This window comes from Maribacter sp. 6B07 (genome assembly GCF_002700155.1).
Lineage (GTDB): Bacteria > Bacteroidota > Bacteroidia > Flavobacteriales > Flavobacteriaceae > Maribacter > Maribacter dokdonensis.
The window spans coordinates 1-57671 of record NZ_PDUT01000005.1; the positions used below are offsets into that span (position 1 = coordinate 1).

General features: G+C 36.0%; 45 protein-coding genes, 2 tRNA genes and 1 rRNA gene (1 of these 48 running past the window's edge). 32 read left to right on the forward strand and 16 right to left on the reverse strand.

Features of this window, described 5'->3' with window-relative positions:
• Positions 1–7 precede the first annotated feature (7 nt).
• Positions 8–119 (forward strand): 5S ribosomal RNA (gene rrf, locus CSC80_RS18420).
• A gap of 345 nt (positions 120–464) precedes the next feature.
• Here rrf and CSC80_RS18425 read toward each other — a convergent pair.
• From CSC80_RS18425 to CSC80_RS18435, 3 genes are all read right to left on the reverse strand, one after another.
• A complete protein-coding gene (locus CSC80_RS18425; protein WP_099193419.1) occupies positions 465–1931 on the reverse strand; it encodes a glutamate synthase subunit beta in 1467 nt (488 codons plus the stop codon).
• A 9-nt stretch (positions 1932–1940) separates the two neighbouring features.
• Positions 1941–6449 carry a glutamate synthase large subunit gene (gene gltB / locus CSC80_RS18430; RefSeq protein WP_099193420.1) on the reverse strand — a complete coding sequence of 1503 codons (4509 nt, stop codon included), beginning with the start codon at positions 6447–6449 and terminating at the stop codon, positions 1941–1943.
• Between the two features lie 320 nt (positions 6450–6769).
• Positions 6770–7909: an acyl-CoA dehydrogenase gene (locus CSC80_RS18435; protein WP_058105258.1), complete on the reverse strand. Its 1140-nt coding sequence runs from the start codon at positions 7907–7909 to the stop codon at positions 6770–6772.
• A 338-nt stretch (positions 7910–8247) separates the two neighbouring features.
• Here CSC80_RS18435 and nhaD point away from each other — a divergent pair, with 338 nt between their 5' ends.
• The 14 genes from nhaD to CSC80_RS18505 all read left to right on the forward strand — a co-directional run bounded on the left by nhaD (position 8248) and on the right by CSC80_RS18505 (position 24726).
• Complete coding sequence (gene nhaD / locus CSC80_RS18440; RefSeq protein ID WP_058105259.1) at positions 8248–9618, forward strand: sodium:proton antiporter NhaD; 1371 nt, start codon at positions 8248–8250, stop codon at positions 9616–9618.
• Between the two features lie 52 nt (positions 9619–9670).
• A complete protein-coding gene (locus tag CSC80_RS18445; RefSeq protein WP_058105260.1) occupies positions 9671–10360 on the forward strand; it encodes a MotA/TolQ/ExbB proton channel family protein in 690 nt (229 codons plus the stop codon).
• Positions 10361–10369: 9 nt separating this feature from the next.
• Positions 10370–10756 (forward strand): biopolymer transporter ExbD, encoded by a 387-nt coding sequence (locus CSC80_RS18450; protein WP_027068115.1) that lies wholly within the window; start codon positions 10370–10372, stop codon positions 10754–10756.
• Complete coding sequence (locus CSC80_RS18455; protein WP_099193421.1) at positions 10757–11695, forward strand: energy transducer TonB; 939 nt, start codon at positions 10757–10759, stop codon at positions 11693–11695.
• The gene (locus CSC80_RS18460; RefSeq protein ID WP_099193422.1) at positions 11692–12906 is read left to right on the forward strand and encodes a folylpolyglutamate synthase/dihydrofolate synthase family protein; all 1215 of its coding nucleotides are present in this window, start codon (positions 11692–11694) and stop codon (positions 12904–12906) included. The genes CSC80_RS18455 and CSC80_RS18460 overlap by 4 nt, the downstream gene beginning before the upstream one ends.
• 62 nt (positions 12907–12968) lie before the next feature.
• A tRNA-Val gene (locus CSC80_RS18465) sits at positions 12969–13043 on the forward strand.
• Positions 13044–13914: 871 nt separating this feature from the next.
• Positions 13915–17019: a TonB-dependent receptor gene (locus tag CSC80_RS18470; protein WP_099193423.1), complete on the forward strand. Its 3105-nt coding sequence runs from the start codon at positions 13915–13917 to the stop codon at positions 17017–17019.
• Between the two features lie 19 nt (positions 17020–17038).
• Positions 17039–18487: a RagB/SusD family nutrient uptake outer membrane protein gene (locus CSC80_RS18475; protein WP_071340228.1), complete on the forward strand. Its 1449-nt coding sequence runs from the start codon at positions 17039–17041 to the stop codon at positions 18485–18487.
• Positions 18488–18542: 55 nt separating this feature from the next.
• The gene (locus CSC80_RS18480; protein ID WP_236973444.1) at positions 18543–20411 is read left to right on the forward strand and encodes a PKD domain-containing protein; all 1869 of its coding nucleotides are present in this window, start codon (positions 18543–18545) and stop codon (positions 20409–20411) included.
• A gap of 50 nt (positions 20412–20461) precedes the next feature.
• Positions 20462–21337: a polysaccharide lyase family 7 protein gene (locus CSC80_RS18485; RefSeq protein ID WP_236973445.1), complete on the forward strand. Its 876-nt coding sequence runs from the start codon at positions 20462–20464 to the stop codon at positions 21335–21337.
• Positions 21338–21346: 9 nt separating this feature from the next.
• Positions 21347–22318 (forward strand): polysaccharide lyase family 7 protein, encoded by a 972-nt coding sequence (locus tag CSC80_RS18490; RefSeq protein WP_236973446.1) that lies wholly within the window; start codon positions 21347–21349, stop codon positions 22316–22318.
• A gap of 188 nt (positions 22319–22506) precedes the next feature.
• Positions 22507–23208: a FadR/GntR family transcriptional regulator gene (locus CSC80_RS18495; RefSeq protein ID WP_099193427.1), complete on the forward strand. Its 702-nt coding sequence runs from the start codon at positions 22507–22509 to the stop codon at positions 23206–23208.
• An 89-nt stretch (positions 23209–23297) separates the two neighbouring features.
• Positions 23298–24560, forward strand: coding sequence for an Nramp family divalent metal transporter (locus tag CSC80_RS18500; RefSeq protein ID WP_074669909.1), 1263 nt, complete (start codon positions 23298–23300; stop codon positions 24558–24560).
• Positions 24561–24651: 91 nt separating this feature from the next.
• Positions 24652–24726: transfer RNA gene (locus CSC80_RS18505), tRNA-Val, on the forward strand.
• On the opposite strand, the gene murF is transcribed toward CSC80_RS18505, so the two are convergent.
• Together murF and gldJ are read right to left on the reverse strand one after the other, a co-directional pair.
• A complete protein-coding gene (murF, locus tag CSC80_RS18510) occupies positions 24727–26004 on the reverse strand; it encodes a UDP-N-acetylmuramoyl-tripeptide--D-alanyl-D-alanine ligase (RefSeq protein WP_099193428.1) in 1278 nt (425 codons plus the stop codon). It abuts the tRNA gene before it with no gap.
• 61 nt (positions 26005–26065) lie between these two features.
• Positions 26066–27736, reverse strand: a complete 1671-nt coding sequence (gene gldJ, locus CSC80_RS18515; RefSeq protein ID WP_099193429.1) for a gliding motility lipoprotein GldJ — start codon at positions 27734–27736, stop codon at positions 26066–26068.
• Positions 27737–28178: 442 nt separating this feature from the next.
• Between gldJ and porV the strand changes: the two genes are divergently transcribed.
• From porV to CSC80_RS18560, 9 genes are all read left to right on the forward strand, one after another.
• Positions 28179–29327, forward strand: a complete 1149-nt coding sequence (gene porV, locus CSC80_RS18520) for a type IX secretion system outer membrane channel protein PorV (protein WP_099193430.1) — start codon at positions 28179–28181, stop codon at positions 29325–29327.
• Between the two features lie 105 nt (positions 29328–29432).
• Positions 29433–29921 (forward strand): cytidine deaminase, encoded by a 489-nt coding sequence (gene cdd / locus CSC80_RS18525; protein WP_201796658.1) that lies wholly within the window; start codon positions 29433–29435, stop codon positions 29919–29921.
• 177 nt (positions 29922–30098) lie between these two features.
• Positions 30099–31097, forward strand: a complete 999-nt coding sequence (pdhA, locus tag CSC80_RS18530) for a pyruvate dehydrogenase (acetyl-transferring) E1 component subunit alpha (RefSeq protein WP_099193431.1) — start codon at positions 30099–30101, stop codon at positions 31095–31097.
• A 4-nt stretch (positions 31098–31101) separates the two neighbouring features.
• On the forward strand, positions 31102–32739 hold the full coding sequence (locus CSC80_RS18535; RefSeq protein WP_099193432.1) for a pyruvate dehydrogenase complex dihydrolipoamide acetyltransferase: 1638 nt from the start codon (positions 31102–31104) through the stop codon (positions 32737–32739).
• Between the two features lie 85 nt (positions 32740–32824).
• Positions 32825–33856 carry a M28 family peptidase gene (locus CSC80_RS18540; protein WP_099193433.1) on the forward strand — a complete coding sequence of 344 codons (1032 nt, stop codon included), beginning with the start codon at positions 32825–32827 and terminating at the stop codon, positions 33854–33856.
• Positions 33856–34536, forward strand: a complete 681-nt coding sequence (locus CSC80_RS18545) for an SDR family NAD(P)-dependent oxidoreductase (protein ID WP_099193434.1) — start codon at positions 33856–33858, stop codon at positions 34534–34536. The genes CSC80_RS18540 and CSC80_RS18545 overlap by 1 nt, the downstream gene beginning before the upstream one ends.
• A 1-nt stretch (position 34537) precedes the next feature.
• Complete coding sequence (locus tag CSC80_RS18550) at positions 34538–35140, forward strand: SprT-like domain-containing protein (RefSeq protein ID WP_074669903.1); 603 nt, start codon at positions 34538–34540, stop codon at positions 35138–35140.
• 1 nt (position 35141) lies between these two features.
• Positions 35142–36221 carry a mannose-1-phosphate guanylyltransferase gene (locus CSC80_RS18555; protein ID WP_058105277.1) on the forward strand — a complete coding sequence of 360 codons (1080 nt, stop codon included), beginning with the start codon at positions 35142–35144 and terminating at the stop codon, positions 36219–36221.
• Between the two features lie 2 nt (positions 36222–36223).
• Complete coding sequence (locus CSC80_RS18560; protein WP_099193435.1) at positions 36224–37693, forward strand: DUF389 domain-containing protein; 1470 nt, start codon at positions 36224–36226, stop codon at positions 37691–37693.
• Here CSC80_RS18560 and CSC80_RS18565 read toward each other — a convergent pair.
• Together CSC80_RS18565 and CSC80_RS18570 are read right to left on the reverse strand one after the other, a co-directional pair.
• On the reverse strand, positions 37690–38457 hold the full coding sequence (locus tag CSC80_RS18565; protein WP_058105279.1) for an ATP-binding cassette domain-containing protein: 768 nt from the start codon (positions 38455–38457) through the stop codon (positions 37690–37692). The two genes, CSC80_RS18560 and CSC80_RS18565, sit on opposite strands and share 4 nt — an antisense overlap.
• Entirely contained in the window at positions 38457–39194 is a 738-nt protein-coding gene (locus tag CSC80_RS18570) for an ABC transporter permease (protein ID WP_058105280.1), read from the reverse strand. The genes CSC80_RS18565 and CSC80_RS18570 overlap by 1 nt, the downstream gene beginning before the upstream one ends.
• Positions 39195–39311: 117 nt before the next feature.
• On the opposite strand from CSC80_RS18570, the gene pafA reads away from it, so the two are divergent.
• Positions 39312–40979, forward strand: coding sequence for an alkaline phosphatase PafA (gene pafA, locus CSC80_RS18575; RefSeq protein WP_099193511.1), 1668 nt, complete (start codon positions 39312–39314; stop codon positions 40977–40979).
• A gap of 1 nt (position 40980) precedes the next feature.
• Entirely contained in the window at positions 40981–41769 is a 789-nt protein-coding gene (gene murI, locus CSC80_RS18580; RefSeq protein ID WP_099193436.1) for a glutamate racemase, read from the forward strand.
• Here the strand turns inward: murI and CSC80_RS18585 are convergent.
• Positions 41756–42256, reverse strand: coding sequence for a dihydrofolate reductase (locus CSC80_RS18585; RefSeq protein ID WP_099193437.1), 501 nt, complete (start codon positions 42254–42256; stop codon positions 41756–41758). The two genes, murI and CSC80_RS18585, sit on opposite strands and share 14 nt — an antisense overlap.
• Before the next feature lie 11 nt (positions 42257–42267).
• The gene (locus tag CSC80_RS18590; RefSeq protein ID WP_071340210.1) at positions 42268–42669 is read right to left on the reverse strand and encodes a 2TM domain-containing protein; all 402 of its coding nucleotides are present in this window, start codon (positions 42667–42669) and stop codon (positions 42268–42270) included.
• Positions 42670–42723: 54 nt separating this feature from the next.
• On the opposite strand from CSC80_RS18590, the gene CSC80_RS18595 reads away from it, so the two are divergent.
• Both CSC80_RS18595 and CSC80_RS18600 read left to right on the forward strand, forming a co-directional pair.
• Positions 42724–43809 carry an aminotransferase class V-fold PLP-dependent enzyme gene (locus tag CSC80_RS18595; protein ID WP_099193438.1) on the forward strand — a complete coding sequence of 362 codons (1086 nt, stop codon included), beginning with the start codon at positions 42724–42726 and terminating at the stop codon, positions 43807–43809.
• 147 nt (positions 43810–43956) lie between these two features.
• Positions 43957–44253 carry an isoamylase early set domain-containing protein gene (locus CSC80_RS18600; RefSeq protein WP_058105286.1) on the forward strand — a complete coding sequence of 99 codons (297 nt, stop codon included), beginning with the start codon at positions 43957–43959 and terminating at the stop codon, positions 44251–44253.
• A gap of 74 nt (positions 44254–44327) precedes the next feature.
• On the opposite strand, the gene CSC80_RS18605 is transcribed toward CSC80_RS18600, so the two are convergent.
• The 7 genes from CSC80_RS18605 to CSC80_RS18635 all read right to left on the reverse strand — a co-directional run bounded on the left by CSC80_RS18605 (position 44328) and on the right by CSC80_RS18635 (position 51445).
• Entirely contained in the window at positions 44328–45296 is a 969-nt protein-coding gene (locus tag CSC80_RS18605; RefSeq protein ID WP_099193439.1) for an L-histidine N(alpha)-methyltransferase, read from the reverse strand.
• A gap of 16 nt (positions 45297–45312) precedes the next feature.
• Complete coding sequence (gene egtB, locus CSC80_RS18610) at positions 45313–46473, reverse strand: ergothioneine biosynthesis protein EgtB (protein ID WP_099193440.1); 1161 nt, start codon at positions 46471–46473, stop codon at positions 45313–45315.
• 71 nt (positions 46474–46544) lie between these two features.
• On the reverse strand, positions 46545–47369 hold the full coding sequence (locus tag CSC80_RS18615) for a thymidylate synthase (RefSeq protein ID WP_074669894.1): 825 nt from the start codon (positions 47367–47369) through the stop codon (positions 46545–46547).
• A gap of 134 nt (positions 47370–47503) precedes the next feature.
• A complete protein-coding gene (locus CSC80_RS18620; RefSeq protein ID WP_236973451.1) occupies positions 47504–48826 on the reverse strand; it encodes a nucleoside transporter C-terminal domain-containing protein in 1323 nt (440 codons plus the stop codon).
• Positions 48827–48981: 155 nt separating this feature from the next.
• Positions 48982–49611, reverse strand: a complete 630-nt coding sequence (locus tag CSC80_RS18625) for a bifunctional nuclease family protein (protein ID WP_058105291.1) — start codon at positions 49609–49611, stop codon at positions 48982–48984.
• 84 nt (positions 49612–49695) lie between these two features.
• A complete protein-coding gene (locus tag CSC80_RS18630) occupies positions 49696–50664 on the reverse strand; it encodes an electron transfer flavoprotein subunit alpha/FixB family protein (RefSeq protein WP_058105292.1) in 969 nt (322 codons plus the stop codon).
• A 40-nt stretch (positions 50665–50704) separates the two neighbouring features.
• Positions 50705–51445 carry an electron transfer flavoprotein subunit beta/FixA family protein gene (locus CSC80_RS18635; RefSeq protein ID WP_058105293.1) on the reverse strand — a complete coding sequence of 247 codons (741 nt, stop codon included), beginning with the start codon at positions 51443–51445 and terminating at the stop codon, positions 50705–50707.
• 172 nt (positions 51446–51617) lie between these two features.
• Here CSC80_RS18635 and CSC80_RS18640 point away from each other — a divergent pair, with 172 nt between their 5' ends.
• The 4 genes from CSC80_RS18640 to CSC80_RS18655 all read left to right on the forward strand — a co-directional run.
• Positions 51618–52595 carry a pyruvate dehydrogenase complex E1 component subunit beta gene (locus CSC80_RS18640; RefSeq protein ID WP_058105294.1) on the forward strand — a complete coding sequence of 326 codons (978 nt, stop codon included), beginning with the start codon at positions 51618–51620 and terminating at the stop codon, positions 52593–52595.
• Positions 52596–52702: 107 nt separating this feature from the next.
• Positions 52703–55204 (forward strand): DUF5686 family protein, encoded by a 2502-nt coding sequence (locus tag CSC80_RS18645; RefSeq protein WP_099193442.1) that lies wholly within the window; start codon positions 52703–52705, stop codon positions 55202–55204.
• Between the two features lie 73 nt (positions 55205–55277).
• Positions 55278–55805, forward strand: a complete 528-nt coding sequence (locus CSC80_RS18650) for an inorganic diphosphatase (RefSeq protein ID WP_058105296.1) — start codon at positions 55278–55280, stop codon at positions 55803–55805.
• Positions 55806–55917: 112 nt separating this feature from the next.
• Positions 55918–57671, forward strand: the 5' portion of a protein-coding gene (locus CSC80_RS18655) for a sodium-translocating pyrophosphatase (protein ID WP_099193443.1). The gene runs 673 nt beyond the window's last position; 1754 of the gene's 2427 nt are visible here — the first part of the coding sequence; the start codon lies at positions 55918–55920; its stop codon lies beyond the right edge, outside the window.

The window sequence follows — 57671 nt, forward strand, 5'->3', positions numbered from 1 at the left end:
AAAAAACTTAGGTGGCCATGGCGACGGGGCCCACCCCTTACCATTCCGAACAGGGAAGTTAAGACCGTTTGCGCCGATGGTACTGCTATACCAAGTGGGAGAGTAGGTAGCCGCCTTTTTCGAAAGCCCCTTACAGTAATGTAAGGGGCTTTTTTTATACCCTAAAGTGAAAGTGACCGGGGTAATATAAGTATTACCCTATCTTCATACGGACTGTTATACTTCTAGTGCAATTATAAGTAAGTAGTAATACGTGTTCACTTTGAATGCCTAAGGCTAGTTCTACTGTTTCATTTAAGTTTAAAAGATGTAATGAGCCTATGAGTACAGAAAAACATCTATTATTGATATTATGAGCTAATATTTCATGAATTTGGATATTGATAAGTGAAGTATAGCCAAATAGATAAAAAAAATCCGCAACATTAACAGTTGCGGATTTGTAGTTTATAGGTAGTTAATAATTATACCCTAGGTAAATCACCTTCACCTTTTAATGGTAAAGCAGTTTCTCCCATTAAATATTTATCTACATGATGTGCAGCTTGTCTACCTTCTGAAATGGCCCAGACAATAAGAGATTGTCCTCTTCTTTGGTCACCAGCTGCAAAAACACCAGGAACATTTGTTTTATAATCATTTTCAGAGGCTTTTATATTGGTTCTTGCATCCATTTCTAAACCTAATTGGTTCGCAACGGTATTTTCAGAACCGGTAAAGCCTAAAGCTAATAAGGCCAAATCACATTTCCATTCCTTCTCAGTACCTTCAACTTCTTTTAACTGTGGTCGTTGTCCTGGAGTTTTAATCCATTCTACTTCAGAAGTTATTAAGCCTGTAAGGTTACCATCTTGATCACCAATAAATTTTTTGGTGGATATACTAAAGAAACGCTCAGCTCCTTCTTTGTGAGAAGAACTAGTTCTTAAGCGCATAGGCCAAAACGGCCAAGGCTGACCTTCGGGTCTTTCTGTAGTGGCCATTGGCATGATCTCGAAATTTGATACTGAAATTGCTCCATGTCTAAAAGATGTTCCAATACAATCTGATCCAGTATCACCACCACCAATAACAATTACATTTTTATTGGTTGCTTTTATTTCTTCTCCAAGTTCTTTGATACCATCTACTCTTCTGTTGTTCTGTCCAAGAAAATCCATGGCTTGAACAACCCCTTTTAAGTCAGACCCTTCAATGGGTAAATTTCTTCTGATAGTAGCTCCACCGGTTAAAACAATAGCATCAAAATTTTGTTTTAATTCATCAGCTTTTATATCTACTCCAATATGTACACCACAATTGAAGTTTATACCTTCAGCTTTCAGGATTTCTAAGCGACGATCTATGACGTTCTTTTCCATCTTAAAATCAGGAATTCCGTAACGTAAAAGTCCACCTGGTTTTTCATCTCGTTCAAAAACAGTTACGTTATGACCTGCCCTGTTCAGTTGTTGTGCCGTGGCTAGACCTGCAGGTCCTGATCCAACGATAGCTACTTTTTTGTCGGTTCTGGTAAGTGGTGGTTTAGCAGATATCCAACCTTTCTCAAAGGCAGTTTCTACAATATTTTTTTCAATATTTTCAATACTTACCGGATCTTCATTAATACCCAAAACACATGCTTCCTCACATGGTGCCGGGCACAATCTACCGGTAAATTCTGGAAAATTATTTGTTGAATGTAATATTGAACTTGCTTTTTCCCATTTACCACGGTATACAGCATCATTAAAATCTGGAATTAAATTACCCAATGGGCAACCACTATGGCAAAAAGGTATGCCACAATCCATACAACGTGCACCTTGATTTTTTAATTCATTTTCTGGTAACGGTACTGTAAATTCCTTGTAATTTTTTAAACGTTCCTCAACCGGTTCGTATGCTTCAATTTTTCTGTCGAATTCCAAAAATCCTGTTGTCTTTCCCATGTTCCGATCTTAAATAGTTTGTAAATTTTCTTTTTCTAATCTAATTAGAGCTTGTCTGTATTCTTCAGGTAATACCTTAACGAATTTTGGCAGGTATGATTCCCAATTTTCAAGAATACGCTGAGCTAAAGGACTTGAGGTCGAATTATAATGGCTTTCGATTAAATCTTTAAGCTGCTTAATGTCTGGTGCTTCTGTAACTTCTAACAGGTTTAAACCTTCTAGACTACAACGTTGTTTAAAAGTTTTGTGGTTATCTAAGACATATGCAATACCACCACTCATTCCTGCACCAAAGTTTCTTCCAACTTCACCAAGAATGACAGCAACTCCACCTGTCATATACTCACAACCATGATCTCCTATACCTTCAACAACTGCTTTTGCACCTGAATTACGAACACAGAAACGCTCACCTGCTTTTCCATTAATATATGCTCTACCAGCGGTAGCACCATAAAGTGTTACATTACCGGTAATTACGTTATCTTCTGGTACAATTGTAGACTTTTCAGGTACTTTTATGACTAGTTTAGCACCAGAAAGTCCTTTGCCTAGGTAATCATTAGTATTACCATTAACGACCATTGTTAGACCTCTTGTGGCAAATGCCCCGAAGCTTTGACCGGCCGATCCAGTAAAGTTCAAGCGTAATGTATTAATAGGAAGCCCTTCTGCGCCATAAGTTTTAGATATTTCGTTACTTATTATGGCACCTACCGCACGATCCGTATTGCAAATAGGATAGTCTAACGTTAATTTTTCCTTTCTAAATAAAGATGGATTCGCTTTTGCAATAATATCAAACTCTATAGATTTATCTATATCGTGTTTTTGCTTTTCAGTATTATAGAACTTAGTTCCTTTTGGTACATCAACTTGGTGAAGTATCGGTGTTAAATCGATACCAGCTGCTTTATAATGGTCAATTGCTTTTTTACGATCTAGTTTCTGTACCTGGCCTACCATTTCGTTAATAGTCTTGAAGCCTAATTGCGCCATTATTTCACGCAATTCTTGTGCAACAAAATACATGTAGTTAACCACATGTTCTGGCTTACCTTTAAACTTCTTTCTAAGTTCAGGGTTTTGGGTTGCAATACCAACTGGACAAGTGTTTAAATGACAAACTCTCATCATTATACATCCTGAGGCTACTAAAGGTGCAGTGGCAAAACCGAATTCTTCAGCACCTAAAAGACAAGCTACGGCAACATCTCTACCAGTTTTTAATTGTCCGTCACATTCAAGAACAATTCTATTTCTTAAATCGTTTAATACAAGGGTTTGTTGGGCTTCGGCTATACCAAGTTCCCATGGTAAACCTGCATGCTTTAATGAAGTTAAAGGAGATGCTCCGGTACCTCCGTCAAAACCGGAAACCAAAACTACATCTGCTTTAGCCTTTGAAACACCTGCTGCAACAGTACCTACACCTACTTCTGAAACAAGCTTTACATTTATTCTTGCTTTTCTATTTGCTGATTTTAAATCATATATAAGTTGTGATAAATCTTCAATAGAGTAGATGTCATGATGTGGTGGTGGTGAAATTAGACCAACATAAGGTGTTGAGTTTCTTGTTTTGGCAATTTCAGGATTTACTTTAGGTCCAGGTAATTGACCACCTTCACCTGGCTTGGCCCCTTGCGCCATTTTAATTTGAATTTCTTTGGCATTGGTCAAGTAATTTGAGGTAACTCCAAATCTACCGGAAGCCACTTGCTTAATAGCACTGTTTCTCCAATCACCTGTTGCATTTTTGTAAAATCTATTTTGATCTTCACCACCTTCTCCAGAATTACTTTTTCCACCAATACGGTTCATTGCAATCGCAAGGTTTTCGTGTGCCTCTTTGCTGATAGATCCGTAAGACATTGCCCCGGTTTTGAACCTTTTGACAATTTCTGTCCAAGGCTCTACTTCTTCTATTGGAATAGGATCATAGTTGGAGAATTCAAAAAGACCTCTAATGGTCATTAAGTTTTTTGATTGCTCATTAACCATTTTAGAGTACTCCTTATACGTATCAGGCTCATTATTTCGTACTGATTTTTGAAGCTTGGCAATGGATAGTGGATTGAACATATGCTTTTCTCCATCTCTTCTCCATCTATATTCACCACCAATTTCCAAATCTAAATTGGCATCAATTTGTTTTTTGCTAAAGCTCTTGTGATGACGAAGGGCAATTTCTTTTTCAATTTGATAAAGCCCTATACCTTGAATACGTGTAGGTGTATTTGGGAAATACTTTTCAACTACCTTGGTGTTTATTCCTATACATTCAAATAATTGAGAACCACGGTAAGAGTTAAGGGTAGATATACCAATCTTGTTCATCACCTTTAAAATTCCCTTGCCAATAGCTTTATTGTAATTTTTAATTGCTTCATCAAATGAGAATTCCGTGATGTCATGCTCTTCTATCTGCTCCGCAATAATTTCATTAACCAAGTAGGGATTTATGGCACTTGCACCAAAACCGAATAATAATGCAAAATGATGTACTTCACGAGGTTCTGCAGATTCAATGATAACACTAAGCTTAGAGCGTTTACCTAATTTTTGTAATCCACTATTTACAAAAGAACAAGCCAATAGGGCGGGTATGGGCGCCATTTCATCATTGACATTTCTATCTGATAGGATAATAATATTAGCACCATCATCTACTGCCGCAGAAGCTTGGTCCAATACTGATTGTAAAGCATCTTCTAGTCCGTTGTGCCCTTTTTGTATAGAATATAAAATAGGTATAGAAACCACTTTATAATCTGGACTGACGTCGTAATTTTTAATTTTATCTAAATCTTCTTTCGATATAACTGGATTCTGAATTTTTAGTTTTCTACAATGATATTCTGAAAACTCAAATATGTTATGATCACTACCTAATGTTAAACTAATATCCGTAATCAACTCTTCACGTATACCATCTAACGGAGGGTTGGTAACTTGAGCGAAAAGCTGCTTGAAATAATTGTAAATTAATTGAGGACGTTGAGATAAAACGGCTATTGGAGTATCTGATCCCATTGAACCTATAGGTTCTTTACCAGACTTTGCCATTGGTAAGATAATGGTGTTGATGTCTTCTATGGTATAGCCAAATACAGATTTTCTTTTTTCAAGCGTTTCTTCTCCAATAAATAAAGGACAATCATTATATGGTATATCCTTTAAATGTACCAAATTATCATCCAGCCATTTTTTATAAGGGTATTTTTGTGCGATGTTTTCTTTAATTTCTTCATCATTCACAATTCTTCCCTCTTCCATGTTTACCAAGAACATTTTACCCGGTTGTAACCTTCCATGAAAATCTACATTTTCAGGAGTGATATCTACAACACCGGTTTCAGAAGACATTACTACGTAATCATCTTTAGTTACCGTATATCTAGAAGGTCTTAGACCATTTCTATCCAAAACGGCACCAATGTAGTTGCCGTCTGTAAATGGTATTGATGCTGGACCATCCCAAGGTTCCATCATACAAGAATGATATTCGTAAAATGCCCTTTTAGCTTCTGACATCTCAGGGTTTTTCTCCCAAGCCTCAGGTACTAGAATCATCATGACTTCAGGTAAAGATCTACCGGTCATCAATAATAGCTCAACCACCATATCCATAGTAGCGGAGTCAGATTTTCCTGGTAGAATTATTGGAAGTATGTTTTTGATTTCATCTCCGAACATATCACTTTGTAATAGTTCTTCTCTTGAAAACATACGGGTAACGTTACCTCTTAAGGTGTTTATTTCACCATTGTGGCACATATATCTAAACGGTTGTGCCAAATCCCAAGTAGGGAAAGTGTTTGTGGAAAAACGCTGGTGTACCAAGGCTAATCTAGTTACTACTCTTGAATCCATTAGGTCTGAGTAGTATAGGCTTATATCTAAAGGCATTAAAAGTCCTTTGAATATAATTATCTTAGTGGATAGACTGGGAACATAAAAGAATTTATTCTCAGATAATTTTGAATTGATTATCGTATGCTCAGTAATCTTTCTGGCAATGAAAAGCTTTAAGTTGAAATCAAAATAATCTTGCTCATTACTTTCTTTTGCAACAAAAATCTGTTTTACAAAAGGTTCTGTTTCAGCAGCTATTCTACCAGGTATTGATCTATTAACGGGAACATCTCTCCATCCTAATAATTTTAACCCCTGTTTTTTTATATTTTCTTCAAAAACTGAAATACAGAAATTACGTTGATTTTCTTTTCTAGGGAAGAAAATATTACCAACTGCATATTCACCCGCTTCTGGCAGATCAAAACTACATACAGCCTGAAAAAAATCATGAGGAATATCAACTAATATTCCTGCTCCATCTCCTGTTTTACCGTCGGCACTAACAGCACCTCTATGCTCTAAACGTTCAAGTATTTCCAACGCTTTATGTATAATGTCGTTGGATTTTTTTCCTTTAAGGCTGCATATAAAACCAGCCCCACAGTTATCATGTTCAAATTCCGGTAAATATAATCCTTGCTTCTTCAGTGTCATAATTTGTGGTATTTCTTCAAAAATATCAATTTAATTGAATTATATTCAACGATTAGAATAAATTCAAATATTAAATTCAACGAAACAAATAAAAGCTTAAAAAATCTATAATTACATATTTTTAAAACCTTCAATTTATCATATTGATAAATTTAAGTTAATAATATGAAAATACAGAGGTGAAGAAGGGGTTAAGTGAGGGTTTGTGCAACTTTCTAACAATTACATCTAACTTTATTGAGAGGGTAACAAAGTGATTGTCTTATTTGTGAAACATCACCCCTATATAAAAAGGGGGTGATGTTTAAAAATGTTGTTTTTTATTTTAGAATACTTCTGGAAATTACAATTTTTTGTATTTCAGAAGTTCCTTCGTAAATCTGCGTAATCTTAGCATCTCTCATTAAACGCTCTACATGGTAATCTTTAACAAAACCGTTGCCACCGTGAATTTGCACAGCTTCAACTGTAGTTTCCATGGCAACTTTAGAAGCGTATAGCTTTGCCATGGCACCAGACAAATCATAATCCTTTCCATTATCTTTATCTAAAGCGGATTGATAAACCAATAATCTTGCTGCCTGAATTTCGGTATGCATATCTGCTAGTTTAAATGCTATGGCTTGGTGATTGCTTATCTCGGTGCCAAATGCTTTACGTTCTTTAGAGTATTTTAAGGCTAGTTCATATGCCCCAGCTGCAATACCGAGCGCTTGGGCGGCAATTCCTATGCGGCCACCTGCAAGGGTTTTCATTGCGAATTTGAAGCCAAAACCATCTTCTCCAATTCTATTTTCTTTGGGCACCTTTACATCATTAAATATTAAGGAATGTGTATCGCTACCTCTAATGCCTAACTTGTTTTCTTTGGGGCCTATTTCAAAACCAGGTGTGCCTTTTTCTATGATCAACGCATTTATACCTCTGTGTTTTTTGTCCTTATCGGTTTGTGCAATAACTAAATAGGTACTGGCAGTATTACCATTTGTAATCCAGTTTTTGGTGCCATTAACAATATAATGGTCTCCCATGTCAATTGCGGTTGTTTTTTGTGAGGTGGCATCGCTACCGGCCTCAGGCTCGGAAAGACAAAAAGCGCCTATTTGTTCTCCTGTGGATAATTTGGTAAGATATTTTTCTTTTTGTTCTTCGGTTCCAAATTTTTCAAGTCCCCAGCAAACCAATGAGTTGTTGACTGACATTACTACTGATGTAGAAGCGTCTATTTTGGAAATTTCTTCCATTGCCAATACATATGATAAGGTGTCCAGTCCGCTACCACCATATTTAGGGTCTACCATCATACCTAGAAACCCAAGTTCACCTAATTTTTTAATTTCCTCTTTCGGAAATCTTTGAGCATCGTCTCTTTCAATTACCTCTGCTAAAAGTTCAGTTTGTGCGAAATCTCGTGCCGCTTGCTGTATAAGTTTTTGTTCTTCATTTAATGAAAAATCCATCTAATATGTATAAAAGTTATCTTCTCAAAGATAAAGATATAGAAGTTAAATATTAAACTTTAGAGATGTGTAATGTTTGATTTTTGAAAACCAAATTGCTAGGTTAAGATTGAAAGATGATATTTAACATTTTGTTAAGCGTTAAAATAGTGATGCCGTACATGCGTATTATTTGATAATAGTTTGATTTAAGTATTTGGATGTCAGATATCTTCGGTATTATTGTGAAATCATTAGGAATTCACAGACTATTTTGAATATATTTGGATGATTTATTTTTTTGTATTTAGAACCTATATTTGACACCTTATCAATAGATATTAAAAAAACCAACGAACATGGAAACCATAATTATTATTGTTTTTTTGGCAGGATATCTTGCCATCACATTAGAGCACAATCTTAAAATAGATAAACTTATTCCTGCATTGGCCATGATGGCTATTCTGTGGGCTTTGATAGCACTTGGAATTGATGGCTATGAAAACTGGTTCGATTCTGTTCAGCAAGGTTTAGTTTCTGGTTTCTCTGATTTAGGGCATTTGGATAAAATGCATATTATGGAAGAATCTCTTTTGCATCACCTTGGAAAGACTGCAGAGATTCTGTTCTTCTTGTTAGGGGCAATGACCATTGTTGAAATCATTGATTATTTTGATGGTTTTGCTACCATTAAAGGTTTTATAAAAACTAAAAAGAAAAGTAAGCTATTGTGGTTGTTCTCAATATTGGCATTTATTTTATCTGCTATTATAGATAACCTTACCGCAACTATTGTTTTGATCACAATTTTGCAAAAAGTAATAAAGGATCGTGAAACAAAATTATGGTTTGCGGGTATGATCGTGATTACTGCTAATGCCGGTGGGGCCTGGTCTCCTATTGGAGATGTTACAACGACCATGTTGTGGATTGCAAACAAGGTAAGTGCAGGTCAATTGGTAATACATGTATTATTGCCTTCATTGGTGTGTATGCTGGTTCCTGTTTTAATAGCTGGAAGATTTAAGATTTTTAAAGGTTTAATAGATGGTGATCTAGATGGTGAGATTTCAAAATCTAAATATGGTGGTACAATGTTGTACTTAGGTTTAGGTGCCATTTTGTTCGTTCCAATATTTAAGACTGTAACACACCTTCCTCCTTACGTTGGTATGATGTTGTCTTTGGCGGTTGTGGCAACTTTTGCTGAGATTTACAGTAACAAAAAATTCAACATTTCTAGTGTTGAAGGAGAAGATGACGATAATGCAGGGCACCATAGTCCTGTTCACCATTCACTATCCAAAATAGAATTACCTAGTATATTATTCTTCCTGGGTATTCTATTGGCAGTAGCGGCAATGGAGTCTTTAGGGATTTTATTTAATGCTGCAGGTGCATTGAACGAGGCAATTCCTAATACCGATATCGTAGTTATGTTATTTGGTGTAGGTTCTGCGGTAATTGACAACGTTCCCTTAGTTGCTGCAAGTATGGGTATGTTCAGTGAGCCGTTAGATAGTCCGTTATGGCATTTTATAGCTTATTCGGCCGGTACAGGTGGAAGTATGTTGATAATTGGTTCTGCGGCAGGTGTTGTAGCTATGGGTATGGAAAAGATTGATTTTTTCTGGTATCTGAAAAAAATTGCCTGGTTGGCTTTAATCGGTTTTGTTAGTGGTGCGATCGTATTTATATTATTGAGAGATTTTGTTCTACACGGATAATTTAATTCGCAATTCATCGTTATAAAGGCAAATTCAATATATAAAGAATACTATGTTATTATTTCAGGATTTGGCTCAAGATGCGAGCGAAGAATTATTATCTGAAGAGAAAACTCTATCGGTTATCGATTTAATATTTAACGGAGGAACGGGAAGTGTAATAATAATTACCGTATTGTTCATAATGTTAGGGGTGGCTCTGTATATCTATTTTGAACGTCTACTTGCAGTAAATGCGGCTTCAAAAATAGATAAGAATTTCATGAATCAAATTCGTGATTACGTTACTTCAGGTAAATTAGATGCGGCTAAAATTTTATGTGCACAGACAGATTCACCTGTGGCAAGGTTAACTGAAAAAGGTGTTTCCCGTATTGGCAAGCCATTAGATGATATCAATACCGCTATAGAAAATGCCGGTACCTTAGAGGTGTATAAATTAGAAAAGAACGTAAGTATATTGGCAACTGTTGCCGGTGCGGCTCCCATGATCGGATTTTTGGGTACCGTTATTGGTATGATTCTTGCTTTTCATGAGATGGCAAGTAGTGGTGGTCAAGCGGAGATGGGTTCATTGGCGTCTGGTATTTATACAGCGATGACAACAACCGTAGCTGGATTAATTGTCGGTATTATAGCCTATGTTGGTTACAACCATTTGGTGAATAGAACCGATAAAGTGGTGCATAAAATGGAGGCTAATGCCGTAGAATTTTTAGACTTATTAAACGAACCTCTTTAATTTTTTATTATGAAATTAAAAGGAAGAAATAAGGTCAGTCCAGACTTTAGCATGTCTTCAATGACAGATATTGTATTCTTGTTATTGGTGTTTTTTATGCTAACGGCGAATTCCCCTAATGCCTTAGACTTATTATTGCCTAAAGCAAAAGGGAAGTCCACCAATACGCAAAATGTTTCTGTAAGTATAGACAAGAATCTTCAATATTTTGTTAATGACGAAAGAATTAATGGAGAATATATTGAGATAGAATTGAAAAAGGCGCTTGCAGGGCAGGATAGCCCTACAATTATACTTAGAGCCGAAGAAAGCGTAGCAATTAAAGAGGCGGTAAACGTAATGGATATTGCCAATAGAAATAATTACAAGGTAATTTTGGCGGTTCGCCCAAATTAAATGGCATTTTTAGATACTAAATATAAAAAGAAATCACTGACACTTACAACATTGTTGCTAAGTGCATTATTATTGGTTTTATTTTACATAGGTCTAACATATATGGACCCACCTGAGGAAAACGGAATATCTGTCAACTTTGGTACTACTCAGTTTGGTAGCGGAAGAATTCAGCCTAAGGAAAAAATTCAATCTGAACCTTTGGACACTCCTCCTGTAGAGCCTACAAAGCAAGAGGTTGCAGAGGCAATTGAGAATCCTGTTGAAGAAGTGGAAGAAGTTTCGGCGGAGAAAGAGTCGCCTGCAGAAAAGTTGTTAACACAGGAAAATGAGGAAGCTGTTAAAATAAATCAAGCCAAAGAAGCCAAAAGAAAGGCGGATGAAGCCGCGGCTGACGCTAAACGGAAAGCAGAAGCGGCGGAGAATAAGAAAAAAGCGGAGGCTGCCAGAATTGCACAGCAGAAGAAAGAAGCTGATGAGCGCGCACGGAAAGAGCAGGAGGCAAAGAAAAAAGCATTGGACGAGATGATGGGTGGTCTTAATAAGTCTGATGGAACGGCTACTGGAAGTGAAGGAGATGATGATAGGGCTGGTGATAAAGGTCAACCGGACGGAGATCCCTACGCAACTAGCTATTATGGAGGTCCGGGCAGTGGAAGCGGAACAGGTGGATATGGACTAAATGGTAGGTCTTTAGTGAATAAAGGAAAAGTTGCACAAGAATGTAACCAATCTGGTAGAGTTGTGGTGAGAATTACTGTAGATCGCAATGGAAAAGTTATCAGTGCTGAACCAGGAGTAAAGGGTACGACCAATAATGATCCATGTTTGCTGGAACCAGCTAGAAAAACCGCTTTTATGCACAAGTGGAACTTAGATAGTAATGCACCTAGTAAACAAACTGGTTTTGTTGTAGTTAATTTCAAGCTGGGAGAGTGACCTATAAAGAGACTTTGGATTGGATGTTTGCTCAACTTCCAATGTATCAGAATAAGGGTAAAGTAGCCTTTAATTCAAAACTAGATGGTATAACCTTGTTTGCGTCCCATTTAGGAAATCCTCATACTAATTTTAAAAGTATTCATGTATCAGGTACCAACGGTAAAGGTTCCAGTAGTCACTTATTGGCTTCGGTTTTGCAGGAGGCAGGCTATAAGGTAGGGTTGTATACTTCACCTCATTTAAAAGATTTTAGAGAGCGTATTCGAATCAACGGTAAAAAAATCAATAAAGATTGGGTAGTTGATTTCATTGAGAACAATTCTTCTTTTTTTGAACAGCGTAAACTTTCATTCTTTGAAATGACCGTTGGTATGGCATTCTCATATTTTGATAAGGAAAGTGTGGATATTGCCATTATTGAAGTTGGATTAGGAGGGCGTTTGGATTCTACTAATATTATTCATCCAGAAGTAAGTTTAATTACAAATATAGGTCTGGATCATACTGATATTCTTGGAGATACTATACCTGAAATAGCTAGGGAAAAAGCAGGAATTATAAAACCCAATACTCCTGTTGTAGTTAGTGAGTTTAATGAGGAAACCGTTCCAATTTTCAAGGAAGTAGCGAATAAAATGAATTCTAAGATTTTATTTGCAGATAGTGGTAATTACAATAGCGATTATGAAATAGGTCTTCTAGGGTCTTATCAGAAACGAAATATTAAAGGTGTTTTGGGAACATTGAACCTGTTAAAAGGTTTTGAGATTCGTGAAGAGGATAAAGTTAATGGTTTCAAGAATGTGGTCAAAAATACGGGCTTAATGGGACGCTGGCAGAAAATTGGTGATCAACCTACTATTATTTGTGATACTGCTCATAATAAAGATGGATTATCTTATGTATTGGAACAATTAAAAAACCAAGAGTTTGATACCCTACATATTGTTATTGGTGTAGTAAAGGATAAGAATATTACTGATATTTTACCTCTATTTCCTAAAAATGCGGTCTATTATTTCTGCAAACCAAAAATTTTTAGGGGCTTGGATGAAAATATTTTGGCGAGGCAATTTTATGACCTGAATTTTAAGGGTGAGATATATAAGTCTGTGAATAAGGCATTTAAAACAGCGAAAAAACAGGCTAAAAAATCTGATTTAATTTATGTGGGCGGTAGTAACTTTGTTGTAGCAGAAGTTCTTTAATTTTTTATTGATTTTTCTTTTGAGAATTGTAAAAGTATTATATATTTGCACACCCTTAACAAGGGCTCTTAGCTCAGTTGGTTCAGAGCACCTGCCTTACAAGCAGGGGGTCACTGGTTCGAATCCAGTAGGGCCCACATAGTAAAAGGCTTTCATGAAAATGAAAGCCTTTTTTCGTTTTTAATATTTAGGTCTTTATTCCTGTATTTAGTCAGAAAAAATGAAGTACGCTAATTAGGTGATCTTAGTGATCTTCTAGATACTTTTTATCTTCTATCATTTTTTAAATCATAATCATTTTAATTCTGTTGAACATAAGGTACTGTTAAGAAGGTGTTTTATATTCATGCTTGTCAATTTGCTATTTTTGGCCTTTATAAATATGAATATCTTAACATATAAATGTTAAATTTTTTAAATATTGAAATTCACGCTCTGTTTTATCTTAATAGCAAGGTTATTCAAATTGAAAAATGTTCAACATGTATCTCAATTGCCCATAAAGACTACTATTTTAGGGCTAATGTCATTTTGATAAAGATTCTTAATAATTTTATTGATTACGTAATTTATTAATGAAAATTAGTAGTTAGTGACAAAAAAAAGGTCGATAAATTTTCAAAGTAATTTTTTTTAACAAGATAATAACATATATTTGGTAAACCAGTTTGACGAACCAATTTGGTAAACCAATTAAATGAAAACTAATAATCATCTTATTAATTAAAAAAAAAGTGAAATGAGACTATAGAAAAAAGCATAAAAAAAGGACGGGTGCTCACCCATCCTTTTTATGAAAAAAATTACTCCAAATCGATAGGGAAGTAACAAACATGTAAGTATTGCTATTTACACATTTTATGTAAAAATAAGAATTATCCTTGATTCTTATGTGAAATGTGTGTTATAGTAAATTAATGATTATGATGCGGTGGCTAATATCGCATTTTAAGTAGATCAAAAAGAGGGCTTGGCCCAATTCAATAGAACTAACTTAATATAACACAAATGAATTTTAAATTAAAAGTTTTTATGGTTGCAATGTTGCTGGTCAACATTCAATTGTTTGCACAGGACTCCTATAGTTTATCTGGTACTGTGACAGATGCTAACAATGTACCGATTCCAGGTGCTAATATTGTTGTGGCAAATACAACTAGAGGTACCCAAAGTGATTTTGACGGTAATTTTACCATACAGGTTACAAGTGGTGATTTATTGCAATTCTCTTATATAGGGTATGCTACGCAAACAGTAGCAATTGTCTCTCAAAAAACAGTAAATGTAACCCTTCAGGAAGATGCTAGTCAGTTAGATGAAGTTGTCGTTGTTGGTTACGGTACGCAAAAGAAATCAACATTAACAGGTTCAATTTCTAAAGTAACTAATGAGACCTTAGACCAAATTGCGGTTTCAAGGGTGGATGATGCCTTGATCGGACAAGTTTCCGGTGTTAATATTCAGGCCACTAATGCTGAGGCCGGTGGTGCACCTACCATTACTATTAGGGGTGTGGGGTCTGTAACTGCAGATTCTGGACCGGCATTGGTTGTTGATGGTATTGTAGTGAGTTCGGAGTTTCTTGCTAACATAGATATGAATGATGTTGAGTCTTTTGAGGTGCTTAAAGATGCTGCTTCAGCTGCAATTTATGGTAGTGAAGGTTCTAACGGTGTAATTTTGATTACTACAAAAAGCGGTAAGGCTGGTAAAACAAAGTTTAGCTATCAAACCTATACGGGTTTCAAAGATGCACATGGTAGTGATGACTACAAAAAGAGTGTTGCTGAATGGGCTAAGATAGAACAAGCTGCTACCGGAACACTATCTGGTGAAACTTTATACGCACAATTGTTAGTGGCTACAACTGGTGTAGATAGAGATTGGCAAGATGTGTTTTTCGACGGTGGAACTGTAACCAGTCATTCTTTTTCTGCACGTGGTGGTACTGAAGATACTAAGTTTAGTGCATCATTAAGAGCATTGCATGATGAAGGTGTTGTAATTACTGATGATTATAAATTATATACAGGAAATATAAAGTTAGATACAAAATTAGGTGAAAAGGTAAAGTTTGGGTTAAGAGCTACACCTTCATATACTTCGCAAAGAAGGTTGCCAACTTCAATTCATAATCCAACTAGACAATCTCCATGGTTGCCAATATATCATACTGACGAAACATTGCAATTTATTAATAGAGATGTTTATCCAGATGTGGGAGTCGGTGATTATTTTTACGAAAATCACTTGGTTAATTTAGATTTGGATAATGATGGTAATACAGAACGTCCACGTACTTCTGGTGATTCTAACCCATTTGCACAATATGTGGAAAGAGAGCATTATGAATTTAATACTAAATTATTTGGATCTACATATGTTAGTTACGAGTTATTAGACGGTTTAACCGCTAAAACTTCTTTAGGTGTTACTTTAGAGCATAGAAAACGTACAAGATATGATGGAACATTGCACCATGCTTCTGGTAACAGTAGAGCGGCATATTATTTGGCTAATAGATCTAGAACAAGGTTAATTAATGATAACACTCTAAATTATTCTACGAACTTTGGCGGTGATCATGATTTAAACTTGTTGGCGGGTATGACCATTCAACAAAGAAAATCTGAAGAAAGTATAATGACCGGTGGTGGATTTTCTAATGACTTGTTGAAAAATTTCCAAGGTGCTACTTTAATTGACAACCCCACTGAAATTAATACAGAGCTTAAAAAAGTAGGTTATTTTGCTAGAGTTAATTATGCGTATAAAGATAAGTATTTGGTTAATGCGTCTTTTAGACGAGATGGTAGTTCTGTATTTGGTGTAGATTCTAAATACGGTAATTTCCCAGCTGTGTCTTTGGGGTGGAACGTTGCTAAAGAAAACTTCTTATTGAACAGTGATATAGTCAATAACTTAAAGTTTAGAGCTAGTTATGGTTTAACAGGTGCTGAAAATTTCAATGTTGGTGATGATAATGTAAACCTTTATCCTTATTTGGCATTACTTCAAAATTCTAATGCGATAACAGATGGTAGTATAACTCCTGGTGTATCGCCAAGAAACATTGCCAATGCCTTATTGCAATGGGAAGCTTCAGAAGAAATGACTTTTGGTGTTGATTTCGGATTCTTGAATAATAGAATATCTGGTTCTGTGGATTACTATAAGAGAACAAGTGATGAACTATTATTGGAAAACCCTGTTTCTTACATTACTGGTTTTACAAGTGGTATAGTAAACTTAGGAGAGGTTGAAAATAAAGGTGTTGAAGTTGAAATAAGAACCAAGAATATTGTTGGAGAGAAATTTAGATGGAACTCTACATTGATTGCTTCTACTAACCAAAACGAATTGTTGAGTTTTGGAGATTCTAACAATGCTTTAATAGAAGATGATTATGGTAGAAACTCTCAATGGATAAACAGAATTGGCGAGCCAATATCATCTTTCTGGGGGTATGTTGTTGATACGGATTTATACGATGACACACAGTTTAGAACTACCTATGTAGATAATCCTTGGAATAGAATTAACGGTCAGGCAGATGATACGATCGTTAAGGATTTAAATGGTGATGGTATCATTACAGAAGAAGATAAAACCATTTTAGGTGATCCATACCCAGATTTAGTGTACAGTTTTACTAATGAGTTTCAGATGGGTAATTTTGACTTCTCATTCATGGTACAAGGTAGCTTAGGTGCTCAAGTGAATAATATTGGTGATCAATATTTCTATAACTGGTTTGGTAATAGAACACGTAGTGGAGGAGAGGCGCAAGCAGTTGCTGACGGTTTAGTACCACATACATCTTTTATTCAAGAAAAGGTATTGACCAGTGAAGTTATAGCAAATGCAGATTATTTTTCTTTAAGAAATATAAATCTTGGATACAATTTCCCTGATGATGTAACATCTAAAATTGGTATTGGAGGTCTAAGAGTTTATGCAACTGCTCAGAATTTAGTGTATATCACTGCAGATGACTATCATGGTTTTAACCCTGAGCATGTAGATGGTTCTAATCCAAGGGCTTATGGTTCTCAAAGAGCTGGTACGCCAATATTTAGAACATTGACATTGGGTCTTAACATTGATTTTTAATTTTTAAAAGATACTTATTATGAAACATATAAAATATATAGTCTTTATGATCACAGGGGTGATATTCCATTCCTGTAGTGATGATTTTTTGAACCCTTTGCCAGAAACGGCAGTTGCGGTTGAGTCATTCTTTCAATCAGATGCAGATGTTTTAGCCGGTGTAATAGGCATTTATGATGCATTACAAGGTGTAAATGAAAATACGACCACAAATATTGGAGATGCCAATAGAGGGGTTCAGTTTGAGCACTTATTAACAGAGCATAGAACTGATAACACTCGTAACGCCACATTAGAAGGGTCTAAGTCAGATTTTCACAGATATGTGGTAAATGCCAATAACGTAGAATCTGAAGATTACTATCAATCTATGTATGAAGTGATATTTAGAGCAAATAACATTTTAGGCTTTATAGAAGTTGCAGATGTAGAAAATCAAGCCAAGTATGCTGCCGAGGCAAAATTTTTAAGAGCTTATGCATATTTTAACTTAGTTAGGTTATATAGCGACGTTCCTTTGGTAACAGAAGTTGTTGGTCCAACCGATAATGAAGCTTTGTTTACCCGAATTCCTGAAGCACAGATTTATGCTCAAATAGTTGAGGATTTACAGGAAGCTGTGAACGTTTTGGATAATTCAGCTAAGGCAAGAGCTTCTAAAGCGGCGGCACAAGGTATTTTGGCAAAAGTTTATATGACTCAGCCAAACAAAAATTATTCTGGTGCTAGTCAACTTTGTGAAGCAATAATCAATAGTGGTAATTTTTCTTTGGAAAGTAACTATTCAGATGTTTTTTATGACGAGTTGAACGATGAAATTATTTTTGCGGTACAATATGTAGCTGGTAACAGTGCAGAGAGTCAAAGTTTTTCTTCAGAATTCACTTCAACTTTCCGTCAAGGAAGAGAAGATGGGCAGAATATTGTGAATGATAATTTAGTAGCCGATTTCGTTGCTTATGGAGGTAACAGAACAGAGGTTTCTTATGTAACATTCAACACAACTTCAGAAGTTGCAAAATTTTTACCTGAAGGTACAGATCTTAGTGTAACACCGCCAGATTATGGTTTAAGTGCAAGAGATGCAGGTAACGATTATATAGCATTGAGATATGCTGATGTATTATTAATGCATGTAGAAGCGGCAATAGGTGATGGTACTAGTACAACTGATATTGGCGCTTTGGAATCTTTTCAAAAAATCAGGGATAGAGCTTTTCCTGATACAGCTCCAAACACTGTTTCAAGTGTTTCAAAAACAGAACTTTTAAGAGAAAGACGTGTGGAATTGGCATTTGAAAACCAACGTTGGTTCGATTTACTTAGGTTCGGTGTAGCTGATCAAGTATTGAGTGCACATGCTGAGGAAATGGGATACGTTTTTTCTTCTAGAGCCTTATTGCTGCCAATTCCTGCAAGGGAAATAAATATTAGTGGTGGTTTATTAACACAAAATCCAGGATATTAATATAAAAACTATGAGACAGAAAGTAAATATATTTAGTAAGACAAAACTATTGCTTATGGCTATAGTTTCGGCTGGCATGGTTGCTAGTTGTGTAAATGATGAACTTTTTAGGGATGATTTACCAGATACTAATTCAAAGGTAGACACGGTATTTCCAGCGGCTAATTTTTCTTATGCAGCTTCCTCAGATGATTTTAGAATCATCAATTTTACCAACCTAGCTACAGAAGCTACTGTTTTTGAATGGGATTTTGGTAATGGAAACACTTCAACGGAGCAGGATCCAACATTTACTTTTGACGGTGAAGGTACATATCCTGTAACGTTAACCGCAATAGACGGTAATGGTGTTACTGGTTCTACTACTATAGAGGTAATGGTTGTAGAAGGACCCTTTCAACCTATTATTCTTGAAGCTGGCTTTGAAGATGATACCTTGCCAGAAGGAGGGGGAGACGGTCGTGATTCTTGGAGAAATAGTGATTTGGGTGGTGTAATACAAATTACAGGTAGTCCGGTTACTTTTGGAGATCAAGGAGCAAAATTACCGGTACCGGCAGGTGATCGTGTAGGTTATCAGGAAATTACTGTAGAGCCAGATACTAATTATGATTTAAGTTTTTGGTATACTATGTTAAGTGGATCTTCTGATCCTTCATTAACTGTTGCTGTATTGGGTGTTACGGAGAATGGACCTTTTGCAAATAAAGAAGAGGCAAATGATGCAATTATAGCATCTGTAACCGTAACGGACGATTCTGAACCAGATGTTTATGTACAGCAAAAACTTTCGTTCAACTCAGGTATAAATAATACTGTTGCAATTTACTTTACAAACGGAGAGGTTGAGGCTAGACTTGATGATTTTACAATAGAAGTTGGAATACCAGGAGCTGTACCGCCATCGGCAGGATTTGATATAGCACAGAGCGAAACAAACTTCTTGGAGTATACTTTTACGAACTCTTCTGTTAACGCTTCTACTTACGAGTGGGATTTTGGAGATGGTAATACTTCAACAGATGAGTCTCCTACACATATATATGAAACTGCTGCAGATTATGTTGTGACATTAAATGCTACTAATGATTCTGGTTTGTCAACGGAGTTAACTAAAAACATTACCATATTGGCACCGGTATCAGCAGCCTTTTCTTTCGAAGTAGATGCAGATGATTATAGAACATATTCGTTTACCGATGAATCTGTGGATGCGGTAATGCTTTTATGGGAGTTTGGAGATGGTTACCAATTTACAGGTATGAATCCTACTCACACTTATGAAGAAGATGGTATATATGTAGTTACTTTAACAGCATATAGTCAAACAGGAAATACTTCCGAAGCAACGGAACAGATTACGATAGCAGATGGTTTTATTGTTGAGGTTGTAAACGGTGATTTCTCTGATGGTTCTTCTAGTTGGAAGCCATCTAGTTTTGATGGCAGTAATTCAAATGCCTTTAATACAAGTTCAGACGGAGATTCATTTGACTATACGGGAGCGGATACAGGTTCTAAAACACCTGGAGCAAAGTATACAAGTAGTACTACAATGGTAGGTCCACTTGAAAGTTTGTCAAGAACATCTTCTTCTAGAGCTGCATATCAAGAGATTACCGTAGAACCTAATAAAGAATATACGATAGAGTTTAGCGCAGCTATTACAAATAGTGGTGACGCAGTTTATGTAGAGATATTAGATGGTTGGTTCGATGGTGATGGCGCTGCTGCCTTTGCTAGTTCAACTGGAGCGGGTCCTTTAGGAAGAGCTGTAGTTGATGTTGCTAACGGTAAAGGTAACTTTACAATAGGTACCGATACATTTACTTCTAATGCAAGTGGACAGGTGACTATTTGGATGTATTCTTTGACCACTGCAGATGCATGGGTTGATAATATTAAGGTTTATGAAGCACCATAATTTATTTGATTCTAATGTATAGGATATCACATCTTTTGATATTGTCATTAATGTTTCTCTCTGTAGAGGCTACCTCCCAAACTTTGGGAGGCGACCTCACAGAGTCAGAAACAAAAACGGAGAAACGTAGTAAAAAAAAGAAAAGGAAAAAGACCAAACTTCCAGACATAGATTTGTCACATTGGAAGGTTACAATTCCAGAAGGTTCTGGCAAAGGAGGTGCTATTAGTGTTGAACCTCCAGAAATTCTGGACTATGCAAATAATGATATCTTAAAACCATATATGTTTAATGATTCCACTAAAGGGGCACTATCATTTTATGCATATCCTACTTTGGCTACTACGGCAAATACCAAGTATTCTAGGTCAGAACTTAGAGAACAAATGGTGCCCGGTGATGACAATGTAAACTGGACCTTCAAACAAGGTGGAAGCTTAAAGGCAAAACTTTCGGTCGATGAAGTGTCAAGAGATACAAATGGAAAGTACCACAAGGTTATCATTTTACAGATTCATGGTAGGTTGACCAATGAGCAAAAAGAACTAATAGGGCAAAAAGATAATAATGCCCCACCAGTTTTGAAAATTTATTGGCAGAACGGCAAAATAAGGGTAAAGACGAAAAAGCTAAAATTTGCTGATGTTAATTCAGTTGGAATATTACATGAAGAAGCTTGGACAGATGATGAAGGATTTAATTTTGAACAAGAGGTAGGCTTTGGAAAGTTTCAAATTGAAGTAAAAGTAACAGATGGTAAAATGGTAGTTTCATTGAATAATACTGAGTTTGCTGTTTATGATGATTTTAATATGAAACGTTGGGGAGTATTTGAGAACTATTTTAAAGCAGGTAATTACTTTCAAAGTAGAGATGAAGGTTCTTTTGCTAAAGTTAGCTTCTATGATTTAGAAGTAAAACATTAATATGTATAGATGAAATTAAGGAATAGTCTAGTGATTACGAAGCATTTTGCAATTAGCTGTCTTTTCATGTCTTGGTTGTCACTTTGTTTTTTGAGTTGTGATAGTTCTTCAGATGAAATTGAAAGTGAAGTAGAGCAAGAGGTAATTGAAGAGGAAGAGATTATTGAGGAGGAACAAGAAGTTGAAGAAGAGATAGAGGAAGTGAAAGTGGAAGGAGTGGACTATTTTTTGCCTAATATTGATTTAGGAAATTGGAAAGTGACATTGCCTATTGGTAGTCCAGACGAAGTAAATCCACCAGAAATAATAGATTATGCTACTGATGAAAGGTTATTGCCGTTCATGTATAATGATTCTACAGATGGCGCTTTGGTTTTTTATACATCACCTGGATCATCAACAGCAAACTCTTCTTATTCAAGAACGGAGTTGAGAGAGCAAATAGTTCCGGGTAGTAATAGTACAAATTGGACTTTTGCACAGGGCGGACGTATGAAAGGTACATTGTCTGTGCCTGAAATATCTGTAGATGATGGCGGAGATTTTCATAGAACATTGGTTATGCAAATTCATGGTAGATTAACTAATGAGCAAAGAGATTTAATAGGCGAGAATGATAATAATGCACCGCCGATGTTGAAGATATATTGGCAGAAAGAAAGGGTTAGGGTGCTTACTAAAAAGCTTAAGGATGTTAATGCCACTGACGAGGAAATACTACATACTGATGCTTGGGAGGATAATGAAAGTCATACATTTTCAGAAGTTGTAGGTAATGATAAGTTTACTTTAGAAGTTGTAGTTTCAGAAGGAAGAATGGAAATTGTATTGAATGATTCTGAATCTGTTGTCTATAACGACATTCATATTGAAAAATGGGGTGTATTTGAAAACTATTTTAAAGCTGGTAATTATTTACAGACCATAGAAAACAATGCATTTGCGTACGTAAAATATTATGAATTAGAGGTTATGCATTAATTTTAAAAGAAAAATATACCTAGTATAACAAAGAAAGTTGTTTGAGTTAGATTTGTTGAAATGAATTTACTGGCCTGTTTTAGGCCAGTAAATTTTAAATTAAACCAGTAGTTGTTCATTGTATATTAATTTTACAAATTAATAATGACTAATAATTACTAACGATTTTCTCTTAAAGCAAGTTATAAATGAAATTAGAAATCCTCACAAGGAATGAGAGCAATGAAATACAGAATGAGATAATATTACAGCTCAGAGATTTAATGAATAATAAAAATCTAGAGCCAGGTGATAAATTACCTTCAGAAAGAACATTGTCAGAGAAATTTGGTGTAAGTAGAAGTAGTGTTCGTGAAGCGATTCAGAAACTGGAATTTTACGGAATCTTAGTTTCTAAGCCTCAGAGCGGTACATTCGTTGCTGAAATAGGTCAAGTGGCCATGAATGGAATGGTTAACGACATTCTAAGGTTAGATGAGCCGGATTTTAAATCATTGGTAGAAACTAGAATTTTGTTGGAGCTTAAAACTGTACGTTTGGCAGCTAGAAGAAGAACCGTTGATGATTTGGAGCTAATGAAAAATGCCTTGGATGCTTATAGGGAAAAAGTTGAAAATGGAGAAGATGCAGTTCAAGAAGATTTATTGTTTCATTTAGCCATAGCCAAAGCTAGTGGTAATAGTACAATGAATACTTTTATGTTGATTATAACACCTGAAATTCTTACCAATTTTGAAAAGTACCATGTTTGCGATAAGAATATGGCTTTCAGAGGTATTCAGGAGCATCAAGATATTTTTGATGCCATCAAGGAGCAAAATCCTCAATTGGCCAAAGAGAAGATGAAAGTACATTTTAAAAATCTTTATCAATTCTGCTATAATATATAGGGTTGAGGTTGACAATCTTATTGAAATACTTTTATAAATAATCCAATTTTGATTTTGAATTAGGTCAAAATAACTACTAAAAGAAGAACATGCCTAAATCATCTATTTGGAAAAAGCTTTTAGCTCTAGTTTTAGCCTTTGGACCAGGAATTTTTGCGATTGGTTATACCATTGGTACTGGAAGTGTTACCTCTATGATCGTGGCGGGGAGTACTTATGGAATGCAACTTTTGTGGGTGTTATTATTAAGTTGTGTTTTTTCGGGTTTGCTAATGTATGCCTATGGGAATTTTGCATTGGTAACGGGTGAAACAGCATTGTTTGCTTTTAAAAAGCATTTAAAGTGGGGCAAACTTATTGCAATTCTTATAATCTTAGGTATTTCATTTGGTCAATGGAATTCGTTAATGGGTATTCTGGGGATATCTGCGAATATAATTTATGAAATCTTTCTTATTTATTATCCAGGATTGGTCAATGCCAAATATGAGACAGTTCTAGCAATAGCCATTGCCGTGATAATTGTGTTTTATGGTTTATTGCTTGTAGGTAAATACGCTTTTTTTGAGAAAATTCTTGTGATTTTCGTTACAATAATGGGGCTTTCATTCATCATTTCTTTATTTATGGTATATCCATTACCATTGGAAGTGGTAAAAGGTTTGGTGCCAACAATTCCAAAAGTTGAAGGTGGTCAAATGATGGTGGCTGCATTTGTGGGTACAACAATGGCTGCGGCCACATTCTTGTCAAGGCCATTGTTTGTAAAAGGAAAAGGATGGACCATTGAAAATAGAAATCAACAAAAAAAAGATGCAATAATAGCGGCTTCATTGGTTTTCTTTATTAGTGCCTCCGTTATGGCAGTGGCTTGTGGAGCTCTTTTTCATCAAGGGCAGCCGGTAACCAAAGTATTGGACATGGTAAATACGCTTGAGCCCGTTGCTGGTAAATTTGCATTAACATTATTCTTCTTTGGAACTTTAAGTGCAGGGCTATCTTCAATATTTCCATGTTTATTGATAGCGCCAATATTATTGGCAGATTATCAATCTGGGGAGTTGGATACAAATTCAAAACAATTTAGAGTCATTACCGCGATAGCGTGTGTGTTCGCTTTAATAGTGCCGGTATACGGAGCAAACCCTATAGAAATGCAAATACTTTCTCAAGTATTTAATGTTTTTGTATTACCATTGGTTATACTGGGAATTATTTTGCTGATTAATAGTAAAAAACTTATGGCTCAATATAAAGCAGGTTTGTTGCTAAACATTGGTCTTTTTGCGGCCTTATTCTTCTCTTGTGTAATTTCCTATAATGGTATAGTGGCGTTGCTTGGTTATTTTTAAAATAATAGCGGTCAATTAATTTAAATGCTTTCCAACATTTTATTATAAAATGGTATAGATGTATCTTTATCCCCTATTATTCAAATTATATGGGATATTAGCTCAGTTGGTTTAGAGCGCTGCCTTGACAGGGCAGAGGTCACCGGTTCGAATCCAGTATATCCCACTATATGTTGTCTAAAACTCTTTCCAGTGCCATGCCTCTAGAGCCTTTTATAAGTAGTGTAGATTTAGGTGAAATTGAATTTGTTTTTAGATAAGCGTTTAAATCAGAAAATGATTTCATTTTCAATGAATTTGTAGTTGTTCGATAAAAATTCTCGCCTACAAAAATTACAGTTTCAAAGTTTAATCTTTTTGTTAGATCAACAATTGATTGATGTTCTTCATGGGATGAATTTCCTAACTCGAACATATCTCCCAAAATTAAAATTTTATTCGACTTTTCTAATGTATGAAAGTTTTCAAGTGCCACTTTCATACTTGAGGGATTGGCATTATAAGCATCTAAAATAATATAGTGTCCCTTGGTGTTTATAATTTGCGACCTGTTGTTATCTGGTATATATTTTTCAATAGCATATTTTATTTTGGGTAGTTCTATATTAAAATATTTGCCAATAATGATTGCAGCGCAACAGTTAGTGAAATTATATGTGCCAATAAGGTTACTATTTATTTCAACATCTTCTACCTTTAGGTTTACAAATGGTTGTGCGTTGATAAGTTCAATATTGTAATACTTTGTTTGCGTAGTGCTGAAGCCATATTTTTTGGTGAAACCTTCTAGTTTTTCTAATTGGATGGGGTCGTCTGCATTTAGAAATACGGACTTATTACTGCTAATTAAATAATCATATAGTTCACTTTTCCCTTTTATAACTCCTTCTACGCCACCAAAACCTTCTAGATGTGCTTTTCCAAAGTTGGTAATGTAGCCAAAATCAGGTTCGGCAATCTCACAAAGAAATTCAATTTCATTAAGGTGATTGGCACCCATTTCAACTATGGCAATTTCTGTATCTGGTTTAATGGTCAGTAGTGTTAATGGTACTCCAATATGGTTGTTTAGATTACCTTTTGTAGCTATCGTTCTGTATGAAGTGCTTAAAACAGCGTTTATTAATTCTTTTGTAGTTGTTTTTCCATTACTGCCGGTTAAACTAATTACCTGTGCTTTACACTTTTTTCTATGGTAGTTAGCTAGGTCCTGCAATGTTTTAAGAACATTATCAACTAGAATTGTTTTGTCATTTAGAGCATATTTTTCTTCATCAATCACCACATAACTGGCTCCGCTATCAAGAGCTTTTTGTGTATAAGTATTGCCGTTGAAATTCTCTCCTTTCAGAGCAAAGAAGATGTCCTTTTCCTTAATCTTTCGAGTATCTGTACTAATAGAAGGGTTTGCTAAAAAGATAGCGTATAAGTCGTGAATTTTCATAAAATCGAAGATAAAAAAAAGCCCTTTAAGAAAAGGGCTTTTTTAATTCGTTAGATAAAAATTATTTTGCTTTTTTACCTCTAACTGTTTTGTTTTTTGTTTTTGATTTAGAACCAACTCTAGACATTGCACATCTAAATCCTATATAGTCCGTAGCCATATATTGTGGTAAATATCTTCTTTGTGCAGGGTCTAGCCAGTATGCTCTATCTCTCCAAGATCCACCTTTGTAAACTCTTACTTCATCATTGATCAAAGTAGTTCTGTTGTTAGATGAGTCATAGCCTTTTATAAGGTTACCTAAAGAATCTCTTTCAACTGAATGCTTAGGAGAGTTGTACATTTTTTTCTTGGAATCCTCTTCATCACCATCGCTGAATCTATCATAGAATCTAGAAGAACCTGGATCTCCATCTCTGTATCCTCTGTTGTCACTTGATGAGAAATTAGTTCTTAAGTATGTTTCTTCTTCATCTACGGGAACCATTTTAATTTCTCCTGGTAAATTTACGGCTACTACTTTTCCGTTAGGTAATGTATCGTAGACGATTGAATCTCTTAAAATATTTACTTTGCCATCTTCGCCAATGGCTGTTTTCATGTAAATATTACCTCTGTAGTAGTTAAAGTCACTTACCTCATCATCAACTATTGGTCTATATACATCCGCTACCCACTCGGCAACGTTACCGGCCATATCGTATAAACCTAAATCGTTAGGCTTGTAAGACATTACTTCGGCAGTAATATCTGCTCCGTCATCGGACCAACCTGCAATTCCGCCGTAATCACCCTTTGCTTGCTTAAAGTTGGCTAATTGATCACCACGACCTACACGTTGTCCGTTTCTGGTGTAATCGCCTTCCCAAGGATATTTTTTTCTACCTCTGTAATTGTTATATTCTCTTTGCCCAACTTGTGCTTGCGCTGCATATTCCCATTCTGTTTCAGTTGGTAATCTATATTCGGGCATAATGATACCGCTGCTTCTCTTGGCAAAAGTTGAAACGCTATCCTTTTTCTTTTTACCTTGTAATGAATCAATTTGTCCATTATATACAGATTCAGGTCTATTTAAATATGCCTCTGTACTGAAAGTGCCTTGTACTTCACCTGTAGCTGCTTGATATTTGGCATCTTCAGATAAGTAGCCTTCTCTTTCTAGCATAACTTCGTTTACACGATCTGTTCTCCATTCGGCAAATTGTGTTGCTTGGATCCAGTTTACACCTACTACTGGGTATTCTGCATATGCAGGGTGTCTCAGGTAGTTGTTGGTCATGGTTTCATTAAAACCTAATCTATTTCTCCATACCAATGTATCTGGCAATGCACCTACGTAAATGTTAGTGTATTTAGGGTTTTCTGGTGGATATACGCTTTTTAAATAGTCAAGGTATTCCAAATACATTACGTTGGTTACCTCTGTCTCGTCCATATAAAAAGACTGTACATGTTGTGAAGTCGGAGTATTGTTCCAATCATGCATTACGTCATCTTGAACCTTACCTTTGGTAAACGTTCCACCTTCCACGAATACTAATCCAGGAGCGGTTTCTTGCTCTTTAAAATCGGTATTGTATTGAAAACCACCTTCCTTGGCATTTATTTTCCAACCTGTAGCTCTAGAGGTGTTTTTAGAAGAAGATGAAGATTTTGAACAGCTACTAGCTGTTAAGCCTCCTACTATAACCGTGCACGAGAGTACAACTTTTACTAAATGTTTTTTCATAATTAGGACTTGAGTTCAATTGTCATATTAAATAGTAGTTTGGTTCCTATTTCAATATGATACTGTAATTTCTTTTAATTTGTTTGTCACTTTCGCTCAATAGAACGGTGTTTTTATAAGATTATTTTATAATTAAAAATAATTTTGAAAATCTAAAAAATAACCGTTGGTAAAATTGGGCCTTCTTTAAAGGTTAAACGGTTAAATCAGCCAAATAGTATGGTCCGGGATAAAACTTTTAGAATGTGATAATAAGGCTTGTAATCTAAATTCGGATAAAAGCAATGACTCTTATATACAGGTCAAAAAATAAAATCCTATAAAAAACTTAATATTCATGCAAGATAACGGGAAAATGTGCGTTTACATGTAAAATATTAGAGTTGAAATTACAGTAAACGCTATATTTCAACTTTGAAAATTATAAAAGAACAATTCTAAGATGAGAAAAATTTCATTTGTTTTCTTTGTATTGATTATCGGTAAAATATTTGCCCAAGACGACCAACGTGTAATTACAACGGCGGTGCCATTTCTAACAATAGCGGCAGATGCTAGGTCTGCTGGTATGGGTGATATGGGTGTGGCAACATCTACAGATGCTTTTTCTCAACAATGGAACCCTGCTAAATTTGCATTTGCTGAGCGTAAGATGGGCATTGGTGTGAGTTATACACCATATTTGGAAAGTATTATCACGGATATCTCTTTGCTAAATGCGAGTTTTTATAATAAAATTAACGAGCAAAGTGCATTTGCGGTCAGTTTGCGATATTTTACTTTAGGTGAAATTGAGTTAAGACAGTTTGCCAATGATCCAGGTACTATTGCAAAACCGAATGAGTTGGCATTGGATGGGTCATACTCATTAAAGTTAAGTCCTACTTTTTCAATGGCAGTTGGTGGGCGATATATAAGGTCTAATTTGAAATTACCACAGAACGGTAGTGAAGATTCACAAGCCGCAGGTTCATTTGCGGTAGATGTAGCCGGTTACTATAGATCTAGAGAAATAGCATATAATAATTTTGATGGTAGATGGAGAGGTGGCTTCAACCTTTCTAATATTGGTGGTAAAATTCAATATGATGAAGGTGGACAGGAAAACTTCTTGCCCAGTAAATTAAGTGTTGGTGGTGGTTTTGATTTCATTTTAGATCAAGATAACGTAATAGGTATTACTACGGAGTTTACTAAATTGCTGGTGCCAACACCTCAAGATTTTGATGGTGATGGTGATGTTGATGCGGCAGATAACGATATCTATCAAAATGAAAGTGGTTTCAGTGGAATATTTAATTCTTTTACAGATGCACCAGATGGTTTTAGTGAAGAGCTAAAGGAGTTTACTTGGGCATTAGGTGCTGAATATGTTTATCAGGATGCCTTTATGATTAGAACCGGTTACTTCAACGAGAGTGAGGAAAAAGGATCTAGAAAGTTCTTTACCTTAGGTGCAGGGTTCAAGTTTAAGGCAGCTCAGGTAGATCTTTCTTATTTGTTTTCAACGTCTCAGGTGCGTAATCCACTAGAGAACACACTACGTTTTTCTCTTACTTTTAATTTAGGGGAAGAGTATTATAATGATTAAAGTTCAAAAAGTTTAATAATAGAAAAAACCTGCTAATTTGCAGGTTTTTTTATGCGACATTCTCTCAGGTACAATTAATATATGTAGATTGATAAATAAAAAAATATGATCAACCAGAAGAAGATAAGCTTTGATATCACCATATATGATTCATTTGATGAATTAAAGGCTGAAGACCAAAGTTTAATGACCGCAGCTATACAGGCAAGACAACGGGCTTATGCACCATACTCTAGTTTTAATGTAGGTGCTTCTATTTTATTGGATAATGGGGAGATTGTTGAAGGTAACAATCAAGAAAATGCTTCTTACCCATCAGGTTTATGTGCGGAAAGGGTGGCTATATTTTATGCAGGGGCCAATTATCCTGGTGTAAAAATTAAAGCGATCGCCATTACTGCGGCATCTTTAAATCATGAAGTTAATGAACCGGCAGCCCCATGTGGTAATTGTAGGCAAGCAATATCTGAATACGAATTTAAACAGGGCGAACCTATTAAAATATTGATGATGGGTGAGACAGGTAGTGTTGTTGAATGTAGTTCTTTGGCAGATTTATTGCCGTTAGGGTTCAATAGTACATTTCTCAATTAAAATGACATTATAAATATACACGTTATAAGCTTTATTTGTTAAGCTTGTAATTTCTTAATGGATTTGCTTCTTTAATTTTTATCGATTCATTTATATGTGTATTTTTGCTGTTCTTGGATACCTAGGTTGTACTGCCTCTGTTATCAATAAAGAAATTTAAACCTTTAGTTAAAATTGATGGAAAAAATCACCAAGGAAACGTATTTGAAATGGTATGAAGACATGCTGTTTTGGAGGAAATTTGAGGATAAATTGGCTGCTGTATACATTCAGCAGAAGGTAAGAGGGTTTTTACATTTGTATAATGGGCAAGAGGCAGTTTTGGCTGGTGCACTACATGCAATGGATTTAACCAAAGACCGAATGATAACTGCGTATAGAAACCATGTTCAGCCAATTGGTATGGGTGTTGACCCTAAAAAAGTTATGGCAGAGCTATATGGTAAAGTGACCGGTACTTCAAAAGGTATGGGTGGTTCTATGCATATTTTTTCAAAAGAACATCGTTTTCATGGTGGGCATGGTATCGTTGGGGGTCAAATTCCATTAGGTGCAGGTATGGCTTTTGGTGATAAGTACGCTGGAAGAGATAACGTAACCCTTTGTTATATGGGTGATGGTGCGGTAAGACAAGGTTCGTTACATGAAACTTTTAATTTAGCAATGTTATGGCAATTACCCGTTGTTTTTATTTGTGAAAATAATGGCTACGCTATGGGTACTTCAGTGGCAAGAACATCGTTCTCTACCGAAATTTGGAAATTAGGTTTAGGTTATGAAATGCCTTGTGGACCTGTTGATGGTATGAACCCGGTAACGGTTGCGCAAGAAATGAGTAAGGCGATCGAAAGAGCACGTAGTGGTGGTGGACCAACTTTTCTTGAAATGAAAACATATAGATATAGAGGTCATTCTATGTCAGATGCACAACATTACAGAACTAAAGATGAGGTTGAAGAGTATAAAAAAATAGATCCAATTACTCAGGTGTTGGATATTATTAAAGAAAATAAATATGCGACCGACGCTGAAATTAAGGAAATTGACAAGAGAGTGAAATCCTTGGTTAAGGAATGTGAGAAGTTCGCGGAAGAATCAGATTATCCACCAGTAAACCAATTATATGATATGGTTTACGAACAAGAGGATTTTCCATTTGTTCAACATAAAATATAATTAAATGGCAGTAGTAGTAAATATGCCCCGTTTGAGCGATACCATGGAAGAAGGTACCGTTGCAAAGTGGTTAAAAAGCGTTGGAGATAAAATAGAGGAAGGAGATATATTAGCCGAAATTGAAACTGATAAGGCAACAATGGAATTCGAGTCCTTCAATGAAGGTACTCTTTTGCATATCGGTATTCAAGAAGGAGATACAGCTCCGGTAGATAGCCTTTTGGCAATTATTGGGGATGAAGGTGAAGATATTTCTTCCTTGGTAAGTGGAGGAGGTGAGTCCTCTGAAGAATCATCAAGTGAGGAGTCGTCATCTGATGAGGCTTCTTCAAGTGATGAAGAAACTTCAGGAGGTGCTGAAATTCCAGAAGGGGTTGAGATTGTTAAAATGCCTCGATTGAGTGATACCATGGAAGAGGGCACCGTTGCTAGCTGGTTGAAGAAAGTAGGTGATGATGTTGAAGAAGGTGATATTCTTGCTGAAATTGAAACGGATAAGGCTACAATGGAATTTGAGTCTTTCTATAATGGTAAGTTATTGTATATAGGAATACAAGAAGGTGAATCTTCACCGGTAGATGCTGTTTTGGCAATAATTGGACCTGAAGGTACGGATGTTGACGCTGTATTAAATAGTAAATCTGGAGGAAGCAAAAAAAGTGCTCCTGCTCAAGATGAAAAAGAGGAGAAATCTTCAGGTGTATCAGAGAAGAAAGATGAGGTTAAACCTGCATCGGACGGAGCTCGGATTTTTGCATCTCCATTAGCCAAAAAGATAGCTGCTGATAAAGGAATTGATTTGTCAACTGTTTCCGGATCAGGAGATAATGGTAGAATAATAAAGAAAGATGTGGAGAATTATACTCCAAGTACATCTGCTGCTCCAGCGGCTACTGCCGGAGCTAAAGCTGAAAATGCAATTTCATCACAACCTGTATCAATGGCATTGCCTTCAGGAGAAGAAGGAACTGAAGAGGTTAAGAATTCTAACATGCGTAAGGCTATAGCTAAGGCATTAGGTAATTCAAAATTCAACGCTCCTCACTTCTATCTTACGATTGAGGTTGATATGGATAACGCTAAGGCATCAAGGGCACAGATAAATAGTCTACCTGATACTAAAGTGTCATTTAATGATATGGTTTTGAAAGCCTGTGCAATGGCGCTGAAAAAGCATCCACAAGTAAACACGTCATGGAACGGGGATACTACAAAGTATCATAAGCATATACATATGGGTGTTGCTGTAGCTGTTGATGAAGGTTTGGTTGTACCAGTAGTGAAGCATGCTGATTTGTTGGGCTTAACTCAAATAGGTAGTGCTGTGAAGGATTTAGCTGGTAAGGCTAGAAATAAGAAAATTGCACCTTCTGAAATGGAAGGAAGTACATTTACGGTTTCTAATCTAGGTATGTTCGGTATTCTTGAATTTACAAGTATTATCAATCAGCCAAATTCTGCTATTTTATCCGTAGGTGCTATAGTTGAAAAGCCAGTAGTGAAAAATGGAGCAATAGTGGTGGGTAATACAATGAAGTTGACACTAGCTTGCGATCATAGAACGGTAGATGGTGCAGTGGGTGCTCAGTTCTTACAGACTTTGAAGTACTTTGTGGAAAACCCGGTTACTATGTTGGCATAGATAATTAATTTTATAAATAGAATAAGAAAAGCATCCTTACATCGGGATGCTTTTTTTTATCTTTAGATTTTAAATATAAGATGTTATGAGACATATAGTAATTGTATTTCTTGGTGGTCTGTTAGTAGCCTGTGGAGGTACAAAGGTGGATCAATCAACAGTTTTAAATCCCAATAATCCAAAAGGAGTCAAAGGTTCGGTTGTAAAGAACAAAGTGACAATGGCTGAGGGTTCCGTTATGAACGCTGTAGATACAACCCCAAAAGATATTGAAGCGTTGATGACTTTTTTGACTTCAGATGATTTGCAAGGAAGAGATACTGGGAGTGATGGTATAACTAAGGCAGCTGATTTTATAGAGAATATATTCTCTAGGAATAATATTCAACCTTATTTTAATTCATATAAAGACACTTTAGAAAATTACAGTGATGGTACAGCGTATAATGTAGTGGGGTTTCTGCCAGGCACAGATTCGGATTTGAAAAATGAGTATGTAATAATAGGTGCTCACTATGATCACATTGGGATAATTAGTGGAGATGATAGCGATACTATAGCTAATGGAGCAAATGATAACGCCTCTGGTACAACTGCGGTAATGGAATTCGCAAAATATTTTGCTCAAACTAAAAATAATAAACGCAGTATTATTTTTGCATTATTTTCTGCGGAAGAAAAAGGATTGTTGGGGTCTAAACATTTGGCGGACAAATTATTGACCCAGAATTTAGATTTATACGTTATGTTGAATTTTGAAATGATAGGTGTACCAATGGTGAACAAAGACCATAGTCTCTATTTAACTGGTTATGAATTGTCAAATCTTGCGGAAGTAAGTAATAAATATGCGCAAAAGAATTTGGTAGGTTTTTTGCCAAAGGCAAAAGAGTTTAATTTATTTAGACGTTCAGATAATGCACCGTTTCACGATAAATTTAACGTTCCTTCTCAAACCTTTAGTTCGTTCGACTTTACTAATTTTGGTGAATATCATAAAGTAGGAGACGAAGCCTCTTTAATGGATTACAACTTTATGTCCAATATGGTAAATGAAGTAAAGCCAATGTTGGAGGGTATTATTAATGCTCCTTTAAAAGAAGTAAAATATAACTAATGGATTATATAGTTGTAACGGGTACTAGTAGAGGAATTGGCTTTGAATTAAGTAGATTATTGGCAGATGCAGGTTATGCGGTCTTGGCACTTTCAAGAAATGACAGTCCCATAAAGAATATTGGTCATAAAAACATTACCGCATTTCCATTTGATGTTTCATCGGCAAAAGACAGAGAAAAGGTTAATGAATATTTAAAGGCCAATAACGCAAAAGTTCTAGCTCTAATAAATAATGCTGGTAAATTGGTGAATAAACCTTTTATGGAAATTACCGAAGAAGAATTTAAATCGGTTTATGATGTCAATGTTTTTGGGGTAGCTTCAATGACAAAATTAATTGTGCCATTTATGGACAAAGATGGTCATGTGCTTACTATTAGTTCTATGGGAGGTGTTCAAGGTAGTGCAAAATTTCCCGGTCTTTCGGCATATAGCTCTAGTAAAGGGGCTGTACTGACATTAACGGAATTGTTGGCCGAGGAATTTAAAGAAACCGGTCCCTCGTTCAATGCGTTGGCCTTAGGTGCCGTGCAAACGGAAATGTTAGAAGAGGCATTTCCAGGTTATCTAGCACCTGTGAGTGCAAAAGAAATGGCAGAATATATAATGGATTTTGCCTTAAAAGGACAAAAAATGTACAACGGTAAAATTTTGCAAGTAAGCAGTAGTACACCATAAAATGCAGCAAACCTTAGCTAAATATCTTCCAGAACTAGCCGTTAGTCCATGTTTTGAACTAATAAAGAATAGTCAGGTGCATTTAAAAATAGTAAATGAGCGCGTTACTAGGCATGGGGATTATAGACGGGGAAAAGACGGCAAACATCAGATTACCGTTAATGCGTCCTTAAATAAATATAGGTTTTTAATAACCTTAATTCATGAAATTGCACATTTAATGGCATTTGAGAAATATGGTAGAAATATTAAACCTCATGGTATTGAATGGAAGAAAACATTTCAGTTTTTAATGCTTCCGTTTATTCGTCCAGAGGTATTTCCATCGCAACTGTTGCCCTTATTAGCAAACCATTTTAAAAATCCAAAAGCAAGCAGTAGTACAGATGCTCGTTTGTCAATAGCTTTAAAACAGTTTGACGAACAACAATCGGAAAAATCTTACGTTTACGAATTACCAATAGGGTGCGTTTTTCGCATATATAACGGAAAATTATTTAAGAAAGGAAATAAACGAACAAAGCGTTATGAATGTGTAGAAATATCTTCTGGAAGAATATTTTTATTTCAACCAAATGCTGAAGTAGAATTAATAAAAAGCTGACATGAATAAAAATTATTATGCCGTTTTAATGGCAGGCGGAGTAGGATCAAGATTTTGGCCAATTAGCACAAGTGATAATCCAAAGCAGTTCCACGATATGTTGGGTACAGGTGATACACTTATACAGAAGACATTTCAAAGACTTAATAAATTTGTGCCAACAGAAAATATACTCATTTTAACCAATGAGAGGTATAATGATTTAGTGCTAGAACAATTACCAATGGTAAAACAAGAACAAGTAGTTCTTGAACCCGCTATGAGAAATACTGCGCCATGTATACTATATGCTGCCTTAAAAATTCAGAAAATGAATGAAGATGCAGTTATGATCGTTGCGCCAAGTGATCATTGGATCGAAGATGAAGATGCATTTGCAAAAGATGTTACAGCTTGTTTTAAAAAATGTGAAACTGAAGATGTTTTGTGTACGTTAGGTATTAAACCATCCTTTCCAAATACCGGATTTGGTTATATAGAATACAATAAAGAAGATACAGCTCCGATAAAAAAGGTAAATCAGTTTAGGGAAAAACCAGACTATGAAACGGCAAAAGATTTTTTAGCTCAAGGAAATTTTTTGTGGAATGCCGGTATATTTATGTGGAGTGCAAAAACAATAGTGAATGCATTTCAGAATTTTCAGCCTAAACAATACGCTTTATTCAGAGATGGATTAGTGTGTTATAATACGGAAGACGAGAAGAAGTTCATATCTGAAAACTACCCAAAAGCGGAGAATATTTCTATTGATTATGCAATTTTAGAAAACTCAAATGCTATTTATGTTAAAGAAGCTACTTTTGACTGGAATGATTTAGGTACTTGGGGTTCTTTGTATGATAAATTAGATAAGGAAGAAAATAATAACGCCGTTGTAAACGCAAAAGTTTTGGTGCAAGATGCAAGTGGTAATATGATCCGATCTAAGGCTGGTAAAGTTGTAGTTGTAGATGGCTTAAATGATTATATCATTGTTGATAAGGATGAAGTACTTTTGATCTATCCGAAAACAAAAGAACAGGACATTAAACAGGTTTTAAACAAGGTAAAAGATACCTTTGGTGATGAATTCGCTTAAATATGGAGAACAATCTTAATCAAGACAATATTACACCCACTAGTAATGAAGGTGGAGGTAGTGAAGAAGTAAAAAAAGATTTTCAAGGTCTTTTAGGTAGTGTAAAAAAGTTTCTTTCTGAGTTATTGGATATTAGAACCAATACGGACCAGCAGGCAACTAAAGAAGCTATAATTGCTGATATACCTTTTAAGGGCCATACTTCTTGGATTTTGATTTGTTCCATATTTATAGCATCTATAGGATTAAACGCGAATTTTACAGCTGTTGTAATCGGTGCCATGTTAATATCTCCATTAATGGGCCCTATTCTAGGAATAGGTATGTCGGTTGCAATCAATGATATTGATACTTTAAAAAGATCGCTTAAGAATTTTGCCGTAATGGTAGTTTTGAGCGTTATTACTGCTTATTTATTTTATCGCTTTTTTCCGCTTAGAGATGAGTCTTCTGAGCTGTTGGCAAGGACCGAACCAGATATTAGAGATGTATTGATAGCCTTTTTTGGTGGTTTGGCATTGGTAATAGCCCGTGCTAAAAAGGGGACTATAGCCAGTGTTATTTTTGGTGTTGCGATTGCTACTGCATTAATGCCGCCTTTGTGTACCGTTGGTTTTGGACTGGCCATTGGTAATTGGGGTTATGCATCTGGTGCAATGTATCTCTTTATTATAAACACTATTTTTATTGCGCTAGCGACTTTCTTGGTTATTAAATTGTTGCGTTTTCCAATGGTGCGCTATGTGAATTCACAACGAAGAAAATTAATTGGAAGATTAGCCTCGTTGTTGGCGGTATTGGTAATGATACCAGCTGGATTTACGTTTTACAATGTATTTAAAAAGTCTCTTTTCAACAGGGATGCTGAAGCTTTTATAACTGAAAAAATTGAGCCTTATCAGTTTGCAGGTGAGGGTAAATTTTTAAAAGATTTTAGTGAGGTGGTTTATAATGACGAGGGGAAATCTAAAATAGAATTGTTCTTTATGGGCAATGATGGTATCCCTGATAATGTTATTGCAACATGGCGTACCCAAATGGCGGAATATAAACAATTAAGTGAGACGGAGCTTGCTGTGGTGCAAGGTTCAAGGAGTGAAGAAGCTACTCAGTTAAAATATGTAAACGAGTTATATGAATCTCAGAAAAGTATTTTAACCAGCAAGGATGAGAAAATACAGCTTTTAGAAAATGAACTCATGCGTTTAAATCAAATTTCATCTAATCAAATTCCTTTTAATGAAATAAGTCTTGAGGCAAAAACCAATTATGAGAATTTAGATCGTATAGGGTATGCTTATTTGATTTCAACAGATTTTACTAAGACTGATAGTATACCATTGTTTGAGGTCACTTGGAAAAAAGAAGCCAAAAGGGCAGAAACGGTTAAAGACATGAACAAGCTTCAAGAATGGTTAAGACTGCGTTTAAATAATAAGAAGATTCAAATAAAGGAAATGCCTAAAGATTAATTTTGCTCTTGAATATACATTTGGCGTACTTTCTTGAAGAGATCTGATGAATACACAAAATTGGTGACAGCTTCGTTATCGGTTTTAAAGATTTCGTTTTTGGTGCCTTCCCATTCCAACAGCCCGTCTTTTAAGAAAATAATTTTCTCGCCAATTTGCATCACTGAGTTCATGTCATGAGTGTTAATGACCGTGGTGATATTATATTCTTCAGTAATTTCTTTGATCAAGTTGTCTATAAGAATTGCCGTTTTGGGGTCTAACCCAGAGTTGGGTTCATCGCAAAAAAGATATTTTGGATTCATGACAATAGCACGGGCAATGGCAACACGTTTTTGCATACCTCCAGATATCTCAGAGGGAAATTTATGGTGGGCATCAACAAGGTTTACCCTTTTTAAAACAGTGTCTACACGTTCTTGCATTTCAGCTTTTGATTGTTTGGTAAACATTTCTAGTGGAAACATTACGTTGCCTTCAACCGTCATGCTATCAAATAGGGCGCTTCCTTGAAATACCATGCCCATTTCTTGTCGTAAATCTCGCTTTTCGTCGTCAGAATGCTCAGAATACAACTTGCCATCATATGCTATACCACCCTTTTCAGGTTCAAATAGTCCCAATAGGCATTTTAGAAAAACAGTTTTACCAGATCCACTTTGACCAATGATCAAATTGGTTTTTCCTTTTTCAAAGGTGGTAGAAATCCCTTTTAGGATATGAGCTTCGCCAAAAGATTTATGTATGTCTCGTACGTCTATCATTATCCTAGTAAAAGTTGGGTTAAAATATAATTAAGTATAATTATAACAACACTGGTCCACACGAACGAGGTTGTACTTGCTTTACCTACCTCCAATGCACCACCCTTCATGTAAAACCCATGAAATGAAGGTACTGTTGCAATTACAAAAGCAAAAATTAAAGTTTTTACAAATGCATAAGCAATATGAAAAGGAACAAAATCAGATTGTAAACCTGTAATGAAATCCTCACTAGTAAGAAATCCGCCAAAAACACCGGCCATCCATCCTCCAAAAATCCCTACATACATAGAAATAGCAATCGCAAAGGGGTAGAACAACATGGCTATAATTTTAGGAAATACCAAGTAGTTCAATGAGTTGACACCCATAACCTCCAAAGCATCTATCTGTTCTGTAACCCTCATAGTACCTATGCTAGAGGTAATGTAAGATCCTACCTTACCGGCCATAATTATAGATACAAAAGTTGGGGCAAATTCTAATATTACCGATTGTCTGGTGGCAAAACCAATTAAATTTCTGGGTATTAATGGGTTTGTTAAGTTAAGTGCTGTTTGTATGGCAACAACGGCACCTATAAAAAAAGAGATAAATATGATAATACCCAATGAACTAAAGATAAGTTCATCTATTTCTTTAAATATAAGGGACTTCATTATTCTCCATTTTGTAGGTTTTTTAAAAACCTCACGGATCATAATGGCATAGCTTCCTACAGATGCTAAATAGTTCATTTATTAAAAATAAAAATCTTACCGTAAAAATAACAATAATGCACCTGATTTAACCTGCGATTAATCTTTAAAGGTGTAAATTATTTACTTTTGCGCTTCAATCTTATACGTATGAAAATGAAAAGATATTTTATTGCTTCGTTGTTTATTGGAACATTGTTGGCAGCCAGTGGTTTAACTGCCCAAAAGAAAAATAAGAACAATGTAAGTGATGAATTGCTGAGGTCAAAACCTAAATTGGTCGTAGGTATCGTAGTTGACCAAATGAGATATGATTATTTAACCCGTTTTTATGATCAATATGGACAAGACGGATTTAAAAGATTGGTTGAACAGGGTTTTAACTGTAAAAACAATCATTTTAATTATGCGCCAACCAGTACTGGACCGGGGCATACTTCAGTGTATACAGGTACAACTCCTTCTGTACACGGTATAATAGGCAATAACTGGTATGATAAGCAATTAGATGCAAGTGTATATTGTGCTAGTGATGATACCTATGCTTCTGTAGGTACTACTTCAGATGCGGGTAAAATGTCTCCACATAGAATGTCCGTAACAACTATTACAGATGAGCTTAGATTGCATACACAAATGCAAGGAAAGACCATAGCAATTGCCTTGAAGGATAGAGGTGCCGTATTACCAGGTGGACATACTGCCAATGCGGCATATTGGTTTCATGGCGGTGATGAAGGTAAGTGGGTTACGAGCTCGTATTATATGAGTCAATTACCAAAATGGGTGAACGATTTTAATACCTCTGGTACCGCTCAATCGTATAAAAGAGAATGGAATACTCTTAGAGATATTAAAGAATACAGAGAAAGCGGAATTGATAATAATCTTTTTGAAGGAAAATTTGAAGGTGAAACCTCTACTTCTTTCCCTCACAAACCTGTTGAGCTTTTAGATAAAACCAAAAAATTTGATATAATAAAAGCAACCCCGTTTGGTAATTCTTTGACCGCAGATTTTACAATAGAAGCACTGCAACAAGAAAACTTGGGTAAAGACAATATTACCGATTTTTTGGCAGTAAGTTTTTCAAGTACAGACTATGTTGGGCATATGTTTGGGGTTAATTCTAAGGAAATTGAAGATACTTATTTAAGGTTAGATGAAGATTTAGCTAGGCTGTTCAAAGCATTGGATAAAAATGTAGGTGAAGGAGAATATACTTTGTTTCTTACGGCAGATCATGGAGCTGTTGAAGTGCCTACCTATTTAAAAAGCGAAAAAATACCATCTGGTTATGTTGATACGGCTGCAAATAAAAAGAGATTGAAAGAGTTTTTACAATATAAATATGGTACGGAAGATATTATTAAAAATTACTCTAATGATCAAATATTCCTAGATCATAAAATTGTAAAAAACTTAGATTTGAGTTTGGCAGAAGTGCAAATCGAAATAGCGCAAGAGGTTTTGGAATATGATGCAATTGATAGGGTGTATACCGCAAATCAAATGTGGAGTAATGATTATACATCTGGTATACCTTATATTTTACAAAATGGATACAATCAAAAAAGATCTGGTGATGTATTGATCGTTTTAAAACCAGGGTATATTTCCTATAGCACTACAGGGTCTACTCATGGGTCTCCTCAAATATATGACACACATGCCCCATTATTATTTTATGGAAAAGGTATACAGCCAGGTTCAACCGTAAATAGAACTGAAATACCGGATATTGCACCAACCATATCGGCGCTATTGGGTATTTCTTTTCCGAACGGTACTACAGGTAAACCTATAACCGAGGTATTAAAATAATATGGATGACAGACCTATAGGTATTTTTGATTCGGGTATTGGTGGTACGTCTATATGGGGTGAAATCCAAGAATTAGTGCCATATGAAAATTGTATTTACTTGGCCGATAGTAAATATGCTCCTTATGGAGAAAAATCTCAGGAACGTATTCTAGAGCTGAGCATTAAGAATACCGAATATTTATTGAATCAAAATTGTAAATTAATAGTCGTTGCCTGTAATACGGCAACGACTAATGCAATTAGCTATTTAAGGTCCAATTATAACCTACCTTTTATTGGTATAGAGCCTGCTATAAAACCAGCGGCTATCAATACCAAATCCAAAATTATCGGAATCTTGGCAACAAAGGGTACATTGTCCAGTAGTTTGTTTCATAGCACCACCAAAAATCACGCTGCAGGAATTACCGTACTAGAACAACGTGGTACCGGTCTAGTGGAAATGATAGAGAATGGTCAGCTAAGAAGTAAAGAACTTTATCAACTCTTAGAAAGTTACATAAAACCTATGCTTGATCAAGGTATGGATTATCTTGTTTTAGGTTGCACCCATTACCCATATCTTATTCCACTTTTGAAAAAAATGTTACCAGAGCATGTCACAATTATAGATTCTGGAGAAGCTGTGGCCAGACAGACCAAAATCGTATTGGAAAAGAACGGTTTGTTGTCGAATGCCACTAAATTGGGTTCCCATCAATTTTATACTAATGGAGATGAAACAGTGCTGTCATCAATAATAGAAAGTACAACAGTTAAATACACTGTTCAATCTAAAGAGTTTTAAGTACGTTGTCTTTTTTTACATATGTCAAATAGGTAAAAGAAAGTTTGTGTTTTTCGTCTGCCGGATGAAACTCTTGTGTGGTTAGCATCCAATAGTTTTCATCAATTTCAGGGAAATACGTATCTGCATCTTCAAAAACACCATGTACACGTGTAAGCTCTATCTTGTCTGATTTCTTTTCGCCTTGTGTATAAATTTCCCCACCGCCAATAATGAAGGCAATTTCATTTTTTACGAGATCAATAGCTTCATCCAAGGAATGGACTACTATACATTCATCATAGTCAGTAGTGTAACTTTTATCTCTTGTGATGATTATATGGGTTCTGTTTGGTAGTGGTTTAGGAAAACTTTCAAACGTTTTTCTTCCCATAATAATTTTATGTCCGGTGGTTAGTTTTTTAAAACGTTTAAAGTCATCTGGTAGATGCCAAAGCAGATCGTTGTCTTTGCCCAAGGCATTATTTTCCGCTGCTGCGGCAATCATTATAAGTGTTTTCAAAGCAGTTTTTTTTTAGGTTCAATTTCTAAGGCTTCAGGTAATGGCAATTCTTCTTCAACTTCTTTTTGTAATTTAGAAATTCGCTGTTTTTGTTTTTCCACTAATTTTTCGCGCTGCGATCGTTCCCAGTCCTGGCCCATGAACTTATTGGTGATAAAGACATTGAAAACATGCAAAACAAATAGAAATCCCCAAAAGGTAATTGCCCAAACAAACCAATTGTACTCTTGCCCGTATTTTAAGATTTTATTGATCAGTACCAAAAAGACACTGCCTACAAGAAAGATTACAAAATGAGTATAGAGTCGTTTTTTTTGTCGTACTCTTTTTTGAGCATTCTCTAACAATTCATGTTGCTCTATGTCTAATTTGGAGGTGTTTTTATTCTTGGAAAACATACTCTTGCTATCTTTGATATAAAGATACACGAATTGTATTATACGCTATAACCTATGGATAAATTTAGAAAAGAATTCCCTGTGCTAAGAAAAGGAATTTACGCAAATACCGCTGTGTACGGCCCGTTGTATGATTCATTATTGGATTGGCGTCAAGAGCATGATTTAGATTTTTTACTTTCCGGTAGTGATATGCGAGGAGAGGCGCTAAAGGTAATATCGGACACGCGTTCTGCGGTAGGTACGTTTTTTAATTGCAAAAGAGAAAACGTAGCATTGGTCAATAATTTTTCTTCTGGACTAAATGTTCTGTTAGAAGGTTTAGATGTTAAAAAGAAAATATTACTTGTAGAAGATGATTACCCTTCATTGAACTGGAGTTTTGAAAAAAGAGGGTATGATATTGAGTATGTAAAACTCTCCAAACATGTAGAAGAGGAGATTCAGGAAAAAATAGAAAACAACAAGATAGATGTCTTGGCCTTGAGCCTTGTACAATGGTTAGATGGGTTTTCAATTGACCTCGAGTTTCTGAAAAAAATAAAAATACTGTATCCTCATGTACTTATTATAGCAGATGGAACCCAGTTCTGTGGTAGTACCAATTTTGATTTTAACAACTCTGGTATAGATGTGTTGGGGGCTAGCGCATACAAATGGTTATTGGCAGGCTATGGTAATGGATTTATGCTTTTTTCTGATCAAGTTAAAAATGAATTTGATTTGAATACTATTGGATTTAATTCTGCTGATGGAAATTTTGATAAGAAGAATTCAATTCGGTTTGCAAAACAGTTTGAACCTGGCCACCTTTCATCCATGAATTTTGGAAGTTTAAAATTCTCCATTGATTTTTTTGGAAGAATTGGTATGGAAAGGATAGCGGAGCATAACGGTAATTTGTCGTTAATGGCGAAAACCGAATTTAAAAAATTAGGGCTTTTGACCGATAGGGTTGTAAACAGAAAAAGCCATAGTACTATATTTAATATTAAAGCCAATGATGCGATGTATCAAAAATTATTGGAGAACGATGTCTTTTGCGCTCAGCGAGGTGATGGTGTTAGGTTAAGTTTTCATTTTTATAATACTGAATCAGAAATAGATGCCATTGTAAAAATCTTGAAAACAGGCAGATAGCTTTCGTGATTAAGTAATTTTGTAGGATAAAATTTCATTGTCCATCCATAAAGGATTTAAATTTTGAGAATTTGATAAAAATGTCTTATCCATTGTAAATGAGTGTTTTAATATGCTAATTTTGCCTAAAATATTAAATTCTGTATCATGGCAATTGCAAAGAAGTATTTAAAAACTAAGCCAGTATGTAAGGTTACTTTTACAGTGTCTCCAGAAGATGCAAAAAAGGTGGCTGTAGTAGGTGATTTCAATAATTGGAATGCAAAAAAGAGTGAATTAAAGAAACAAAAGAATGGTTCTTTTAAAGGTACTTTTGATTTACCTAAAGAGAACTCTTTTGAATTTAAGTACCTTGTTGATGGCGAGTACATAAACGATGCGCAGGCAGATCGTTACCAATGGAATGATTATGCCGGGTCTGAAAATGCAGTTTTAGAGTTGTAGAATAATAGCGAGTGTACAATATAAGAGCCCTTCAATTTTTGAAGGGCTCTATTGTTTTTATATTTAGACAAATGCTAAGCTATTTTAAATACACAATTTTTGTAACCGTGGGTTTTAGATTGGAAAGCTGTGGTTAACTGTAATCCAGATTCTTTGGCTAGCCAGTCAATAATTTGGTCATCATATTTTTGGGAAATTTCTGTGTGTATGGTTTCCCATTGATTAAAATGAACTGTAAGATCCAAAGATTCAATTCTCACGCTTTGCTCAATTTTAGACACCAAAAAGCTTTTTGCGGTTCCGGTTTCGGGGTCGTAAACTTCCCAATGTAAAAACTGTTCTAGATCAAAATTGCCTTCGAGCTCACTATTGATTCTTGCAAGTATATTTTTATTGAATGCAGCTGTAATTCCTTCTTGGTCATTGTAGGCATCTAAAATGGTCTGTGGATTCTTTTTTTGGTCAAAACCCATTAAAAGTAGATCGTTAGGCTGCATGAGTTGCTGAATTTTTTCCATAAACCCAACGGCTTGGTCATGCATAAGATTGCCAATATTTGAGCCGAGAAATAGAATGACCTTTCTGTTTTTTCTAGTATTTATCTCTTTCAGTGCTTCAAAATAAGTTCCTTGAAAAGGCTGTACGTTAACTTCTGGCAATTCTATTTTGCAGGAGTCATGTAGTTGATTTAAGGCGTTGTTGCTTATATCTATAGGCACGTAGGTAAAATCTATTTTTTTATCACTGAATTCTTTTAAAAGAATTTTTGTTTTTTTACCATCACCAGCCCCTAACTCTATTAGGTCAAAGGTGCCGGAACCGGAAAATAGTGCTGTAATTTCGTGTTTGTTTTGTTCAAGAATCTCATATTCGCAATTGGTCAAGTAATAGGTTGGCATTGCCATGATATCTTGAAAAAGCTTATCTCCTTTTTTGTCGTAAATATATTTTGACGATAGGTGTTTAGGGTAATCGGTTAAACCGGAATACACCTCTTTTTCGAATTCAGTTGTAACGGTTGGCGCTATGTTAGTGTCTTGCATAATTAGTATGTCGTAATTATTTGGCTAACCTTATACCGGTGAACTGCCATTTTAAATCTGTTTGAAAAAAATTTCGATATGTATGTCTTGCGTGTTTATTGGGTGTAGCTACTGAACTACCTCTAAGCACTTTTTGGTTTACCATGAATTTGCCGTTGTATTCGCCTAAAGCACCGTCTACTTTTTTGTAATTAGGGTAGGGTAGGTATGCACTTTCTGTCCATTCCCAGCGTTGTCCCCATGTGAACAAATGTTGTGAGGCTTCCCATTCAAATTCAGTGGGTAGTCTGCAGTCTTTAAATTGGGCATAAGCAAATGCCTCAAAGTAAGAAATATGTGTTACGGGAGCGTTTAAGTCAATTTCGGTTAGCCCGTTAAGACTATAATAGTGCCATTTTCCATCAATTTCATGCCAATATAAGGGTGAGTTTACATTGTTTTGTTGCACCCAGTCCCAACCGGCTGCATGCCACAGGTCAAAACGTTTATAGCCATCGTCTTTTATAAAATCAATATATTCTGCATTGGTAACTAGTCTGTTAGAGATTTGATAGTCATGTAGGTACACTTTGTGTCTTCCTAATTCATTATCAAAACAAAAATCTGTGGAATTATGACCTATTTCATAAATACCTTCTTTCATATGAAGCCAACGTTGTTCATCTTTATCAGCAGTGTATTCTATGAATGAGTCTGAATATTTAGGTAATAACGGATTGTTTCCTAAAATGTATTTTATATCTGTAAGTAATAATTCTTGATGCTGTTTTTCATGATGAATGCCAATTTCAAGAACTTCTAACAATGTTCGGTTTGTGTCAGATTCTAGCAATTTTATCATTGCCTTGGTAACATAATCTCTATATTCATACACCTTTTTAACGGAAGGTCTAGATAAATTACCACGATCGGCACGTACAACGCGTTTGCCTACGGTTTCGTAATAACTATTGAATACGAACGAAAAATCTTCATCGAATATTTGATACGAAGGATCGTAAGATTTTAGTATAAATTCTTCAAAAAACCAAGTGGTGTGACCTAGGTGCCATTTTGGGGGAGAAACGTCAATTATGGGTTGTACCACATAATCTTCAATTTCTAGGGGCTTACAAATAGCCTCGGTGTGCTCTCTAGTTTCTATAAAGAAATCTAAGAACGTATCAGTGCTGACCATGAAAACAATTTTATTGTAAGTTAAATAAAATTGCTCAATGGGTTTTGACCTTATAAATTAAGAAATTGATACTAAACAGCTACTATCCCTTTTATATGGGGATGCGGGTTATAGTCTTCTAGTGAAAAATCTTCGAATTTAAAATCGAAAATATCTTTAACATCAGGGTTAATTTTCATTTTCGGTAAGGGTCTAGGGTCTCTGCTTAATTGTAGTTCAACCTGCTCCATATGATTATTGTAGATATGGGCATCACCGAAAGTGTGTATAAAATCGCCAGCTTCGTATCCACAAACCTGTGCCATCATCATGGTGAACAAAGCGTAGGAGGCAATGTTAAAAGGTACACCCAAGAATATATCTGCACTACGTTGGTATAATTGACATGAAAGTTTGCCATCTGCAACGTAAAACTGAAAGAAGGCATGGCATGGTGGTAATGCTGCTTTACCGTTAGCTACATTTTCAGAAAAAGATTTAGAAGTATCTGGCAGTACGCTTGGGTTCCATGCAGAAACTAACATTCTTCTGCTGTTGGGGTTTGTTTTTAAGGAATGTACAACTTCTTTGATCTGATCAATTTCATCATTGTTCCAATTGCGCCATTGATGACCGTATACAGGTCCAAGATCACCGTTTTCATCTGCCCATTCGTTCCAAATACGAACCCCGTTTTCTTGTAAATATTTAATATTGGTATCACCTTTTAAAAACCACAATAGTTCATGTACAATTGATTTTAAATGCAGTTTTTTGGTGGTCACCATTGGGAAACCTTCGCTGAGGTCAAAACGCATTTGATATCCAAAAACACTTTTAGTTCCGGTTCCTGTACGGTCACCTTTTTGGTTTCCTTCTTTTAGAACATGTTTTAAAAGGTCGTGATACTGTTTCATAGCAATAGAATTAAATATAACGCCGAATATATTTATGGGCGGAATACAAAAATACTATTTAGATGAATTTTTGTAGTGAGAATAAAGTAAGGGTTATAAAATCTTATTAACTAAAATTATTATGGCAAGATCGCTTATCCTAAAATCATACCCGCAATTGTTGCAGAAAGTAAAGAAGCCAATGATCCGCCCAAAACAGCTTTCATTCCAAATTCAGATAGAGTCTTTCTTTGCCCTGGTGCTAAGGATCCAATACCACCGATTTGAATACCTATTGATGCAAAATTTGCAAAACCACATAACATATACGTAGCCATTATTACAGACTTGTTATACGTTAAATTGGCACCTGTGGTAATATCTTTTAATTCTGCTAATTGAATGTAGCCTACAAATTCGCTCGCTACTAGCTTTATGCCCAGTAACTGTCCCATTAGCATAATATCCTCATTGGCAACACCTATGAGCCACATTAAAGGAGCGAAAATAGTACCAAGTATAGCTTCTAGTGAAAACTTTGAATATGAGGTGTTATCAGCAATCCAACCATTAAGATTGGTCAAGTCCCCAGTCCATTCCAATATACCGTTGACCATGGCGATAATAGCAACAAATACCAAAAGCATGGCGCCTACATTGACAGCAAGTTTTAAGCCTTCTGTTGTGCCGTTTGCAATAGCGTCAAGAACATTGGCACCAATTTTTTCTGAAGAAACGTGTACATCACTGTTAACTTCTTCGGTTTGCGGATATAACATTTTAGAGATAACAATAGCGCCAGGGGCTGCCATAACGGATGCTGCCAACAAATGTTTGGCAAAAACTAATTGTAAAATTTCGTCTTCGCCACCTAAAAAACCTATGTATGCTGCCAATACTGCACCGGCAACTGTTGCCATGCCACCGATCATAACCAGTAGAATTTCTGAACGTGTCATCTTTTCTAAATAGGCCTTTATTAGAAGTGGGGCTTCGGTTTGACCAAGAAAAATATTTCCTGCGACCGAAAGACTTTCCGGTCCAGATATGCCCAATGTTTTTGAAAGTGCCCAAGCAAGCCACTTTACCACTTTTTGTATAAGTCCTAAATAGAACAATAGCGATGTTAATGCAGAGAAAAATATAATTGTTGGTAATACTTGAAAAGCAAAAATATATCCAAAGGTACCAGTGTCTACTACAAGCCCCTCAAAAAGAAACTTGCTGCCGGCCCGTGTGAATTCTAAAATACTTACGAAAATTTTACCTATTTGTTCAAAAACTAATTGTACAAAAGGCACTTTTAAAACTCCAATAGCAATGACCAATTGTAATACCAGACCAATACCTACTGTTTTCCAATTAATCGCCTTTCTGTTTGAACTGAATAAAAAAGCTAATAGCAAAAGAACCAGCATACCTAAAATACCTCTTCCCAGACTGTTGAGGCTAAATCCTTCATTGATTTCCATGTCCATTACATTGTTAGCGGAAACGTCTTCAACCAAAGTAGTATCGGTTGCGTTTTCTAATGGTATAGTTACGTCTACGTCTTGAGCAAATGTAATTGTGGTAAGAATTAGTGCAAAAAATAGCAGCCATTTGCCCTTTTTCATAAACTATAATTTAATGTTTAATTGCGTTTAGAGATTTCATCTCTCAGTTTTGCCGCTTTTTCGTAGTCTTCGTTGGTGACCGCCTTTTTTAATTCAGCCTCAAGTTCTTCAATGGTTAGTTCAGTGTAGCCATCGGTAGCACCAGAATCTATCTCAACCGTTTCACCTTCCTGTAGTATTTCATCTACCATAATGCTGTCGTCACTTTCTTTCTGGTCTTTCTCTTTAGAGGAAAACTTCAAGAATATACCTGCCTTGTCCAAAATGGTTTTATAGGTGAAAATCGGGGCGTTAAAGCGTAGTGCCAAGGCAATGGCATCACTGGTTCTTGCATCAATAATTTCTTCTATGCCATCTCTTTCGCAAATTATGCTAGAATAGAATACCCCATCTACCAATTTATGGATAATGACTTGTTTGATTACAATATCAAACCTATCTGAAAAGTTTTTAAACAAGTCGTGTGTAAGCGGTCTTGGGGGTTTTATTTCCTTCTCTAGGGCTATAGCTATAGACTGTGCTTCAAAAGCACCAATAACAATTGGTAACTTTCTGTCACCCTCAACCTCGTTCAAAATAAGTGCGTATGCACCATTTTGGGTTTGACTGTAAGAGATTCCTTTTATTTTTAATCGTACTAGACTCATAGATTTTAAACTAAAAAAGGCTGTTCGAATACTTGGGCTCCAATTATCCGAACAGCCCTTTAAGGGGCACAAAATAACAAAAATTTAGCCGTTTTGTGCTTTAAAATCCTTTAATTTTTCAATCAATTGAGGAACTACTTCAAAGGCATCTCCAACAATTCCATAATCTGCAGCTTTAAAGAAAGGAGCTTCAGGGTCGTTGTTGATGACAACTTTGGTTTTAGAGGCACTTACACCGGCTAAATGTTGAATGGCTCCAGATATACCAATTGCAATGTACAAATTACTGGCAACCGGCTTTCCTGTTTGTCCAACGTGTTCACCATGAGGTCTCCAGCCAAGATCTGAAACAGGCTTGGAGCAAGCTGTAGCGGCACCTAGTACATCTGCCAATTCTTCTATCATTCCCCAGTTTTCCGGTCCTTTAAGACCTCTACCTGCAGAAACTACGATATCGGCATCGGCAATGGTTGCTTTACCAACAACCTTATCTACTTCAATGGATTTTGTGTCATTGGTAATGCCATCGGTAGCGGCGCTAAATTCTTCGACCGAAACATCTGTGCTGTTTTCGTGAGCGCCAAACGCATTATTTGATACACCAACAATTTTAATATCGGTATCTATTTGTGTGTGTGCAAAGCCTTTATTACTGAAAGCAGTTCTTTTGACCATAAATGGTGAAGTGCTTTCTGGAGCTTGAACTACATTAGGTGCGTAGCCTGCAGATAATTTAGCGGACAATAGTGGCGCTAAATACTTGGTATCTGTGCTAGAACTTAAGATGACCACTTTGGCATCTGTACTTTTTACGGCTTCGGCTATTGTTGTTGCGTAAGCGCCTGCGTTAAATGTTGCAAGAGCCTCGTCTTTCACGTTCAACACCTTGGAAACCCCGTAGTTTCCTAAACTATCGTTTTCTTCGCTGTTGAATGATATTGCCGTGACGGTAGTGCCCATCATTTTGGCAACTTCAGCGGCGTAAGAAGCTACTTCGAACGCATTCTTCTTAAATTTTCCTTTTTCTGATTCTGTATATACTAAAACTGACATCTTTTCTTTTGTTTTTAATGTTTACCTAATAAAAAGGTGATTAAATGACTTTTGCTTCATTGTGCAATAAATCAACCAATTGATCTACACTATCGGCTAGTTTAACTTGACCTTTAGGAGCTGGTTTGTCGAATTTTTTATCCTCGGTTGCTTTAAGAGCATCAACAGGCTCAACCACGGTAAGGCTCTTTTTTCTTGCCATCATGATACCTCTCATATTAGGTATACGAAGATCACTTTCCTCTACAAGTCCTTTTTGGCCACCAACTACTAATGGTAAACTACTTGTCAATTTTTCTTTTCCACCATCAATTTCCCTAACTGCGGTAACATTGTCACCATCAATTTCAAGGCTAATACAAGAGTTGATGAAATTCATGTTCGTTAACGATGCCAAAATCCCAGGCACCATTCCGCCATTGTAATCAATAGATTCTCTACCGCCGATTACTAGATCGTAACCACCGTTCTTAACCACTTCGGCTAATTGTTGGGCTACCGAGAAACCATCTGTAGGTTCGGTATTTATTCTAAAAGCTTCATCTGCTCCAATAGCCAGTGCTTTACGCATTGTAGGTTCAACACTTGGTCCTCCAACAGTTGCAATATGTACTGATGCACCTTGTTTTTCTTTGAACCACATAGCTCTGGTCAGTCCAAATTCATCATTTGGGTTAATTACGAACTGTACACCATTGGTGTCAAATTTAGTATCGCCATCCGTAAAATTAATTTTGGACGTCGTATCTGGAACATTACTTATACAAACTAATATCTTCATGAGTAAAAACTTTATATCTAATGGTGACGAAGATAGCTAATAAAATCCAAATTTACTATGCATGCATAGTAAATTTTATAACTTTTTTTAAATCTGGCATTCTATTTTTTGATATTATATTTCCTATTTTTGCTTGCTTTCTAGCATTTAACAAAGAATAATTTTACCATACATGAAAACACTACAATTTAGGCAAGCAATAGCCGAGGCCATGTCCGAAGAAATGAGGAGGGATGAATCTATCTATTTGATGGGTGAAGAAGTAGCGGAATATAATGGCGCATACAAGGCTTCTAAAGGAATGTTGGATGAATTTGGCCCAAAAAGGGTAATTGATACTCCGATCTCCGAGCTTGGTTTTGCTGGTATAGGGGTTGGTTCCACAATGACGGGGAACAGACCTATTATAGAATTCATGACCTTCAATTTTGCTTTGGTAGGTATTGATCAAATAATCAACAATGCTGCCAAGATCAGACAAATGTCCGGTGGTCAGTTTCCTTGCCCTATTGTATTTAGAGGGCCAACTGCATCTGCAGGTCAATTAGCGGCAACGCATTCACAAGCGTTTGAAAGTTGGTATGCTAATTGTCCAGGGCTTAAAGTGGTTGTACCATCTAACCCTGCCGATGCAAAAGGATTATTAAAAGCTGCCATTAGAGATGACGATCCGGTTATTTTTATGGAGTCTGAGCAAATGTATGGTGATAAAGGTGAAGTTCCAGAAGGTGATTATACCATTCCATTAGGTGTTGCGGATATTCGTAGAGAAGGTAAAGATGTTACCATAGTTTCTTTTGGTAAGATCATTAAAGAGGCGGATAAGGCTGCCGATGAATTGGAAAAGGATGGCATTAGCTGTGAAATAATAGATTTACGTACTGTAAAGCCATTGGATTACGAAGCTATTTTAAAATCGGTAAAGAAGACCAATAGATTGGTCATCTTAGAGGAGGCTTGGCCGTTTGGTAACGTAGCAACAGAGGTTACGTATCACGTTCAGGCGCATGCATTTGATTATTTAGATGCTCCTATTGTAAAAATAAATACGGCAGATACACCTGCACCTTATTCTCCGGTATTATTGGAGGAGTGGTTGCCTAATCACAAAGATGTGGTAAACGCTGTTAAAAAAGTTTTATACAAATAAGATAAAGATATTGTAAAGTACCTTAGCTTCTCCGACCAAGTCTGGAGAAGCTTTTTTTATTGGTATGCTATTTGCCACAAAACATTATTATTGAACTACGTATTTTAATGAGAGGGATATTTTTTATAATCTTAAGTCTAAGCTTTTTTATGCTGCAGGGGCAAACCAAAATTGGTGGCATGGTTGTAGACGAGCAAGGTGAACCTGTATCCTTTGCCAATGTATTCTTTAAAAATTCCACAGAAGGTACCATTACCAATGATGATGGTAGGTTCTATTTGGAATCTGAAAATGATTATAATACGGTAATTATATCTTTTATCGGTTATACCGAGTATGAGCTTGAATTAAAAAACAAAGTCTCTTATGACCTGAAAATCATTATGGTCGAAGCTGCTGAGCAGTTAAATGAGGTGGTGCTAATATCGGGTAAGCAATCTAAAAAGAATAATCCGGCAGTCGATATCCTTAGAAAAATCTGGGCAAAAAAACGTCAGAATGGGGTTCGACAGTTTGATCAATATGCTTTTGATAAGTATGAAAAGGTAGAATTTGATTTAAATACCATTGACAGCGCCCTAATTAAAAGTAAAGTGTTTAAGGGTCTTGAATTTGTTTTTCAAGATTTGGATACCTCACGTATTACGGGTAAAACCTATTTGCCAATTTTCTTGAACGAGACTTTTTCTAAAGTCTATGGCGATAATAAGATCAAGGAAGAGAAAGAAGATGTTCTAGGGAATAAAAATTCAGGTTTTGAGAATAATCAAGCAATAATAGCTTTTGTGAAGGATTTGTATCAAGAATACGATGTCTATAACAACTACCTTAAATTTTTCGATAAAAGTTTTACGAGTCCTTTGTCCAAAACTGGGGTAGATGTCTATAACTATGCGCTAAGGGACAGTGCGTTTATTGATAACAAGTGGTGTTATAATATTGTATACTATCCTCGCCGTAAAAATGAATTGACCTTTAAGGGGGATTTCTGGGTAAATGACTCTACTTGGGCAATTAAGAACATCAATTTACAGGTAACCAAAAGTGCCAACATTAACTGGGTAAAAGAAATTTACATTGAACAAGATTTCGATGTGGTCAACGACTCTGTATTTCTTTTAAAAAGAGATTATATGTTGAGCGACTTTAGTTTCAATAAAAAGGAGGAGTCTAAAGGACTTTATGGCAAAAGAACTACGGTGTATGATAATTACGAATTCAATAAGCCAAAGCCAAAGGAAGCTTATAGAAAAGATCGTAACCCCTTAGATGTTACCCAAATTATCAAGGATGATGAGTTTTGGCAAAAAAATAGATTGGAAAGCTTAAATAAGGACGAACAGGGTATTTATAAATTGCTTGATACCTTGAAGACGGTGCCAAAATTCAAGACTTATTATAATCTGGTCAGCATATTGGGGTCTGGTTATGTTGAGGTCGATAAATGGAATTTGGACCTGGGTTCGGTATATGATTTTTTTGGGTACAATAATGCCGAAGGTGCTAGGGTTAGACTTGGTGCTAGAACGTATTTTGGCCAAAATGACCTTTGGCGTATAGAAGGATATACGGCATATGGGTTTAAGGATCATAAGTTCAAACATGGCTTGGCGGGTAAAATGCTCATCGATAAAAACAGTAGACTGATCATTTCTGGGGGGAATAGAAGGGATATAGAGCAACTTGGGGTTAGTTTGACCGCTACTAATGATGTTTTAGGGCGTAGCATAGCATCATCATCTTTGTTGACAGTAGGTGCTAATAACAGGTTGACGAATATCAACCTAAGTGCATTGAATTTTGAAATAGAACCGTTAACCAATTTAAAACTCTCCGTGGGTGGTACCTTTAGAACCTTGAGTTCTGCCTTGCCCGGTGATTTTAGTTTAGATTATGTAGATCCTGAATCTCCAACAGGTGTTTCGTCAGAAATACGACAGTTTGATTTTAATGCTCTTTTATTATATACCCCGGGTAAGAAAACCATTGGCTTTGGAGTTGAGCGTAGAGATGTCAATGATACCTATAGTACTATTTTACTGAATTATACCAAGGGGACCAAAGGCGTTCTTGATAGTGATTTTGATTACAGTAAGTTACAGTTTTCATATAGTCAACCTTGGCAATTGGGCGGATTTGGTAGATTGCTAAGTACGGTAGAGTTGGGTAAAACCTTTGGTGAGGTGCCTTTGGGCTTGCTGAGTGTGGTGCCGGGTAACCAGACCTTTTTCTCTAATTATGGTACTTTTCCAAATTTAGATTTCTATGAATTTGTGACAGATACCTATGCTGCAGTACATTTGCAACATAATTTTAATGGAAGGTTCTTTTCAAGGATTCCATTTTTAAGAAAGTTCAATTTAAGGGAATTGGTGGCTATACGCGGAGTGTGGGGAGATTTGTCTGATGAGAACATAGCATTGAGTGCTCCTGCTACCGTAAATACACCTTTAATGGCACCATCGGAAAAAATATATTATGAGTATTCTTTTGGAATTGGAAATATTTTCAAGGTATTTAGATTGGACTTCAATTTTAGGGGAAACTATTTAGAGAATCCAGATGCTAGAAAGTTTGGTGTAACAGGAACTTTTGGATTTGTCTTTTAATTCAGCTAATTTTTACAATTATAACAACTAAGCAACGTTTCAATACAAACTATAAATTAAACAACTTTTAAATATGGCTACAGAAAAAGGACTAACCTTTGATGTTTTAATAGAAATTCCGAAAGGAAGTAGAAACAAGTATGAATACGATTTTGATCTACATAAAATTCGTTTTGATCGTATGTTGTTTTCTTCAATGATGTACCCAGGGGATTACGGATTTATTCCAGAAACCTTGGCTTTGGACAAAGATCCATTAGATGTTTTGGTAATGGGTACGGAACCTGTTTATCCAATGACGGTAATGGAAGTAAAACCTATAGGTGTTTTCCATATGACAGATGAAAAAGGACCGGATGAAAAAATAATCTGTGTACCGGTTTCTGATCCAATATGGAGTAACAATAATGATATCAGTGACCTAAACCCGCATAGATTAAAGGAAATTGAGCATTTCTTTCAAGTCTACAAAGATTTAGAGGAGAAAAAAGTAGATACCGGTGGGTGGAGCAACGCGGAGAAAGCCGTTGAAATTTACCACGAATGTGTAGAAAGATATGATAAGAGCGAGCACAAGGCAAAGCGAACTTTTATGATATAAATAATATTTCACTTCATTTAAGCCACTTTTCATAAAGAAAAGTGGCTTTTTTTATTCTATTCTAATTTACTACATTAGTCAGATAAATTTCTAACAACTAACAACAGATTAAATGGAGTCAACAATGATTTACATGCCAATTCTTATGGCAGTACTAGGCCTAATTTACATGGGTATTAAAAGATCTTGGGTATTGAAACAACATGCCGGAGATGGAAAAATGAAAGAAATATCAGATTATATCTATGAAGGGGCTTTGGCTTTCTTAAGTGCAGAATATAAACTTTTATCAATTTTTGTGGTTATAGTGAGTGTTTTACTTGCAATTGTTTCTTTTGTTGTCCCAACAACACATTGGCTAATTGTAATCTCCTTTGTATTTGGAGCTATATTTTCTGCATATGCAGGTAATATTGGAATGAAAATAGCAACAAAGACCAATGTGCGGACTACACAGGCGGCACGTACTAGTTTGCCAAATGCATTAAAAATTTCTTTTGGCGGTGGTACGGTTATGGGACTTGGTGTAGCCGGCTTGGCCGTATTGGGACTTACCATATTCTTTATTGCCTTTTTTCAGTTTTTTATGGGGGGCGTTTGGACATCTACTATGGATATGACCATAGTGCTGGAAACTCTTGCAGGTTTTTCCTTAGGAGCAGAATCAATTGCATTGTTTGCTCGTGTAGGCGGTGGTATTTATACGAAAGCTGCTGATGTTGGTGCAGATTTGGTAGGTAAGGTAGAAGCGGGTATTCCTGAAGATGACCCTAGGAACCCGGCCACTATTGCTGATAACGTGGGTGATAACGTTGGTGATGTTGCCGGTATGGGAGCTGATCTGTTCGGGTCTTACGTGGCAACGGTACTGGCTGCAATGGTTTTGGGTAATTATGTAATTAAAGATATGGGCGGTAGCATTTCTGATGCTTTTGGCGGAATTGGACCAATTCTGTTGCCAATGGCAATTGCGGGTGCTGGAATTATCATATCCATAATTGGTACTATGCTCGTTAAAATAAAAGATAATGAGGCGAAAGAAGCTCAGGTAATGGGTGCTTTGAACATTGGTAATTGGACATCTATTGTTTTAGTTGCCATTTCTTGTTTTGCCTTAGTAACATGGATGTTGCCCGAAACCATGAAAATGGAATTTTTTGGTGAGGGGTTAATTGAGATTTCATCTATGCGCGTATTCTATGCCACCTTGGTAGGGTTGGTGGTAGGTGCCGTAATTTCTTCGGTCACCGAATATTATACGGGGTTGGGTAAATCCCCAGTTTTAAAAATAGTTCAACAGTCAAGTACAGGTGCCGGTACAAACATTATTGCAGGTTTGGCAACGGGTATGATCTCTACTTTTCCATCTGTTCTTTTGTTTGCTGGTGCAATATGGGCATCATATGCCTTTGCGGGGTTTTACGGTGTTGCCTTGGCGGCATCTGCAATGATGGCGACAACTGCTATGCAGTTGGCTATTGACGCTTTTGGACCAATATCTGATAATGCAGGGGGTATTGCCGAGATGAGTGAGCAAGAACCAATTGTGAGGGAAAGAACCGATATTTTAGATTCTGTAGGAAATACCACTGCCGCAACCGGTAAAGGTTTTGCCATTGCATCCGCAGCGTTAACTTCTTTGGCATTATTTGCTGCTTACGTTACGTTTACCGGAATTGATGGCATCAACATTTTCAAAGCTCCGGTTTTGGCAATGTTGTTCGTTGGTGGTATGGTACCGGTAGTATTCTCTGCTTTGGCGATGAATGCCGTGGGTAAGGCCGCTATGGAAATGGTACATGAGGTTAGAAGGCAGTTTAAGGATATACCTGGTATTATGGAAGGTACGGGTAAGCCGGAATATGA

Coding starts and splice junctions, on each gene's coding strand:
- murF (WP_099193428.1), bottom strand. CDS start 26,004: ATGAAAATTCACGACTTATACGCTATCTTTTTAGCAAACCCTTCTATT.
- pdhA (WP_099193431.1), top strand. CDS start 30,099: ATGGAAAAAATCACCAAGGAAACGTATTTGAAATGGTATGAAGACATG.
- CSC80_RS18545 (WP_099193434.1), top strand. CDS start 33,856: ATGGATTATATAGTTGTAACGGGTACTAGTAGAGGAATTGGCTTTGAA.
- CSC80_RS18590 (WP_071340210.1), bottom strand. CDS start 42,669: ATGTTTTCCAAGAATAAAAACACCTCCAAATTAGACATAGAGCAACAT.
- CSC80_RS18620 (WP_236973451.1), bottom strand. CDS start 48,826: ATGGACATGGAAATCAATGAAGGATTTAGCCTCAACAGTCTGGGAAGA.
- CSC80_RS18500 (WP_074669909.1), top strand. CDS start 23,298: ATGCCTAAATCATCTATTTGGAAAAAGCTTTTAGCTCTAGTTTTAGCC.
- CSC80_RS18550 (WP_074669903.1), top strand. CDS start 34,538: ATGCAGCAAACCTTAGCTAAATATCTTCCAGAACTAGCCGTTAGTCCA.
- CSC80_RS18555 (WP_058105277.1), top strand. CDS start 35,142: ATGAATAAAAATTATTATGCCGTTTTAATGGCAGGCGGAGTAGGATCA.
- porV (WP_099193430.1), top strand. CDS start 28,179: ATGAGAAAAATTTCATTTGTTTTCTTTGTATTGATTATCGGTAAAATA.
- CSC80_RS18455 (WP_099193421.1), top strand. CDS start 10,757: ATGGCATTTTTAGATACTAAATATAAAAAGAAATCACTGACACTTACA.
- CSC80_RS18640 (WP_058105294.1), top strand. CDS start 51,618: ATGAAAACACTACAATTTAGGCAAGCAATAGCCGAGGCCATGTCCGAA.
- CSC80_RS18600 (WP_058105286.1), top strand. CDS start 43,957: ATGGCAATTGCAAAGAAGTATTTAAAAACTAAGCCAGTATGTAAGGTT.
- egtB (WP_099193440.1), bottom strand. CDS start 46,473: ATGGTCAGCACTGATACGTTCTTAGATTTCTTTATAGAAACTAGAGAG.
- CSC80_RS18490 (WP_236973446.1), top strand. CDS start 21,347: ATGAAATTAAGGAATAGTCTAGTGATTACGAAGCATTTTGCAATTAGC.
- CSC80_RS18485 (WP_236973445.1), top strand. CDS start 20,462: ATGTTTCTCTCTGTAGAGGCTACCTCCCAAACTTTGGGAGGCGACCTC.
- murI (WP_099193436.1), top strand. CDS start 40,981: ATGGATGACAGACCTATAGGTATTTTTGATTCGGGTATTGGTGGTACG.
- CSC80_RS18595 (WP_099193438.1), top strand. CDS start 42,724: ATGGATAAATTTAGAAAAGAATTCCCTGTGCTAAGAAAAGGAATTTAC.
- CSC80_RS18470 (WP_099193423.1), top strand. CDS start 13,915: ATGAATTTTAAATTAAAAGTTTTTATGGTTGCAATGTTGCTGGTCAAC.
- CSC80_RS18645 (WP_099193442.1), top strand. CDS start 52,703: ATGAGAGGGATATTTTTTATAATCTTAAGTCTAAGCTTTTTTATGCTG.
- CSC80_RS18475 (WP_071340228.1), top strand. CDS start 17,039: ATGAAACATATAAAATATATAGTCTTTATGATCACAGGGGTGATATTC.
- CSC80_RS18635 (WP_058105293.1), bottom strand. CDS start 51,445: ATGAAGATATTAGTTTGTATAAGTAATGTTCCAGATACGACGTCCAAA.
- CSC80_RS18480 (WP_236973444.1), top strand. CDS start 18,543: ATGGCTATAGTTTCGGCTGGCATGGTTGCTAGTTGTGTAAATGATGAA.
- CSC80_RS18605 (WP_099193439.1), bottom strand. CDS start 45,296: ATGCAAGACACTAACATAGCGCCAACCGTTACAACTGAATTCGAAAAA.
- nhaD (WP_058105259.1), top strand. CDS start 8,248: ATGGAAACCATAATTATTATTGTTTTTTTGGCAGGATATCTTGCCATC.
- CSC80_RS18560 (WP_099193435.1), top strand. CDS start 36,224: ATGGAGAACAATCTTAATCAAGACAATATTACACCCACTAGTAATGAA.
- CSC80_RS18535 (WP_099193432.1), top strand. CDS start 31,102: ATGGCAGTAGTAGTAAATATGCCCCGTTTGAGCGATACCATGGAAGAA.
- cdd (WP_201796658.1), top strand. CDS start 29,433: ATGATCAACCAGAAGAAGATAAGCTTTGATATCACCATATATGATTCA.
- CSC80_RS18615 (WP_074669894.1), bottom strand. CDS start 47,369: ATGAAACAGTATCACGACCTTTTAAAACATGTTCTAAAAGAAGGAAAC.
- CSC80_RS18565 (WP_058105279.1), bottom strand. CDS start 38,457: ATGATAGACGTACGAGACATACATAAATCTTTTGGCGAAGCTCATATC.
- CSC80_RS18435 (WP_058105258.1), bottom strand. CDS start 7,909: ATGGATTTTTCATTAAATGAAGAACAAAAACTTATACAGCAAGCGGCA.
- gltB (WP_099193420.1), bottom strand. CDS start 6,449: ATGACACTGAAGAAGCAAGGATTATATTTACCGGAATTTGAACATGAT.
- gldJ (WP_099193429.1), bottom strand. CDS start 27,736: ATGAAAAAACATTTAGTAAAAGTTGTACTCTCGTGCACGGTTATAGTA.
- CSC80_RS18650 (WP_058105296.1), top strand. CDS start 55,278: ATGGCTACAGAAAAAGGACTAACCTTTGATGTTTTAATAGAAATTCCG.
- CSC80_RS18450 (WP_027068115.1), top strand. CDS start 10,370: ATGAAATTAAAAGGAAGAAATAAGGTCAGTCCAGACTTTAGCATGTCT.
- CSC80_RS18570 (WP_058105280.1), bottom strand. CDS start 39,194: ATGAACTATTTAGCATCTGTAGGAAGCTATGCCATTATGATCCGTGAG.
- CSC80_RS18495 (WP_099193427.1), top strand. CDS start 22,507: ATGAAATTAGAAATCCTCACAAGGAATGAGAGCAATGAAATACAGAAT.
- CSC80_RS18630 (WP_058105292.1), bottom strand. CDS start 50,664: ATGTCAGTTTTAGTATATACAGAATCAGAAAAAGGAAAATTTAAGAAG.
- pafA (WP_099193511.1), top strand. CDS start 39,312: ATGAAAAGATATTTTATTGCTTCGTTGTTTATTGGAACATTGTTGGCA.
- CSC80_RS18445 (WP_058105260.1), top strand. CDS start 9,671: ATGTTATTATTTCAGGATTTGGCTCAAGATGCGAGCGAAGAATTATTA.
- CSC80_RS18585 (WP_099193437.1), bottom strand. CDS start 42,256: ATGATTGCCGCAGCAGCGGAAAATAATGCCTTGGGCAAAGACAACGAT.
- CSC80_RS18425 (WP_099193419.1), bottom strand. CDS start 1,931: ATGGGAAAGACAACAGGATTTTTGGAATTCGACAGAAAAATTGAAGCA.
- CSC80_RS18540 (WP_099193433.1), top strand. CDS start 32,825: ATGAGACATATAGTAATTGTATTTCTTGGTGGTCTGTTAGTAGCCTGT.
- CSC80_RS18625 (WP_058105291.1), bottom strand. CDS start 49,611: ATGAGTCTAGTACGATTAAAAATAAAAGGAATCTCTTACAGTCAAACC.